Here is a 55824-nt window from a genome sequence, read left to right on the forward strand (position 1 = left end):
CCCGAGGACCTCCTCGAGCAGATGCGCGTGCACGCCCTCGAGATCCTGCTCGCCCCCGACCTCGTCGACATGGTCTCCGGCGCCTCCGACGACCTGCTCGGCCGGGTCCGGGCACTCCGCCGGAAGATCGCCGTCGACATGGGCATCGTCGTCCCGCCGGTGCGCACCCGCGACAGCATCGACCTGCCGCCCGCGACCTACGCCATCCGCATCGCCGGGGTCGAGGCCGGCCGAGGCACCGCCCCCGCGCGGAGCGTCCTGGCCCTCGGTGAACAGCTCGACGGCCTGCCCGGCGACCCGACCGTCGAGCCGGTGTTCGGCCTGGCCGGCAAGTGGGTCCCCGCGGAACTCCGGCACGCCGCCGAGATGACCGGCGCGACCGTGATCGACCGCGTGTCCGTGCTCGTCACCCACCTGCAGGCCGTCATCGGCGACAACGCCGCCCGCCTGCTCACCCGCGAGGACGTCAAGGTCCTGGCCGAGGGCGTCAAGCAGGTCAACCCCGCCGCCGTCGAGGAACTCGTCCCCGCCATGCTGTCGATGGCCGAACTGCAGCGCGTGCTGCAGGGACTGCTCGCCGAGCGGGTGCCGATCAACGACCTCGGCCGGATCTGCGAGGCCCTGACCCTCCGCGCGAAGGTCTCCACCGACCCGGAGGGCCTGGTCGAGTCGGCACGCGCCGCACTCGGACCCGCGCTGGCCGCCCGACACCTCGACGGCACCGTCCTGCGCGTCATCATGATCGACCCGGTGCTCGAGCAGGCGATGCTCGAAGGACTCCGACCGTCCGAACAGGGCAGCCAGATCCTGCTCGACGCACACCGCATCGAACAGGTCCTCGGCTCGGTGCGCGACTCGGTCCGCGCCGTCGAGGACCAGGGCCTGTCCGCCGTCCTGGTCTGTGCACCCCAGCTCCGCCCGGCCGTGCACCGCATGGTGTCCGCGCAGGCGAACGGCCTGCCGGTGCTGTCGTACCAGGAGGCCACCGCCGCGGGCTCCACCATCGAGACCGTGGGAGTGGTCCGTGCCGCCGATCCGATCGCAGCGTAACGGCGCCACGCTCGACGAGGTCCGCGCCAGCGTCCTCGCCGAGTTCGGCCCCGGCGCCCGCATCGTCTCCGCCGAACGGGTCACCAGCGGTGGGGTCGCCGGGCTGTTCCGGAAGGCACACGTCGAGGCCGTCATCGAGGTCCCCGACCCGTTCGACCCGCCGACCGCCCGCGTCGCCATCGCCTCGTCCCCGGCCAAGCGGGTCGGGATCGCGGCGCTCCTCGCGGACGCCGAGGCGGCCGAGTCCCGCATCGCCGAGACCGACGGCACCGCGGGCACCCGTGCGGACGCCTTCGCGTCCGTCCTCGACGGTTTCGCGTCCGACGGGCTGGCTCCGCCGCGCCGGGCCGCCGGCCGATCTGTGCCGGGCGAGCCGGGCCTCCCGTCCGTCACCGACGGTGCCGTCACCAGCCTGCCGGGAGGCGCGGAGACCGACCCCTGGGCCGACCTGCGTGCCGAGCTGCTCGCCCCCGGCGCCGCGGCTGCCGCGGTCGCCGTCGCAGCGGCCGTGCCGACGCCGGTCCCACCGCCCGCACCCGCCGTCCGGTCGGCGGACGGCGACCTGGTGCTGCTCGTCGGCCGCGCGACCGACGTGGACGCCGCCGCCGGGGTCTTCGCGAACCGGCACGGACTGCGTGCGACAGCCGCCTCGGACCGGCGGAGCGGCATCCTCGCTCGCGCCGATGCGGTCCGCGACGGCGTGGCGCTGCTCGCGGTCGCCGCGTGGACGGACGTGGCGACCACCGCCTCGCTCGCGCCGGACCAGGTGTGGGTCGTCGTCGACGTCGGGCGGAAACACGAGGACGCCGTCGCGATGCTGACCGCCGTGGTCGAGGTCGGGGTGCCGATCGCCGGCGTCCTGGCGATCGGTGCCGAGGAGACCAGCACCCCGGAGACCGTCCGCCTGCTCGGGGTCCCGGTCCGCACGCTCTGACCCGTGCCCGTGCCGGTGCTGGTGCTGGTGCCGGTGCTCGTCGCTGCCGGGCCGTCGGCGGGGGAGTCGCTAAGCTGGTCCGGTGCTGGTACTCACGCGGAAGGTCGGCGAGCGGATCCTCATCGGTGACGACATCGTCATCACGGTGCTCGACTCCCGCGGGGACGGCGTGCGCATCGGGATCGATGCCCCGCGTGGCGTGAAGATCCAGCGCGAAGAGGTCGTCCGGGCCGTGGCCGAGGCGAACGTCGCCGCCGCTGGCGCCGACGACGACGCCGAGGCGCGCTTGCGCGCCGCGCTCGGCGCTCCGCGGCCTCCCGCCGCCGACTGACGCACTGCACGCGGCTGCCGCCGCTGCCGCTGCCCGCCGGGCAGACCGGCCGCGGCGCGGTTCGGCTGCGCCCAACCGCGTCCGCCTCGCGCCGCGGGATCTCGCGGTTCGCGCGGGTTCCTCTTGTGCGGCTCCGGCTCGCGCCGGCCGGCGGCGGCCGGCGGCGGCCGGCCAGCGGCCGCCCGCCCGCCGTGCCGACTGGCGCCCCGCCTGCGCGGCCGGCCGCGGCGCCGTTCGGCTGCGCCCAACCGCGTCCGCCTCGCGCCGCGGGATCCCGCGGTTCGCGCGGGTTCCTGTTGTGCGGGTCCGGCTTGCGCCAGCCGGCGGCAGCCTCCGCGGCCCGCTGCCACCCGCCTGCGCGGCCGGCCGCGGCGCGGGTCGGCTGCGCCCAACCGCGTCCGGCTCGCGCCGCGGGATCCCGCGGTTCGCGCGGGTTCCTGTTGTGCGGGTCCTCGCCGCGCCGGCGCCGGTGCCAGCGCCAGCGCCGGCGCCAGCGCCGGCGCCAGCGCCGCCCGCGGCGCCGACGGGAACCGCCCGGCACCGCGAGAAGTCGCGGTGCCGGGCGGATACCGTCGTGCAGGTCCGGCTTGCGCCTACGGGCGGGGCTTCTTCTCCTGCTCGGGGAGCCGACCGGCAGCACGCTCAGCGGCGTACCAGGCGCGGGCCTCGTCCTGGCGGGCCTGCTCGGCACCGGCGGCGATGGGGGAGCGGACGTGCTCGGGCTCGTACCCGAAGGACTCGAGCAACTGCGGGACGACCGGGCGGATCCGCGCCACCAGCCGGTCGACGTACGCCGACACCGCGCGGGCACGCTGCGCCGAGAGCCGACCGTGCAGCAGGTGCCAGTCGAGGTGCTGCTCGATCAGCCCGAGGGCGAACAGGTCCCGCAGCCAGACGAGCACGGTCTGCGTGTCACCCGGCGGCACGTCGGCGATCGCGTCGGTGAAGGCGTCCCACTGCATGAGTTCCGCGTGCGCCTTCGACGCCTCGATGAGCTCGTGCTGCGACCGGTTGAGCAGCACGGCGGCGCGGGCACGGTCCTTGCCAGCGGTGCGCAGCCGCATCCCGATCTCGGTGACCATCGTCTCGACACGCCCGGCCAGCAGTGCGCGCTGGGTGCTCGCGTCCTGCAGGTCGGCGACCGAGGCCGCGAGCGACCCACGGTCCGACACGGTCTGACCGAGTCGACGGAGGCCCGTGGCGTCAGCGAGCTTCGAGGCGACCTGGGCGGCGACGAACTTCGCGGTCGACGCGGCATCCCGCGGCGCGGCCTTGCGGAAGTCGGTCAGCAGGCGCTTGCCGACGAGCTGCAACAGCACGGTGTTGTCGCCCTCGAACGTCACGTAGACGTCCAGGTCGGACCGGAGGCTCGTGATCCGGTTCTCGGCGAGGAACCCCGCGCCGCCGGTCGCCTCGCGGCACTCCTGCAGCGTGTCGAGGGCCGACCAGGTCGACATCGACTTGAACGCCGCGGCCTGGGTCTCGAGGTCCTCGCGGCGCTCCGGGGTGTCGGCCCGTCCGCTGAACACGTCGTCGAAGGTCTGCAGCAGCTTCTCGTGGGCGAACGACTGCGCGAACACCGTCGCCAGACGCGGGATCAGGCGGCGCTGGTGACGGCCGTAGTCGAGGAGCACGCCCTCTTGCCCGTCGCCGGTCGGGAACTGCCGACGCTGCATGGCGTAGGTCAGGGCGATCTGCAGCCCGACCTTCTGCGCGACGACCGCGGCACCGTCGAGCGAGACCCGACCCTGCACGAGGGTGCCGAGCATGGTGAAGAACCGGCGGCCGGGGGACTCGATCGGCGAGGAGTACGTGCCGTCCTCGGCGACGTCGCCGTAGCGGTTCAGCAGGTTCGTGCGGGGGATCCGGACGTGGTCGAACCAGAGCCGTCCGTTGTCGATGCCGTTGAGGCCGCCCTTGACGCCGTCGTCCTCGCCGCCGACCCCGGGCAGGAAGCCGTCGTCGTCGCGCAGCGGGACGTAGAACGCGTGCACGCCGTGGTCGACGCCCTGCGTGACGAGCTTGGCGAACACGACGGCGGCCTTGCCGTGCAGGGCCGCGTTGCCGATGTAGTCCTTCCACGCACCGCGGAACGGCGTGTGCACGACGAACTCCTGCGTCTCCGGGTCGTAGGTCGCGCTGGTGGCGATGTTCTGCACGTCGGAACCGTGGCCGGTCTCCGTCATCGCGAAGCAGCCGGGGACGTCGAACGCGATGATGCCGGGCAGGAACTCGCGGTGGTTCCGCTCGGTGCCGAGGTGGTGCACGGCGGAGGCGAAGAGCCCCCACTGCACGCCGGCCTTGATCTGCAGCGACGGGTCCGCGACGGTGAGTTCCTCGAACGCCGCCAGGTTGCCGCCGTGGTTGTCCTGGCCGCCGAACTCGAGCGGGTAGGGGCGCTGGATCGCGCCGGCGTCGACCAGGATGCGGAGCTGCTCGAAGACCCGGGCGCGGTGTTCGGCGATCGGTTGTCCCTCGATCTTGTGCAGCGCGGGGTCGCGAGCCAGGCGGCGGGAGATCCGGCGGTCCTCCGCCCAACGACCGAGCAGGTGCTCGGCGAGCAGGTCGACGTCGATGCGGACGCCGGTGTCGGTGCTGCCGGTGGGCGTCCCCACCGCCGGGTCGCCGGTGGCGTCGGCCTTCGGCGCGCTGCCGGTGTCGGTCGGGCGGCGTTCGGCGCTGCTGCGGACTGGTGCGATGTCGACCATCGGGTGCCTCCTGGACTGCACGGTGCACGGACCGCGTCACTGCACGGCGGTCCGACCAGGCCAGCGTAAGCACCGGTGGTGCGGATGGCATGACAGCCGTGCCAGGGCCACAACCGGCCGGCCGGGCGACCCGGCGCCGTTCGTGGGAACCCTCCAAGACCCGCCCGGGACATCCGTCGAGACCCTGGCAACGATTCGGTGTGACCCCCGTTCCAGGGGCACACTCTCCGCCATGTCGAGCACCACGAAGCCCGAGCGGCGCAGCGCCGGACGCACCTTCTTCGGGCAGCCGTTCGAGCTGTCCACGCCCTTCGCCGTCGAGCTGTGGGAGCGCTTCTCGTTCTACGGCATGCAAGGCATCGTCCTGCTCTACATGTACTACTCGGTCACGCGTGGCGGCCTGGGCATCGACGAGGGTCTGGCCAAGGGGATCATGGGCGCCTACGGCGGGTCGGTGTACCTCTTCACGATCATCGGAGCCTGGGTCGCGGACCGGCTGATCGGTGCGGACCGCACGCTGTTCGGCAGCGCCGTCGTCGTGATGCTCGGGCACATCGCGCTCGCCCTGGTGCCGGGCGTCGCGGGCATCGGCGTCGGCCTCGTGCTCATCGCACTCGGGTCCGGCGGACTCAAGGCCACCGCGACGACGATCGTCGGCTCGCTGTACACGCGGGACGACCCACGCCGCGACGCCGGGTTCTCGCTGTACTACCTGGGGGTGAACCTCGGCGGGTTCGCCGGGCCGCTGCTCACCGGGCTGCTGCAGTCGACGCTCGGCTTCCACTACGGCTTCGGACTCGCAGCGGTCGGCATGGCTGCGGGACTCGTGCAGTACGCGATCCGCCGTCGGAAGCTGCCCGACGCGGTGCAGCACGTCACGAACCCGCTGCCGCGGTCGCGGTACCCGCTGGTCGTCGTCGTGGCCGTCGTCGCGGTCGTGGCCGTCGCGGTGGCCGTGCTCACCGGACTGCTGAACGTCTCGACGCTCCCGGTCGTGGTGGTCGCCGTCGTGGTCGTCGCCACCATCGCGTACTTCGTGGTGATCCTGTCCAGCGGCCTGACCTCGGACGAGCGCTCCCGGGTGTTCGCGTTCATCCCGCTGTTCATCGGCAGCGCGGTGTTCTGGTCGCTCTACCAGCAGCAGTTCACCGTCGTCACGGTCTACGCCGACCAGCGCCTGGACCGCGACCTGTTCGGGTTCCCGATGCCGGTGTCGTGGGTGCAGTCGATCAACCCGATCATGATCATCGCGCTGTCCGGGCTCTTCGCCGCGCTCTGGACCCGCCTGGGTGACCGCCAGCCCTCCACGCCGACCAAGTTCGGCCTGGGCACCGGGATCATGGGTGTGGCGTTCCTGCTGTTCCTGCCCTTCGTCGGCACCGGGGAGAACGGCACGCCGCTGCTCGCCCTGGTCGGCATCCTGCTCGTGTTCACCGTCGCGGAGCTGCTGCTCTCGCCGTCCGGGCAGTCCGTCGCCACGAAGCTCGCGCCGTCGAAGTTCCAGACGCAGATGGTCGCGCTGTTCTTCCTGTCGGTGTCGCTCGGCACCGCGTTGACCGGCGTGCTGTCGCGGTATTACGACCCGGAGAACGAGGCACCGTACTTCACGGTCCTCGGCCTGGTCGCCGTCGTGGTCGGCGTCGTCCTGCTCGTCATCGCCCGGCCGGTCCTCCGACTCATGCGCGGCATCCGCTAAGTGCGCGCCACCAGGTGCGGGGCGCGCGCCACCGCACGTCGGACAGGCGCCGTCCGGTAGCCTTGGCCACAGCTGAACAGCACCGGATCACGAGGAGTCACCCCCATGCTCGAGCTCATCGCAGGCATCATCATCGGCATCGGCGTCCTCGGCGGCTTCGGGACCTGCCTGGCCTTCGCCGCCATGATGAAGTCCGGCTCCGAAGAGTACTGACCGGTCAGGACGCTCCGGCGTCCACGGTCTCCGGCTCCATCGGGACCGGCACCAACTGACGACTCTGGACGGTCGCGCGCTCGAACGGGCCGCGGCCGTCCGTCGTGTAGGCGGGCTCGTCGAACTCGACGACCCAGGCCACGCGCACACCGGCGCCGGCGTACCCGGCGAGCTGCGCGCCTCCCGGGGCGACGATCAGCCCGATCGGGTCGTCCGCCCACTGGTCGCCGCGGTCCGACGGGACCACCCGGACGACGGCACCGATGCCGAGCACCGGGACGTCCGACGGCACCGCCCCGACGGAGTCGTCATGGGCAGCAGGGCGGGGAGTGCGACGTCCGAACACGCCACGACCCTACCGCCGGAGCCCCGCGAACGAACCGGCAGAACCGGCAGGGACACGGCCGGAACCCGGCCCCGCGCTCAGTCCCGCCGGATCTCCGTCACGGACGAGTACCCGGTGTCCGGGTGCTTCCGCATCGACAGCAGCCGCTCCATCGACGGCTCCAGGGCCGTGACCTTGTCGAGCGGTGCACTGACCACGAGCTGGAACCCGAGTCGCAGCCACGCCGTCACGGCACGCCCGGCGAACTCCGAGTCGGCCTTGATGAACGCCTCGTCGAGGAACACCGGAGCGAACCGCGGCCGGGGCCGGGTCTCGTCACCGAGCTGGTACCGCAGCGCCGCGCCGACGATGAACGCCACGAGCTCCTGCGTCTCCCCACCGGACTTGTCGCCGAGCGACGAGTACACGCCCAGGTCGTCGCCCGCGGTGTCGTAGCGGACGGCCGTGATCTCCATGTGCCGGCGGACGTCGAGGACGGCGTCCCGCTGCGTCGTCCGGCCGCGCGGGGACTCCGGGTCGGGCCGGATGACGGCCATGAACCGGCGCAGGCGTCGGAACCGGGTCTCGAGGACGTCGTCGGTCAGCTCGGTGTCGACCGACGCGGACAGCGCGCGGAGCTCCTTGCGGAACTGGGTGACGTCCTCGCGGGTGACCCGGCGGATCACGATCTTCAGCCGGTCCCGGTTGGCGCCGAACGGCAGGTCGCGCAGGATCTCGTTGACCGGCTCGAGCCGCTCCTCGATCTCCACGACCGCGCGGTCGAAGGCACCGGAGAGCGGCACGAGGTCCTCGCCGCTCCACTGCGACAACCGGCGACGCCACTCGCTGCGTCGGGCGTGGAGGCCCGTGGCGACGATCTGGTCGAGGATCGCCCGGTAGTCCGGGTACGACGCCACCCCGGTGCCGAGGTTCGGGTCCGCCCACGCGTCCTGGTACCGCTCGAACGTCGTGGTGAGCGCCACCGACGCGGTTGCGGCGCCGTCGAGGGCCTGCGACAGCCGCTCCTCGAGTCGCCTCCGGAGGCGTTTGGTCGCGTCGTCGAAGCCGTCCACGCCGTCAGGGGCCCCGACCTCGTCGAAGGCCTCGGCGAGCAGGCGTTCCTGTTGCTCGTCCGGCAGCCGCTCGGGAGCGTCGGTGAAGCGCTCGAGGATCTCGCTGGCGGCGTCCTGGCCGTCGACGAGCACCGCGTGGCGCTCCTCCAGCCGCTTGACGCTCAGGCGTGCGGCGGAGCGGCGGTCGGCGGCCTCGTCGAGTGCCGCACGCAGGCGGGCGACGGACTCGCGGAGCGTGCGCAGCCCGTCGTCGGCGGCCAGGAGGGCCTGCCGCTCGTCCTCCAGGCGGGTGAGCGACGCGTCAGCGCCGGCCACGTCGACGGCGTCCCAGGTGACGTCCACGCGGTGCTGGTGGGCGGTGCGGAGCGCGTCGAGGGCGGCCAGGTCCTGCGCGATGTCGGTGCGGCGGGCCTCCAGGGCGGTGAGGTCCGCGGCGATCTCGGCGAGCTCGGTCTCGACGGAGCGGACCCGTGACTCGTTCGTGAAGCCGATGACGTTCGCCTGGCGACGGTCGCCGTGGGCGCCGCGGCGGCCGTCGCGGAGCTGCCCGGCGGCGGTGACACGGCGTCCGCCACCGCCCAGGTCGGCGGCGTCCTCGACGCAGCGTGCGTCGATCCGGTCGGACTCGATGCGCTCCCGGACCCAGGTGCTGAACGGCGACGGCTTGATCGCGAGCTTGCCGGAGACCATCGAGCTGTCGCCCGGCAGGTCGAGGTGCGGCCCCATCGGGACCCCCTCGAACTGCACCCGCACCGGCAGGCGCAGGGAGTCGATGGCGGCGCTGAAGTCGTCGAGGCGGTCCTCATCGACGAGCAGGGTGCGGGCGACCGGGGCGAGCACGGACTCGATCGCGGCGCGCCACTGTTCCTCGGCGGGCAGCACGTCGAGCAGTTCGGCGACGAAGGGGACGTCGGCGGGGTCGAGGCCGGCGGCCCGGGCCATCGCGACGCGGGCCTCGTGCATCGGCAGCGGCATGGCGCCCTGACGGTGCTCGAGCGACCGGCGCTCCTGGCGCAGGGTCCGCTCGCGGTCGAGGAGCGGGTACTCCTCGCGGGTCAGGGCGTCGCGACGGCTGTCCAGGTCGTCGCGACGGGTGCCGTAGGTGCCGAGGAACTCATGGCTGGCACGCTGCGCCTCGGTGAACTCGGCCTCGGTGCTCAGCGGTTCGCCGAGGGGAGCGGTGCGCTCGTCGAAGACCTCGCGGGTGCGGGCGATTGCGGCGCGTTCCCGGGTCCCGCGGTCGATGCGGTCCTCGAGCTGCGCCAGCGCGTTGCCGCCGGAGTCGCGCAGCCGGGCCTCGGCGTCGCGCAGTTCGACCTCCACCGCGGCGTGCCGGGCCGAGGCGGCTTCGACCTCGGCGCGCGTGGCGGTGCGCTCACGGGTGTTCCGTTCGACCTCCAGGTCGAGCAGCTCCCGCTTCCGCGACGCCGTCCAGTGCGCGAAGGGGGAGACGTCCGCGCCGGTCGCGATGCCGTCGAGGGCCGCCGCGGCCGCACGGGAGCGTTCGATCTCGTCGTGCAGCTCGGTGATGGGGGAGAGGATGCGGACCTTGCGCTCCTCGGTGTCCATCGCCTCGTACGCCTCGTCGAGGGCGGCGAAGTGCGCGAGGGCACGATCGGCCGCCTCGTACGTGCCGGGGGTCTCGAGGACGAGGGACTTGTAGAGGGCGTCGACGGTCGGCATGTGCTGCCCGGCCTGGATGCGGGCGAGCAGGCGCATCGCCCGGTTGCCGCCACCGGAGTCGCCGATGCCCAGCCGGGTCTGCAGCGTGTACGCGAGCTCCTGGTAGGTGTCACGGATCACGAGCCCCGGGATCCGGCCGGTGAGCTCCAGGTGCGCGAACCGGGAGGGCACGAAGTCCTCGAGCCGACGCAGGTCGAACACGTCGTCGACGGTCGCCATGGTCATCTGGATGTCCGCCACTCCGCGGGCACGGCGCGGCACGATGTAGGCGCGGAGGACGGTGAACCGCCGCTCGTCGTCGTTCCGGAACGTGACGGCGACGGCGCCCCACGTGGTCTGCTCGTCGCCGCGGAGCGTGACGTCCTTGAGCGCGCCGGTCTCCGGGTCACGCCGGGTGTCGACCTTGCCGCGCAGGTAAGTGAGCAGGTTCCGCTGGTCGGCGCTCCGGGCACGCCCGGTCGTCGCGTCGTTCGAGGCGCCGTTGAACGGCACGTCGGACGGCATCATGACCGCCAGGTACGCGTCCATCAGCGTCGACTTGCCGGTTCCGGAGGCACCGGAGATGAGCGTCGCCGTGCCGGAGAGCTCGACCTGGCGGTGGCCCTGGAAGCCGCCCCAGTTGACGACCTGCATGGACTCGGCGCGCCACTGCGCGACGGTGTCGAACAGGGCGGGGATGCCCGTGGTGTCGATGTCGACGGTGCTCACGCGCGGTCCTCCTCGGTGTCGTCGGGGTCGGTCCCGGTGTCCGGCTCGGCGTCGGTGTCGGTCTCGACGTCGGTGTCGTCCTCGCCGGCCGGGAGGCCCGGATCGCCCCCGTCGGTCGCCGCACCCCCGTCGGTGGTCGCGTTCCGCAGCGCCGTGCTCGACAGCCACCGGTCGAGCTCGACCAGCCGCTCGAGGGGCAGGAGGACCTCGATGACGCTCGCGATCCGGAAGCGGTCCGGGTCGGTGGTCTTCAGCAGCACCCGGGCCGTCACCAGCCGCTCGATCGCCTTGGCCACGCGGGCCTCGTCGCGGGTGCGGTCGGTCGCGGTCGCCGGCCGGAACCCGGAGACGTGTCCGAGGATCTCGGCCCGGTCCACGACGACCTGGTCCGGCCCTGGTCGGGCGTCGGCACGCAGGCGCATCCGCAGGTAGACGAGGACGATCGTCTCCTCGCGGGTGTACGGGGCGTCACGGAGCAGGGTCGGGAAGCCGCGTCGGGTGCTCTCGGACCGGGCCTGGCGCTTGAAGGCGACCTCGCGGTCCCGGTCGACGTGCAGTTCGAGGAACAGGTCGTTGAGTCGCGACCGCAGCTGGTGTTCGGCGTCCAGGACGGCGCGCCACTCGTCACTGTGTGTGCGGGCGCTGACGTACGGGTGGCGCAGCAGCGCGACCAGGGCACGGCGCTGCGGTTCGTCGAGGCGACCCTCGTCACCCTCGAACAGCGCGAAGGTGCTCTCGTCCCGCTCGGACTCGGACTCAGACTCGGACTCGGCCGCGTGCTCGTACGCACCGGTCGCGTCGTCGAGTCCGTCGTCGACCGAGGTGACCTCGTCGTGGACGGGTGCTGGCGTCGTGTCGCTCACCGTGCCTCCTGGCCGGGTTCGTCGTCGTGGTGCGGTGCGTCGCCCGCCGGGGCGAGGGCGGCGGTGGGCATGTGGAAGGTGACCGGCTCGCCGTCGGGCCGGACCGTGTGGTGCGGGGCGGAGGCCGTGCCCGCCTCGAAGTCGTCGTGTCCGGTGAGCAGGTGGGCGAGTCCGAAGAGCTCGACGGGCCGGCGCTGCTCGGCGGGCAGCGTGTGGAAGGCCTCGACGCTGGAGCCGGTCGCAGCGTGCGCCAGGACGTCGCGCAGCTCGGCGAGCAGCGGACCGCCGTGGCGGCGGAGTGACTCGACGTCGAGGTCCTCGAACACGTCGTCGTCCGGTTCCTCGATCGGCGGCGGCACGGACTCGGCGTCCGGGTCGTAGAACCGTTCGCGGAGCGTGCCGACCGCGGCGGACGGCGGCAGCAGTCCGAGCGGGACGCGGTCGCGCGCCGAGCCGGCGTCCATCCAGGCAGCCAGGCCGCGGTTGACGGACCGGAGCACGGCGTCGAGTTCGCGGTCGCGCACCACGTCGTGGGCGACGATCTGGTCGCGGAGCGTGGCCGTGAGCATCCGGCGCTGGGCGAGGACGTCCTCGATGCCCTGACGGAGGATGCCGACCGTGCCACGGAAGGTCCGCCGTTCGGTCGGGCTGAGGGAGCCCGCGAACGGGTGCTCGAGGATCGCGGTGATGTCGTCGCGGAGCCGGAGGAGCAGGGCGTCGTCACGCAGCAGCTCGAACGCTCCCTGGAACGCCCGGCCCTCGGGGGTCGACTCCATCAGGTTGTCCGTGCGGGCGAGGTAGTCGTCGAGGATCTCGCCGATCGGGCGGACCTCTTGTCGGAAGTCCTCGACGATCTCGCGGTGCATCGTCGCGACCGCTTCCTCGACGCGCTTGAAGTCGCTCGGCAGCTGGCGGATCAGGTCGGTGATGTTCGTGTAGCCGTCGCGCATCCGGTCCTCGTCGACCGTGACGACCTCGTCGCCGCGTGCCAGGCGGTCGCGTTCGGCCTGCAGCTCGGCGATCTGGGCGTCGAGCCGGCGGACCTGGGTGTCCCGGTCGGGTTCGGCACGGGCGGCCCAGCGGTGCACGGCGTCGACGATCATCGCCAGGCGGCTCTCGCTGATGAGTGCGCGCTCGGACGACAGCGCGTCGATCAGGCTCAGTGCTTCGAGGGCGTGGCTCGTCAGGCTGTACTGCTCGTCGCCGTCGGGGGAGTTCGAGCGCACCAGCCACTGCGCGGCGACCCACTCGCGGCAGAGCGACCGGCCGTTCGGACGCGGGGCCTCGCCGGCCGGCAGGTCACCGGTCGTGGAGTCGCTCGCCGGCACCCGCGCACCCGTGGCCTGCAGGCGCGCGACGTGCTCCTCGACCTGCAGGTGCATCCGGTCGGCCGGGACGTACTGCACGTCGCGGTCGAACACCGTGCGGAAGACCGAGACGACCGCGGCACTCGTCGGACGTGACATGAGTCGGAGCGTCGGACGGTCGAGTACCTGGCGGACCCGGGCGAACTCGAGGTCGACGTCGGTCATGCTGCCCCTGGTGGTCGGACGGTTCGCTGTGGCACGGGTGCCGGGATGCGAAGAGCCCGACGCGGTGGCGTCGGGCTCTTCGGGTGTTTCGACTGCCCGGAACGGGCACGTGGGCGATACCAGACTCGAACTGATGACCTCTTCGGTGTGAACGAAGCGCGCTACCAACTGCGCCAATCGCCCGTCGCACTTGCGTGCGGATCGATAGTAGCGGATGTCCGGCCGTGGTCGGAACACCGTCCGTCTGTCGCGCGCGTCGCTGGCCGGGCGGGCGGCCTGGAGGCCCGTGGAGACCCCGCCGATCCGCATGAATCCGGGGGACACGCCCGGTGAACGGGACGGGTTTTGGAGAAACCGCGTGAACTGGGTACAGTTTACGAGTCGCCGCGAGAGCGGGTCGGACAACACCGGTGTGACTCAGGTCAGACCATGCGGATGTGGCGCAGTGGTAGCGCATCACCTTGCCAAGGTGAGGGTCGCGAGTTCGAATCTCGTCATCCGCTCGAGGTGCCTGTCTTCTCCGGAAGACAGCAACTCTCCAGAAGAGGTATCCCACCGATCGGGTACTACGCCAGACGTGGACCTTGATGGTGGGGTGGCCGAGAGGCGAGGCAGCGGCCTGCAAAGCCGTCCACGCGGGTTCGAATCCCGTCCCCACCTCCAGTCCGCTCCGGCGGAACTCATCTGGGCGATTGGCGCAGCGGTAGCGCGCTTCCCTGACACGGAAGAGGTCACTGGTTCGATCCCAGTATCGCCCACAGAACGAAGACCCCCGGGAAACCGGGGGTCTTCGTGTTTCATCAGGTGCAGCTACGGGCTCAGATCAGAGCACGTGGCACGGTTTTGGCACGATCCTCGCAAAGATTCCGCCGCGGCAGATGCAGACTGGTCGCTTTCTTGGTGGTCGTCGCACCCGTACCCGATCAGGCTGACTCGTGGACGACCGACCGTCGGCGTGTGCCCGCGAGGCGAGGTCGGCACGGGCAGTAAACGAGTTGGCGTCTGCGTCGGAAGAGCTCGACGGCCGATGTCGGTGCTCGAAGCGTCGCGTCCGATGCGCGAGTTGTTCTCACGTGCTCCGCTCCGGTGCTCCACGGCCGACGCCGTGCTGCCCGCGGTGCGAGTCTCGCACGAACGCCGAAAGCCGGCCTGTCGACGAATCGAACAGGCCGGCTTTCGGCGAGATGGACGGGAACGGCGGGTCAGAGCCGGTTCGCGATGCCCGATGTCGAGGCGAGGTCCTCGAGCTTCGCGACCAGCGGGTCGAAGTCAGCGGGGAAGAGCCCGGTGTAGACGTCGAGTGTGATGCTCGGCTTTGCGTGCCCGAGCATGCTCTGCACGAGTGGCACGGTCGCTCCCGCAGACACCCCGAGGCTCGCGGCGGTGTGCCGCAAGTCGTGTGGGGTGAGCTTCGGGAAGTGCTGCACGGCCGTCCCACGCGCGAAGTCGCTCGCGGGCCAGCTTGCGATCGCCCGCTGAACGGCCGGAGCGAAGACGCGACGCCGCCATGTCGAGAGCCGGAGCATGCCGCCCTCCGGCGCGGTGAAGACGAGGCCGTGCGCGTCACGCCCTGCCGACCGTCGTTGGAGCGGTTCCATGACCTGCGGCACTCCCGGCACCTGTCGGGCCTTGCCGTTCTTGGGCGGACCGAGTACAAGTTCGCCCCGGACCTCGGTCGCGGACTTGCGAACGTGCACGACGTTGTTCGCGAAGTCGAGGTCGGCGAACGTGAGTGCAGCGGCTTCGCCGAACCGCAGCCCCGAGAACGCTAGGAAGGCGATGAGCATTCGATCGCGCTCCTGTGCCTCGTCGAGAAGGTGCGCGACCTGCGGGGCGCTGAGGTAGCCATGCTCGCGCGTGACCACCGTAGGCAGCTTGACCCCTCGCGCAGGGTTCCCGGTCAGAAGGCCCTGCTCGACACAGTCCTCGAGGACTCCTCCGAGGATCTGGTGCGCCTTCTGAATCGTCTGCGCTCCGGCGCCCGCGGCGTGGATGGACTCCACCCAGGCCCGCACCGACTTCTTGGTGAGCGCCTCCAGGGACGTGTCGCTCCAGTAGGGCGTGATCCACTTGCCCGCGACGGCCGCGCGGTTCGCAACCGTCGTCGCTGCGAGCGTGGCGCGCCTGGCAAGGAACTCGTCGATGAAGGGGCCGAGCTTCTGCGAGAGGTCGGATTGAGTGCGGTAGGTCGGCCTGTTCATCGCGACAATGTTCGCCGCGGACCAGACGTTGGCGTCGCGCTTGGACCGGAACCCGCGCTTCCGCGTCGTTCGACCGTCCGGCTTCGTGTAGCCCACCTCGAACCGCTTGCCCTTCGCCGTTTCGTACTCCCGGATCGTGGCCATCAGGCAGCCATTCCGTCGTGCGAGATGCGGGTCCGCTCGACGTAGGCGAGCAGGTCACCGAGGCGGTAGGCCACGGAACGGCCGACCTTGATGTACGCGGGGCCGCGGCGGAGGTAGCGCCACTGGGCGAGCGTCCCGACGGACGTGAGGAGGAACGATGCGGCTTCAGCCGGCTTGAGGAGAATTGCATCCTCGGAGGTGAGTTCGCGAGTCTCCGATGACGCGGTCAGGCGGCTCAAGGACTTGGGCATAGGTCTTTCGCTTTCGGTACTGGAAGTGACAAGCTCAGTGAGCCCGTTGTCCCCCGGAGCGGGTGACCCAGCGTCTATGCGCGACCACCGCAGTTAGCCGTGGTGCAGGAGAATAAGCCCCGGTCACTGCGGCGAGTCGTTCTCTGCAGGTGCGGCAACGCCGGTCGTCTCGGAATTGCCTATTGGGTTCGTTATAGCGTCAGGCAAAGCCCCTCCTTGGTCCCCGCGGCGTTCGCCGCGGGCATCGCCCGCTACTAAAGGCCGCTGACACTCGAGGCCGCTGGCAATACGTGAGACGCGAACGTCCCGCATCATCGGCAGCACGGCCAGCTCGACGGGTACCACGCCGAGTGGCCCAGGGAGGAGCCGCTCCGGGCGTTTCACACGACGAACTCGAAGACGCTCGCCGTCCCGGTCGAGGGCCGCGACGGGAAGGACGCACTCCAGACCGATGCTTCGCTGCGCACGCAGACGACACGGGCCGGAACTGCCCTCGCGCACGTGCCGGTCGTCTCTGAGATGTACGGCACGTCGACGGCACGCTCCATCACGCGGTCCGCCGGGACGTTCACAGCCGGCGGCAACCACCACGACCTCGTGATGACGAACCAGCGGAGCAACCGTGCCCATTCTGTTTGCGAACCGATGCCAACTGCGACGACCGCAACTGGCGGCGGCCAGGCGCTGCTGCAGCCGTTCGCGACGCAGTTCCGCGATCAGGCGGACCGGAGCCCCGATCCGCAGAGGGATCTGCTGCGCACGATCGTCGCCGACCAGCACGCCCTCGTGCATCGGATGAACACCGGGGGCGCATCCATGACGACGTCGCCCCTCGAGTCGCTGCGCATCCTGACCACGGCAGGGCACCAGGTGGTCTGCAACAGCCGTCACACCGGCGGCTCCCCCTCGGGATCTCCAGCAGGCCGAGGAGCTCGTCCCGGAAGTGCTGTTCCGGGTGTGCCAGCCGCACGAGGTCGCCGCCGGCATGGCGTTCCCGGCCGACTACCTTTGGCAGCCGCCGGACCGGTCGAGGCCGGTGTCGAACCGTGATGTCGTCAAGGCTGCCGGCAACGCGGTCAGGCCGCCAGCCGCCAGGTAACTCATCGCCGCCGGTGCCACGTCGATCGACGCGACCAACGCGGTCGCAGCGTGAGCGCGGCCGACGGATTTGTCCCGGTGGCCGCGACGAGAGGCACCTCTAATCAGCAGAGGAAGCAACCCGACCCGCACCGATGAATGGAAGGACCGACATGGGGTACCAGGTCTACGAAGACCCCAACCAGAGCTGGCGCTGGGCGGGGTACGCCGTCCCCGCCGAGTGCGACTGGGACGGCTGTGCCACCCGGATCGACCGTGGCCTCGCCTACAAGTGCGAGGACCACGGCGACTACGTCTTGATGCTCGACGGCGAGGAGATCACCTACGACCGCTACGCCGACGAACTCGACGCCGAAGAGGTCTGGCAGGAGCACGACGGCTTCGGGTCGTACTTCTGCCCGGACCACAAGGCGCGCACCGGCGAGCACACCGCCGTGCAGCCGAAGCCGGACTCGCTCGAGGGGAAGCGAACATCCTCACTGACGACTCCTGGGCCCCGTGGCGCAAGCAGCACGCCGCTCGCATCGGAGTCATGCGCGCCCAAGCCATGCTCCCCGCGGGTGCGGCCCAGTGAAGTACGTCCGCTGCCGCTGCCGCTCCTGCGTCGGCACCGGCTACCTCGACACCGAGCTCGGCGCCGACGACCCGCAGCGGTCGCCTGCATCACCTGCTGCAGCTACGGCTGGTTCGACCTTGAAACCGGGAAGCCGGCCGACATCGAACCGCCCCTGTTCACCCTCACCGAGGAAGGGGTCCTCCAGTGACCATGCACACCATCGCCGCCAAATCACGCACAGCCCCAATCACCCCTGCGCTGCGGAAGCGCATCGTCCCACACGACAACATCTTGAGCACGGACTACTCCCGCACGGGGAAGCTCGCCCAGCGCCTGAAGGATCTCAACAGCTGGGCCAACCGCGGCTATGAGCTCCGCCACACCCACGTCTTCACCCACGACGACAGCGAGATCTACGTCGACGACCTCGAGAAGGATCTCGACGACCCGCGCTGACCCTAGGGGAGCCGATCAGCGTAGATCGGCCCCGACGCCGTGCCGAAGGTGTTGAACCGGACGGCGTCGCCGGACTCGTTCCGTTCCGCCGGGGACGCCGTCCCCTGGACCGGCGGCGGCGAGCATCGTCCGTTCCCGACATCGACGCACAGGTGCTCGACCGCGGTCACCCTCGGATCGAGCGGTATCCGCGTCAGCGGCACCGGGACCGCGTACGAGGACCAGTTGCGGTACTTCGCAACGATGAAGCCGTCGCCCAGATGCCACCGGCAGCGGGGGCAGTGCTGCGCTGTGTAGTCGGTGTTCGTCGTCTTGCTGTGCGCCGCCCGGTACTCCGTCGCCGGCGGCAACGAGCTCGCAGCGAACGCCTTCCGTACCTCTGCCTGGAAGACCAACTCCGGTCGGTCCCGCACCCAGGTCGGGTACCTCGAACCGAACGACACCGTACCGACCTGGCCGCATCGGGTCTGCAGCTGCACCCCACCGAGCCACCAGAACGAGAACCACGCACCGCAGCGCTCGTTGTGGCACTTCGACATCGCCGTGACGATCTCGACCGCCTCGACCACCGCTTCGTACCGGAGCCGGATCTCACTGCGAAACCACCGCGTCAGCGCAGTGCGCATCGAGACGAACTCGCGCCCCTGCGCCAGTCCGACAGGCATGTCCATCTGCAGCGCGTCCGCTGTCCCGCGCAAGTTCCACAGGCCCCGATCGCGGTTCTTCGGCCCGACCAGCCACACGCACTCCACGCGGGCGGCTCCGTACCGAGCCGTCCGACGAGCGAAGTCCTCCGGCGTCTGACTGGCCCACTGCACCTCGATAGCGACAGAAGGCACCCCCGGCTTGGAGACAAGGACGTCAGCGATCCACGAACGGTCCGGCGCCGGCGCTTCGACGATCGCCTCCCAGCCGTGCTCGCGAGCCACCTCCGCGACCAGTGCTTTCGCCGCCAAGTGCTCACGCGACTCCGGCCCGCCCTCATGCAGCTCGCAGCTGACTGCCTTGTGCCGGAAGTACCGGGTGCCGGCACGCTCCACCGGCACGCCGGGTTCCCCGCACGACATCACCAGACCGCGATCCCGGTACGTCGCCCGCACCTGCGCCCACGCCTCATCACCGAGCCCCCACGACTCGACACGTTCCCCACCCCACAGGGCAACCAGCGGCACAGCAGCTCCTCATCGGGCCGACGCCCACGCACGCGATCCTGCTGCACCCCAACCGTCATCGTCCAGCAGCACCCCCGCCCGCCACCTTCGAGCCGGAAAGCCCGCGCGACACGCACACCACACCCGCCACCGAGCCCCACCCGGGTAAATTCGCCCTAGCGAGCGAGGGGCCCGACCATCACGAAGTTGCTCAACTACGCCGACGTCGCGAAGGCCCTCAACGTCTCGATCGAGACCGTGTGGGCCTACGCCGTCCGCGACGCCGACTTCCCCACCCGTGTGAACCAGGAGCGCTCGCCGCTGTTCCTCGCGGAGCACGTCGACGAGTACCGCTGGCAGAGGCGGGAACGCGCTCGTGGACGCGCCGGCCACCCGCCAGGCGTCCAGGACGCCTCTGGACGGGTTTCTACGGGCCGAACGGCCGGCGACCGCATCAGACGGCTTATGGACGCTCCCGACGCGCCAGTGGGCGACGTACGGGCGTTGGCGGGTCTCCTGGGTCTTGAGGTGCCGGCGCTCCGGTACCGCTTGCGCGGTCAGACGCGGTGGAAGCCGGCAGAGCTGAAGACGATCGCGCGCGTGTTCCGGGTATCGATCGACGAGCTCACGGGCACGCTCGAGCTCGTCTGAGCGAGAGACTCCACATGGCGCGCGTTCAGGTGAACCAGCGGGAGCTCCGCAAGCTCATGGAGCAGATCGCCCGGCAGCTCGAGGACGCTGACCGCAGCTTCCGGGAGACGCACACCGGGCTCCCCGTGCATGTCGTCCGTGCCGACGTCGGCGACGCGTTGCCGTCGGGCATCCAGCTCTCGCCAGAAGCTCTCGACGACTACGTCGCCGCGGTGTCCGCCGATCAGCCGTTCGAGTTCCGCCTAGGCGGGTAGCTGCAGGAGCAGCTGGAATGCGTGCTGCGTCAGTTCGGAACCGAGTTCGCCGGCCATCGCCGTGCCGATGGCGAGACCGAGCTTCGTCACGATCCCGCGCACCGCGCCTGGGCGGGCCTGCCCGTCGACTTCCGCGCGTAGCTCCTCCACCGTGGTCGCAAGTTCCGCACGCGCCTGCTCGTCCTCGACGTGCTGCAGTCGGCCGGAAATCTCGTCGACGAGCTCGCGCGCCTGGTCCTGCCACCCCGATGTTGATGGTCTGCTGCACGTGCTGGCTGTTCTGCGCCACGTTCGCCGGCGCGTGGAAGTGGTTCGTGTAGGTCGCCGATCCGGGGGACTCATCGTGTGTCGGCTCGTGCACGGACTTCCCCTGCTCGACGATCCACCGCCCCTTCGCCATCGGCTCCGGCCGCAGCGGGTCCGGCCGCTGATCCGCCATCGGCCCCTTGATGAAGCGCCCCTCGTGCAGCCACTTGCCGGTCTGCTCGAGATCCTCCTGCGTGTACGGCATCCCGAGGTAGTTCGCCCCCGACCTCAGGAAGTCATCCGAGGTGGGTGAGCCGCCGGCGTCGTCCTGGTCGACAACCCACACGAGGTACTCGTCGCGCATCCGCTGCCGACGTGCCCGCACGTTGCCCCTGGCGGTCTCCAACGCCGACCACGCGTCCTTCCCCTGCGCCGTCGGCCGAGCGCTCCACCCGCCACTGAACCGCCAATCGACCGTCACGTAGCCGGCTCCCTCCAACTCCCGGACACGCTCGCGCAGATCCCGCGCCGACGCGTGGTCTGATTCCGAGCCGAGGAGATCCTGCGGGAGCGCCTGCGGGTTCGTGCTCCGCTCGCCAGCAGCGGCGATGATCCGGCCGAGCACGTCGAGCCGGCGGAGATCCTCGGGGGAGTGTTCAGCCATGCCAGGACAGTACCCAGCAGAGGTGACATCACGCCCCTGAGCCGAAGCACGGAGCTCCCCGGGCACCATCCGCAGAATGACGCCCGGCGATCCGACCTGGACAGCAGCGGTCGGCTGGGTCGCCGAGGGGCTCTCTGAATCCGAGCTACCGACTCACGACGGCGATGATGAGCCGCAGGACACCGCACCGGCGGATGCTTGACGCATGAGCAACCCACCCGAGGAACGTCCGCTCGAGCGGATGGCGCGCGCGATCGTCGCATGCCACCTGGACACCCTCGTCGAGCGCAGCGACGATGGCACGGCGCCCGGCCAACCTGACGGGTTGATCTACCTCCCCGACGGCACGTACGCGCGCCTCGAAGTGGGTAGCGACCACGACGTTGCCTACGCCCGGCTCTCCGACGCACTCGAGCGTCAGGGTGAGCTGATCGCCATCGACCCCGCATCCCCAAGCTGGTACGTCTCGCTGCACCACGGCAGCCGACTCAAGCGCATCCGCCAGCGGGTCCCCGAGATCCTGCAAGAGCTCCCGCCCGCCGAGTTCGTCGAGGGAGTCGTTCCCGCGGACACCTGGGCCGCCGGCCCCGACCACGTGCAACGACTCGACGAGCTCGCGGAGCTCGGCGTCGCCTACCTCGCCGCATACCCCGACCGGTCGGGACTGATCGGCTTCGGCACCAAGGGCTGGAACAGCTGGCAGGACCCGATCACGGTCGCCGCCTGGATCTCGCGCGTCCTCGACCGTGAGGCCGACGTCGCCGACAAGCTGCAGCGCCACGGCGGACGCGAACGTCACGCACTCATCTGGGCCACGCTCGGCAGCACGTGGGCCGTCAGCAACGCCCTCAACTGGCATAAGGACGCACCACCCCTCCGGAAGCCCATCGGCCCGGAGATCGACGAGGAGTTCTGGGACCTACTGCTCGGTCCGCAGGACCAGCGGCCCCAGCCGGCCCCGCTGCCCGACCCGTCCTCCCAGAACCGATCACACACCTATGGCTCGCCAGCACCCTCTCCGGTCGCGGAGCCCTGCACCAAAGCCCCGACGGCGGATGGGAGCGAACCCACTGGCGCACCCCGCAGCACGAAGACGACATCGACGCCGCAATAGGCCCAGCGCACACGTCCCTGGAAGACTTGACGCAATGACCGGACCGATCACGTGGGAGCAGCCGGCGATGGTCATGCACCACGGCCGCCGACGACCCAACTACGGCGACGACGACCGGTTCAACGCCGAGTGGTGGGGGGAACACGGCAACTTCACCCCACCCGACTACCAGTGGCGCTCCTACCGCCGAGACGGACAAGAGATCGCCCGAGCGCTGCTCGTCCTCAGCTTCACAAGCCACACCCCCGACCACGCCGGCCCAGCACTGCTCATCTGGAACTTCGAAGTCCGCCGCGACCTCCAGCGCACCGGAGAGCACATCGGCACCGAGCTCGTCCAAGCGCTCGCCGCGGAGTACCCGGACCGTGAGATTTACAGCGGCCCAACCCCGCAGTCGATGCCGTTCTGGAAGCGGTTCGGATGGCCGATGTGCGACTGCGAAGACTGCTTCGGCCGCAACCTCGTCGTTCGCCGCCCGGCCTAGTCGTACGCCATGCACGACGCAGACCGAGACGCGCAGCAGTGGCTGACAGTCGACGAGCTCGCAGCACGACGCCGTGAGCTCGTGCGTCAGTACGACCGCGAGCTCCGCAGCGCCGAGCCCGTCCCTGAACGCGTCGCGGCGCTCTGGGCCGAGGCGGACGCAATCGCGGCAGTGCAACGGGGCCGGTGCTAACACACGGGGATGCAGCCCAGCCGAGCTGGCGGACCGGTAGCTAAGCTCACCTCGTGAACGACGGAGACACCTCACTGCCAGTCCTCTTGGCGTCGGCCGCGGTGAGCGTCTGCGACACCTGGCCCGACCCCGAGAAGCGCCGCGAGCAGCTACTCGCTGTCTGGGCGCAGCTCGGCTCAGACCCCGATCTGCTCCTAGCTGCAGCGGGAGAGGTAGCTGCACTCCCGCAGCCCCTCTCGGATGCAGTTGACGAGATCGAGCGGAAGGCGCGTATCCGCGAGCTTCTCGGAGCCCGATCGCCGGAGGACGAGTTGCTCTCGATGCTCGATGCGCGAGCGCTGCTCGAACGGCTCGCCCGCGAGCAGGCTGAGTAAGGCGCTCCACCCGCCCGCTGTAGGGTCCGTCACGATGTGGCGTTGGGCGTCTGCAAAGGCCGAGACCTGATCGTACGACGGTCGGCCTAGCTGGGAAACAGTCTCGGAGCGCGCTCGCGCAGCAGGTACCGCTCCATGTCGCTCTGCAGCAGCGGCACGCCTTCCCTCTGCGGGGTCGACTGGTCGGTGTACCAGTAGAGCCGGCGCACTCCGCCGGCGGTGTGCTGCTGCGCAACCTGCCGGGCATCCGCAGTGGTGAAGAGCCACACCCGGTCCGCCTCCAACGACGTGAAGGCGAGCAGTTGAGCTGGGGTGTCGTGCGGGAAGTTCCACCCGATCGCCAGCCGTCCCCGTCCGCCGGCGGGCGTGCTGCGCTCCACGGTCTTCACCTGCATCGTGGTCGCCGCTCCGGTCGCTGGCGCGTAGACGACCAGGTCGATTCCCGCATCGGTCGTCAGACGCGCGCTGTCGATGCCCAGCTTGAGCAGCTGGTACTGCACCAGCAGCTCGCCGGCGGCACCGATGTGCTGCGTTGTGCGGCGTTTCTGCGGGGGCTCGAGCGTCACCGGGAGGCGTTCACTGTGCTGCAGCGTAGGCGTCGCGCACGGCCTGGCTGATGCGTCCGGGTGCAGCAACCTCGAGACCGTTCGCTGCGGCCCACTCGCGGATCTTCGCCAGTTCGTCGGGGTCCGTGCGCCCAGAGGAACTCGTGCGGGTCCGGGTCGATCGACCGGTGGTCTTCCGAGCTGCGGCGAGGTGATCCGCATACGCCCCACGGGTCTTGTCGGCATTCTCGTTCGTCAAGTCGATCTCGTACACGGACCCGTCGAAGCCGAACTGAACGGTCTTTCCCGAGCCATCTTCGATCGTCTCGCCAGTGAGGTCGTCAACAAGGGTGGTGGTAATTTTCTGGGCCATGCTGCCCCAATACCGAGGTTCGTCGGCAGCATCCCACACCTGCTGCCGTCTTGCGCGAAGCCGCGGCTGTCGGGACCGGTTCGTAGGCTTGTCGTGGAGAGGAGCTCAATGAGCAGCGGTCTGAAACGTGTTGAGCGTGTGGAGTGGGGGCGTCTCCCGAAGGACGAGTTCGACCGCATCGTTGATGTCCTCATCACGACGCACTACAAGGAACTCGGATTTGACGCAGAAGCCGTCGACGGACGTGGTGGCGATGGGGGCATCGAGATCGACGTCCGCGATCGGGAGACGGGCAAGCTGCTCCACATCTTCCAAGTGAAGTACTTCCCCGAGGGGTTTCCGACAGCCCACAAGAGCCGGCGAACTCAGATCAAGCGCTCCTTCAAGTCCGCGGAGAAGCACGAGCCGCCGGATTGGTCTCTGGTGATGCCTTCGAAGGGAACTCCCTCCGAGCGAAAATTCGTCACCGGGCTCAAGTCAGCGAAGATCCGGCGGACCCACACGGTAGGGACAGTCGAGCTCGACCAGATGATGGCAAAGCACCCTGACGTGAATCAATGGGCCGTCCGTAGCGAGCGAGATGAGGCACTCCGACTCGTAGGGCGCGAGGACGTCCTGCCAAAGAGCGCGGAGCAGTTCCAGCAAGCGGTTCAGGACGTCCTAGAGCGCGGGAACAAGTTCAGCCCCTTCTGGGGCCATCGGCTCGGCGCTTTCAACGGGCACCCCGTTACAGAGCTCTATCCCAAGCGTGAAGACGCGGCCGAGAAGGAGCCGCTGTCGTTGACGATCAACACTGCGTTTGGTGAGGCACACGCGGATCTCGAACAGCAGTGGCGAGAAACGATCGGGTACGGCAGGAATCGCCAGGTCACGCTGCCCTCGGGAGTCGTGCAATCGATCGTCAAGCACGGGCCGGTCGAGTGGTTCGCCGGCGAGTCAACACCCGAGCAAGTTGTCGTCGTGCCCGAAGGGCGAGAGCACGAGTCCGTGCCGGCGGATGTCGTCCTGCGCGACGCGGACGGCAAGGAGGTCGGCCGACTGTCTGGCGACACGGCCGACCAGGGAGCTGGCCCCCTCGGTGGAGTGCTCGAGATCGATCTGGTGGGAGGTCTCCACCAGGCTTGGTTTAGCGACAAGCCGGGCGAGACCGGACGAGTTGAACAGACCTTCTCGGTTGCTGGCGTGTCAGCGCGGGAAGTTGCCCGCGCGGTTCGGTTCACCGAAGCGATCAAGACCGCGACCGACATGACGCTCGTCATCGGAGCCGTAGAGATCACGGTCGGCATCACCGGAGGGCCGGTGCCGGAGCTTCCCGCGGACATCACTGAGTACGTCGAGGATCTCGCGGCTATCGAACGCCTCGCGGATGTCCACCTGCCTGTCCCGAAGAAGCTGCCGACTGCTACGGACCGAATCTGGGTGCGCGTGATCCGCATGCTGCTGGAAGGTAAACGTCCTGCCGCTCCTACACGCACGATGGAGGTCAACTGGCGAAGCGCTGCAGGTGAACCGCTCGGCGATCCGTTTGGGACCGGGGCGGCGCTCTACGTCCCGGCTGACCCCACTCAGACCGTTTACCTGAAAGTCGAGGGCCGATCCGTACCTGTACCCGCGTTCTCGATGGCCCACCCGAACGTCGTGGTCGACAGCGCTCGTCTGGAGGGTCCTGTTGAGAAGCTCACGATGCGGATCAACGACGGGACGCCGTTCCGGCTGTTCGGCGGCGACGAGCTCCCGGAAGACGATCACAGCATGTACGAGCCCCCGGACCCGTGGCAGATCACCGGCATCCCCGAGGCGAGCGACGTGTACGGAGGAAAGAAGAAGTCGTAGACGCACGTGTAGGTTCCGCGCAGAGCAGGTGCCTGGTGATCTGATTCCAGATCAGATGGCACCGATGCTGGCCCGCGCATTTCGTAGCTGATGGCACTTTCCGACAGCCGAGGTCCGGCCATTTCAGACCGTTGATCGCGGTGAGCGAGATGTCCTGGGTCTGCGCGATGATCGGAACATGGGGAATCCGCACGTCTTCCAGGTCGCGCAAGAGGCCGGCGTTGACACAACCACCGCTCTGCGAGTCTTGCATGGACTGGGATCGACGATCGACGCCCCAGAGCAGCGAATCGATGCAGAAACCGCCGCCCGACTTCGGCGCGCGCTTGGGGTGCAATCTGCGACGCCGCCGACCACTGCGCGGACTCCGCGGAGAGTGGCATCGCCCGAGCCCCGGACGGAACGTCCGGACACGAAGTCGAAGCCCCGCGGCCCGGTGCGCCCGATGCCGCGCAATCTCATGGTGGTTGAGCGGGATGCTGCGATCCGGGGCATGATCCCGGGTTTGTACGATTTGCTTGTTAGCAGCAGTGTGGCAATCGAGGACCCGGTAGTCGTCTTTCACGACGTCGCGAAGGACCCGGAGTACGGGCTCTGCACGCTGCAGGGCGAGCGGTGGGCGCCTCCGGCGGGTAGCGGTGTCAGCCGCACCAAGCTCGTCGAGGGGCTCCGGCTACTGGACCGTCGGTACCGCGAGCGGGGACTGGTGCCGGCGAACGTGTTCATCGTCATCGATGTGCGCCGGCAGCGGGCGTGGTTTCACCAGTCCTTCAAAGCCGTGAGGAAGAACACGCAGGGGCCGTTCCTTCATGCCAGCACGCTGGCTGAGATCCCAGTAACGGCGCGTGTACTCGACACCCCGCCCGCACGCCTGGCTCGCCGTGGGGAGACGTTCGTACCGATGGATGTGCCGCACCTCGTGCGGAGCGTGAGTGCGCCCCGGGACAGGCCAGAGGAGTCGTTCCTGCTGCACGAGGAGTTGTTGCAGCTCGCCGTTGACAGCCTGGACGGTGACGAGCAGCTCGACCCCCTGCCGGTGCACATCAACGGTCTCTGGGTCTTCGCCCGGCCGGTGATCATGCACCGTCCTGACGGCACCGAGCGTTACGTGCGAGCGGTCTGGTACCGACAGGGCGAGGTTGTCTGGCGCATGCGCACGTTCGCTGCAGGACGCGGGAACGATGCAAAGGAGGTGGGGGAGCGCCTCTCCGGCCGACTGCCGTTCGTACCCGTCTGGGATGAGACCCGACCAGAGCAGAAGCTCCTCGCGGCTGTCTGGGCGCTCATGGCGCAGGGGGACGTCACCGAATCGGACCGGCGGCCTGGCCTCGAAGCAGGCCCCGTCGGCACCGGCACCGGAACCGGCGCGGGCGATCTGGTGATCGTTCGCGTGCAGGCAGGAACCGAGCATGCGCAGGTGTACCGACACGACGATCCCAGCAATTCAGAGGACCGGCCCGCCTGGAGCGTGCGCGGACACTGGCGACACCAGCCGTACGCCTCGCTCGGCCGAGACGAGTTCGGCAATGTGCGCACGAAGATGATCTGGATCGCCTCGTACGTGAAGGGCAACAGCGCCGGCGGGCTACCTACCGACAAGGTGATCAGCGTTCGACCCTGATGGCGCTGCAGTTGGCGTCGTCCGCCGTCATTTCGTCCCGCGGTAGTCGGCAGCTTCCGTCGTGAGGCTGCTCACCTTCCCTGGTGCTGCACGTCGCTGCCCTATAGACAAGGAGCTACGGCCAACGAAGGAGTTGTCGATGCTGGTTCAGGTTTGTGGTCTTCCCGGCGCAGGGAAGTCGACGCTGTCTGCTGCGATTGCGGAGTTGACGCCCTCGCTGACGCTTCGCGTTGATGCGATCGAGGGCGCGATGTGGAAGTACCAGATCCCGCGTGAGCAGTCAGGAATCGCCGCGTACTCGATCATGCATGCCATCGCGGTAGCGAATCTGCGGCGCGGTCAGGTGGTCATCGCGGACGCGGTGAGCGGCGTTGAACCCGCTCGGGCTGGTTGGGCGTCGACCGCGGATGTTGCCGGGGTACCGCTGCGTGTCATCGAGGTTGTGTGTGCGGACGTCGACGAGCACCGTCGCCGTGTGGAACAGCGGGCGAACGATCTGCCTGGGTTCACCTTGCCGACGTGGGACGAAGTACAGCGCACCGCCGACGAGTACGAGCCCCGCACGGACGATCGGCTCGTCATCGACAGCACCCGCCCCCTCGAGGAAACAGTCCGTCAGGCCCTCGACTATCTCGAACTGCACGCCCCGTGAGGGATCGGCTATCCAAACGCGACCACGGAGGTACTGGATAGGGTCCGGAGGCATGGAAGCAACGATGCTTGAACCTCGCACGCTGGCCCCTGGTGACACCGTCGCGATCGTTTCGCCAGCGTCGTGGCCGGAAGACTCCGTACCTGGCTGGATCGCTGATCAGGTCGAATCATGGGGCCTTCGAGCAGTCGTTGCGCCGCACGCGCTCGATCACCGCGGCTACCTCGCCGGCACCGATGCCGACCGGATCGCAGACCTGAACAACGTGATTCGAGACCCGGCGGTTCGTGCCGTGATCGCTTCCACCGGAGGCTGCGGCAGCTTCCGAATCGCTCCGCTCGTTGATACCGACGCGCTCCGCGCTGACCCCAAGCTGCTGGTCGGATACAGCGACATCACCGCCCTGCACTGTGTCTGGGATGCTGCCGGCGTCCCGACGCTGCACGGCGCGATCGCCGGCGCCCACGCTGACCACGTCCGACGGCTACTCATGGAGGGCGCCCGCACCGTCGTCGACGCTGACACTCGCGCCTTGTCTGCTGAGCTCACCACGACGGGACGCGTCGAGGGGACGCTCTTTGGTGGGAACCTCGAGATGCTGGCGCGGTCGGTCGGGGTCGTGGACCTCGACCTCGCGGGCAGGATCGTCCTCCTCGAGATCAACCGCGCTGCGGGGCTGGGGATTGTCGATCGGGCGCTGACGCAGCTGCGGTACTCCGGAGCGCTGGACGGTGTTGCCGGCGTCGCGCTCGGGAGCATCGACCAGTTCGCCGACTACGAGGACCGAGGCTGGACGATCCTCGATACCCTCCGTGACCACCTGAATGCGCTCGGCGTCCCTGTCCTCGGTGGCTTGCCTCTCGGGCACATTGAGGACCTCGTCACCCTGCCACTCGGCACTCACGCCGTCCTCGACGTCGACCACGCTCGACTGATGGTCACTGCGCCGACCGCAACGGACGGTGTGTGAATCCGTGCGTCAGCTTCTTCGTCCTCGTGCCCTTCAGCCTGGGGATCTCGTCGTCATCGCCTCGTTGTCCGCGCCGCTTCTTCCCGAGTACGAAGCGAACGTCGAACACACAGAACGTCTGTTCGAGCGGATGGGGTTCCGGGTCCGTCGTGAACCGCTGCTGCAGGCTGGCCACAGCAGATGGTGGAGTGCTGCTGTTCCAGCCCAGATCGCGGCGAGTTGGACACCCCCCTGCGAGAACCCGAGGTCCGCGCCATTGTCGCGAACGATGGCGGTCAATCGGCTTTCAGGTACCTGGATCTGGTGGATTTCGACGCGATCATGCCCATCCGAAGCCGACCCTGGGGTACAGCGACATCTCGTTGCTGCACCTGGCTCTCTACTCGCAGACGGGTCTCGTCGGCTGGTGATGGTCGTGGTGTCTGTTCCCCGATTCGTGTCGGTGATGTTGGGGGCGGGAGGGACGGCGCTTGGCCGTCCCTCCGGCGTTGGTCACTCCACGGGCGGGGTGAAGGTGAGCGTGTTGACGAACGTCGCGTAGTCGGATGCTGCCGTCGGACGGCGGGTGGTTCGCGATCTGATCAGTACGGCGCAGCTCGCGGAGACATCGATCGGGAGGTGCTGGTCCTAGTCGATTTCGTGCCTCGAACACGGGGTCGCGGTAGCCGCATGAATGAGTGATCGTCGAGGGATGGGGACGGAGCAGCCACGAGGCGAGCAGCTCGAGACCGTCCGATGGATTGCGGTGGCGCTGAACAGCACCCGGACCATGATCGACCGTCGAGTGTTCGAGGACCTCTTCGAGAACTCCGTCGTCAGTGGCCGCGCTCCCTACCGGCAAGCTCTCGACCGCGCCGAGATCACGTTCGGTGACCTCGTCGAGCTGTCGCGGAAGGCGGACATCCCGTACCCGCTGTTCTTCGCTCCTCACGACTACGTCCGTGCGCAGATCGCGACCAAGACGGCCAAACTCCTCCAGGGTGTGAGTAAGGAGACGTTTGCGCTCAATTCTCGGACGACAATCGATGTGAAGGACGTCGAGCTCATCATCAAGGACCTCATCCGGAAGCAGATGCTGCTCCGGAAGCACGACCCTGAGCTCGAGGACAACCGGATCGTGGGCCTGCTCAAGAATCCGCGAGGTACGGCGGCGGAAGACGCTCGGGTGCTGCTCGACGTTCTCGGGCTCGAACGCGACACCCTCGCCCAGGCGCGGACGAAGAAGCGCGCGCTCGAGATCATGACCGAGCGACTGGAAGCGCGGCAAGTCCTCGTCTCGCTCAGCGTTCGCGGGTTCATGCCACAGCTCATCGAGGTGAAGTTCAGCGGGCTGACCGTGAAGGACAAGAAGGTCCCGTACATCTTCCTCGCACGCGGGGACCACGGGGACGACCAGGAGCCGGAGGGGCGGCAGCTATTCACGTTGACGTTGCTCGCCGTTCTCGTCGCCCGGGGCATCTTCGCCCCGGTGACGTACGACGGCCGGAGTCCTGCCGTCGGGCCTGGCCGCGAGTACGACATCGTCGGCGAGATCCTCATGCCAGAGGCTGCCGTTCGCGCCCTCGACCTGGAGACGCTCGAGGATGTGCGGACCGGCGCGGATCGATTCAAGGTGACGCCGAGCGCCCTGGTCGTCCGAGCACAGCGATTGCGTCTCGTGAGCCCGGCGATTGCCAGTGCCCACCTGAACGCCCTCGGTCGAGAATTCGCCGCCCGGCCGCCCAGTCGAGCACAACAGCCCAAGCCAGTGAACGGTATCCGTACCTATAACGGCAGGGCGTTCTCGGCCCGTATGGTCAGGGCACTGGACGCCGGGCAAGTCTCGCCTGGCGATTTCTGCCGAGCCGTGTGCGCGAACAAGATCAGGCCGCACCAGATCCGCGACTTCCGAGAAGCACTCGGATGATGGGTCACCGGTACCTCCTCGACAACAACGTCCTTTCGCGTCTCACCGCGGAAGAGCGGTCCAGGTCCTTCATCCGCGAGCACTGTCGTGTCCCTTCAGAGGTGTTGCACGAAGCTCGTTTCCTCCAGGACGCGGGGTCCCTCGTTGCGCTCGAGTACCGAACGACCGGAAGGGTGTTGCAGCGCCTCCAGGAAGTCATGGAGCGTGTGGCCGTCGACGACGTGCGCCTGGTCAATCTCTACAGCGGCAAGGGCAACGCCGACCCGATGCTCGTAGCGTGTGCTCTGGACGCCGTGGGTGAAGAGAACGAAGGTCTCTTCGGTGACGATTGGGCGATCATCTCGAACGACGATGCGGTCCGCGCGATGGCAGGCCTGTTCGGTATCCCCGTCCTCACGAGCGGCGACCTCGATGTCCTCCTCGGTGACGGCGATGACGGCGGAGGCGGGGGGGGACCCGACCCGCCTTGTCTAACGGTGCTGCGCCGCTCTGCGTCCCGGACCGACCGGTCTCGCATCCATCGCCTTCAACGAAGCATTCTCCGAAGGGCCGCGCATCTCGTCCTGAGGCGTCTCCGCGTGACGGCGATGGCGGCCGTTTCGGTTGCAGCGGTAGCCCATAGTTCCTGCTGGACCGCGTTCAGTGCTTGAACGACCGGATCAGATTCGTCCGCGTTGCGCAGGAGCGGTGCGAGTTCCGCCGTCAGCCTTCGAGCTTCCTCGTGCATCTGCAGGAAAGGGGAGGGCGATTGCGCGGTCGTCCCAGGGCCGAGGCTCACCACCACCGCGATGAAGAACTCGATTGTGGCGATGCCCCGCTCTGCGCCGACTTGCAGGAGAGCCAGAGCCCGTTCCAGTGTCAGCTGCGCCGCCGCCATGGCGAGACGAGTGTCTGCTTCGGTGGCGATGCGCTCGACGCGACGAGCGCGGCGGACACCTTCGAGCGCGAGCTCCTCATGGGGGCTGTTCTCGGACAGCAACAACGCGAGTCTTTCGACCACACGGCAGGCTTCCTTCAGGCCTGTTCGGCGACGGGCGGCTTCTTCTGTCTGCACGTCTCGGAGTATGCGCGGACCGTGCACTGTGGCGCGTGCAGGTGCTCCATCAGCGAGCCTGGTCGTTGCCGCTCTCGGGAGCTCACGAAGATCGGTCCGGATCGACGTCGGGGCGTGGCCGACTCAAGTGACGAGACCAACGCGCTCGTTGTGGATCACCGCCTGACCTGAGCCGGCAGCTGCGCGTCAACTACTCGGGGTCAAAGGGCGCCGGCTCGCTTGCTTGGGAGGCCGAGCACGGGTTCCAGAGTCGGTCTCGGCGCACATCGTTGTCGGCTAGCCGATTCCGTCTTAAGGGCACCATCAGCGGACGACGCGAAGGCACTGCCGTGGCGTCGAAAATGGGCGGAGGTCACAGTCGAGGACGCCGTCGAGATGGGCCCAATTCCGCCCGTGAGGCCAGCCGATTCACCCCGTAGGCCTCTCTCACTTCCACGGCGTAGTGGCCGACCTCCGACCCAGCGTGCGGAAGCATGTCCCGTGTCCCGTGTCCCGTGTCCGGTCATGCGCTCGTCTCGTGTCCTGGTTCGCACCGCCTTGCGTCGTCGCCCCGATGCTCGTCGCCGAGCGAAGTTGCGACTATCTCGAGGTGCGTTGCTCCAGGGGTGACAGCGACGGCCGAATGAGCGGTGGTGCGGACCGTTCGTCGTCGCTGACTGCGTTCATGGAGCAGCTTGGTTGAAGAGCCGCCTCGTGATGCTGGTCGGCTCCAGCACGATGGTGGCTCGTTTCGGCGTGGCGAGCATCGACCGCATCCGCCAAGCGGTGACGTTTCGCGTCGGGGATGTGGACTGTGCCTCGCACAACAACGCTCCACGCTGTCAAACCGTCGTGCTCGTCCATCTCCATGACGATCTCACGTCCTCCGTATACGGCGCCGAGGATGACGTTGCTCGACGTCCCGAAGAACAGCCGCCGGTCCTCGGCGACGAAGTTCAACGGGATGACCTCCAGCGACTCGTCGGTTCGGGATGCGATGCGCGCTGTTCGCGCGCTGCGCAGATGGGACCAGCACTGGTCGGGATCCAGCACGAAGACCAGTTCGTCCAACGGAGTCCCGTCAGATTGGTCTCGGCGCTCTGGCACCCCGTGGTCTGGTGCTCCCGCGGGCGGGTTCGTCGTCTGCATCGTCGTGCCTTCCTCGATGGCAGGTCGGCGCAGGGGGACAAACCCCAGCGAATCCCGCGACCCGCAGGGGAGCGCGAGCGAGGAACGAGCGAGCCCGGCCGACGAGACGCCCACGTCGAGACGGCGCACCAGCCACCACCCGCTGGGAGCGAAGCGGACAGCGGGACAAGCAGACGTCACGCGGACACTCCGAATACGCACCGGCAACGCCGGGGACGCGCCAGCGGACCCGGACAGAGTCCGCCCCGCTGACCCGCCCCGGCTGCCGGTCCGTGAACGTAGCGTCCGCTCGCTTGTGACGAAGTCGCGGGCGGACGTCGGCTTGTCCCGCTGCTTTCTGCTTCGAAGGTCAGGTCACCGAGTCGTCGTGGAGGCTTAGGTCAGGTGGTTCTTCTCACCTTCCACATGTCCGACGTCTCGCCCGTCCTTCCCTCCTCAATTCCTCTGCTCCTGTCCCGGGAAAGCGCCGCCCGGAATCTCGCCACACCCCACGCGGCTACCGCCGGACCGCGGGCCACGAAGCGGCCCGCGAAGTGCACCGACGGGACACCGCGACCGCGGACGCGCCACGGTGCCGCGGAACCCGAACGTGGGACTGCTGCGTCCGCCGTCCACCGCGCATAGTGGCAGCGGACCGGAAGGACGCTTCACCACATGCTGCGATGGACAGACTCGCTTGGCGCGACCATCCGGCGACCGCCGAGTCTCGTCTCCGTACGAGCCGTCGAAGTCCCGCCGGTGCTCGCTTCGACGACGCGGTCGAGCGGGTCCGAGTGCAGGCGCTCACGGACTTCACCGTCCGCCGCGACGCGGGCGGCTACATCCCTGGCTCGCGGCGGGAGAAGCCGCTGACCTGGGACGACGTCGAACGGTCGCTGCGCGAGACACTTGACGCGTACCAAGACGCGTCTCGAGCGCTCGTCCTGCAACTCGGCGTCGAGGTGCAGAAGCCCACACCGTGGTGGCGGCAGATCGGGCTTGGCCTCGACGAGTACCTCGACCAAACCCCGAGCCAGTCACCAGTCGGAACAGTCACCTGTTCACCGGCGCCGGCATCCCTCGACGACCTCATCTTCGGCGACCTGTACCTGCTACCCGGGCAGTTCCCGAAGTGGGTCTCCGAGTCGGTCGGGAGCATCCGCCGCGAGTACGGCATCAACGTCGCCGCGTTCGCCCTCGCACCAGAGGTCCCACTGCGGTGGGAGAGCCGTCTCCGCATCGTGCAGGTCACCGCCGCGCTCGAACAGCAACGCAGCGCCCACATCACCGCCCTGCAACAGCAGGCAGAAGCCGAAGGTGAGGCCGGGTACCGCGCCTACGACATGTGGCACAACCGGCACGCGCAGACCGTGTTCATGACGCCCGCACTCGGCCGCCGTGTCCTCCTGGCGGCGAGCGTCGAAGAACTCGCCAACGAACTTGTCAGTAGCATCCCGTGGCTGACCGACCGGAACGTCACCGAGCAGCGTCTGCGCGACGCTCTGGCTACCGACATCGCGAAGCCAGCACTGCGCCGCTGACTCACACGAGCCGCGACGGCACCCCAAACTCGGCGAGGATGCCCGACAGCGTTGTGCCGAGCAGTCCGGCGGTTCGTTCGTACTTCGCTTGCAGCCGGGCTCGGGTCGCGTCGTCGGACACCAGCGCGAGCCGGCCGGGGTCGGCGTTGTGGCTGACGTCGGCCCGCTTCACCCGAGGGGCGATCGGGTCGGCCATGACCCGCGCCATCGAGTCGGTCAGCGTTTCCCCGCGACGCTTCGTCATCGCGTCCACCGCGAGCACCTGCTCGGCGGTGAACCCCATCGACCGGAGCTCGGCGAGAGTGATGTCCGTGTCCTCGACGACGTCGTGCAACCAGCCGACGACCTGCTCGTCCACGGTGGACACCCGGGCCGCGACCGCGGCGGGATGCTCGATGTACGGCCGGCCGACCTTGTCCGTCTGCCCGTCGTGCGCACGGGTGGCCACGTCCCGCGCCAACGCCACCATGTCAGTCATGGGTTCAGCGTCCCACGACCGGCCGACAGGTCACCGGGCGGAACCGACCCGGCCGGACACTTCATGGCCGTTCCCGTCCGGCCACCACGCGGACACTCGCTGACGGTCCGAGTCGGCGGGCGTCCGCTCGAACTCGGCGACAACCTGCTTCGCCTGACGCTCCGTCGGGACGACCGCGGTCACCAACGACCCGGACACGGACAACCTGCGGACGTCCGGATGGGCTGCGGCGACCTGCGCCGCCGTCTCGACGGTCTCCTCCGTCACAGGCGACAACCCGGTGACGGACACGTACGTAGTCCACGTCTTCGCCGTCCCGACGTACACCGACGAGTCATCACCGTCGAGATGCGTCCGCAGCCACGCGGCGGCCGCGGGCATGGACTCCGGTGTCCGCACGCGGATGGTCGTGGAGTTGCCCTGCTGGGCGACGGTGACGTCCGGGATCGCGGCCGCGGCGGTCACCAGCCGGTACCCCTGCTCGTCCACCAGCAGCGGCGCCGTCGGTGTCGCGCCGGACGGGTTCGTCAGCGTGAGCTCCCACGCGGCGAGCCCGTCACCCGCGGCGGCGGTGACCGTCGCCGTCGATGCCCCGAGCGCTGTGCGGACCGCGCGGACTTCCTCGAGGGTGAACCCGGCCCGGACCTGCACGGCGAAGTCCGCCGACCAGGCCGCCGTCTTCAGGTACTCCCGGGACACGCAGTGGGAGTCGTCCGGCTGCCAGTACGACGCGGTGACCTTCGTCACACCCGGCAGCGCTTCGAGCCTTCCCGCCGTCGGTGCGTACTCCGCTGTCACCGACGGGCCGGGCTCCAACGGGGAACACCACGACCCGGCACCGCACCCGGTGAGCGTGGTCGCGGCTGCAGCCCCCACGACCGCAGCCGCGACCCAACGGATTCCCCTCACCACCCCACTGTGCCGGCAGCGGCCGGTCGGCACATCCGTCGGGAGGACCAACTGTGTCCAACGGCACAGTCGTCAGGTGGGGGTCGGCGCTAGCGCTTCCACCCGAACTGCACGCCGAGGACGATGATGAACACAGCCACGATCGGCGTCGCGATCCATACGGCCCACTTGAACACCCGCTGCCCGCGTTCACTGCTCGGCAGCCACTTGTTGTCCGACGTCCACATGACTGCGAAGATATCTGGCGACATCAGACGAGGGGCACTCCAGTCGGTGCTGCCCGCTACCGTCGGCTTCGATGACTGACGACGACACCGCCGCCACCGCCCAGTCCGTCTACGACGCGTGGGACCGGCAGCTCCGACTCGACCTGTCGTTGACCGTCGATGAGGACGGCCGGTCGTTCACCGGCGGTCGGATGCAGCGGTCTGTAGCGGAGCTCCGCGTGCCGACCGAGGGGTACTCGTCGCACGGTGTCGTCATCGGCCGGTGCACCGCGTACACGCTGTACGCGCCGGACTCGTTCGACACCGTCATGGGCAACTTCGACGTGTTCCAGTTCCTCGGCGACTACCGGTCGGCGCTGCCCATCCACCACCCCGCCGGCGGATCCTTCTGGGAGCTGTTCACCCGCGCCCGGGACCTGCTCGGCAAGCCGGACCTGTTCACCATCGACCGCATCGCCATCAAGGACGAGTACCGGGACCTCCACGAACTCACCCCGGTCATCATCTCCGCGCTGAGCAACAGCCCCGCCGGACGGTCCTCCGCGATGGTGCTCATCGACCCGTCCACCTGGAACATCCCGTTCACCGAGTACGACCAGGAAGGGCTGTCGTTCGCACCGTAGGCGGACACCACCGTGCAGGCGTCGATGAACGCCGACCCGGAGAACGTCTACGACATTACGATGAACGGCGGGCCCGGCGCACCGCCGGTCGGCTCCCGCCTCATGGACGTGAACCTCGGCCCCGCGTTCGAGCACGCCATCACCCACGGGCCCATCGCCGTGCCGTTCACCCTCCCGCCGATGCTCCCCGCAGACGTGTGGGCTGGCGCTCCGGAAGACGTGCACGACGTCCACGCGGACGAAAGCAACGGCACCATCACCATCGAATGCCACGACATCACCTACAAAGTCGTCGGCGCTCCCGGCACCGCGCCGCAGCTCGTCGGCACCTCCGCGGAAGCTGAACCCGCCCGACAGGAATGGCTCCGCACCGTCCACCAGCGGTGGTGGCCGTACGAACCGGACATGCACGCCCGCATCCACGAAGTCATCGACGGGTACATCGCCACCGGCGTCATCGACTCCACCGACGACGAAACCGTCCCGCACCTGCACACCATCGACGTGCCTTCACCGGAGAGCACCTGGCCCGGCAACGGCGACGTGCACCTGGAACCAACTTCCGACGACGCCACTGAGCCGGCAGTGTTCCACGCCATCCTCGAACTCGGCGACCAGCACGAACACATCGGCGTCGTCATCCTCCACGAGACCGGGTACCTCCGGGCGTTCCTCCACGACCACTGGAACCCGGAACACCCGAACCCCGACGCCGCCGTCGAACACCTCGTCAACCTCGCCGCGAAGCAGTTCTTCGCCGGCGCCATTCACAACGAGCTCTCCGACAACGTCGAACACAACCTCCTCACCTCAGACGTCCGAGGGCACTGGGGGCACTGGGGGCATAGCAGCATCATGGACATCAGCGCACTCACCGAAGACGTCGAGGCGGTCTCTGCCCACTACGCCAACCGGCACGCCAACTGACGTACAGATGACTGGTTCGTCCTCAAGCTCAACGAGGAGGTCGGAGAGCTCACCCAGGCGTACCTTGCCTACAACGGGCAAGCGCGGGACAAGGGCAGAAGCGAGCAGCAACTGCGCACCGACCTCGAGCACGAACTGGCAGACGTGCTCGTGCAGACACTGCTCAACGCCAAGCGATTGGACGTCGACGTTGCGCGAGCAGTCGATGAGAAGTGGATGGTCTGACACCCCGATCGGGAAGAGACGACGAGCGGCCCCACCGGCTCTCATCGAGGGTCGCGCTCGATCAAGCGGAACGAGTGACCGAAGACCGTCGCACCAAGCCGGAAGCAGCAGGACCGCAACCGCCCCCACTACGGTCTCCTCATGACCGACGAATCAGACCCGGCCGTCACCGCTGAGGAGCTGCAGGCGCTGTTCGACCGGGCGCCGTTGGAAGCGTCTGCGCGGGGGCTGCGGGTGTTGCCGGCGGTGATGAAGGACCCGGACGTGTTCTTCTCCGCGCCGGAGGTGTCCCTCGATGACGCGCTCGATGTTGCGGTCGCGTCCGGGGCGGCGTTCGTGAGCATCGAGGAGGACTTCTTCGACGCGGCGGAGTTCCTCGACGTTGACCTCGACGAGGTTCCGGCCAGCATCCGGAACGCCGCCGCCAGCCACGACGGGGACCGCACCGGTGTCCTCGTCCGGTGGCACGTCGCCGGGACGTCGTACATCTTCTGGGCGAAGGCCAGCTGGTGGCGGGACATGGAGGTCGAGCTCGAACAACAGCAGGAGGACGCTGACGAGAAGGAGGCTCGGGAACGCCGGGAGCGGCAGCAACTCGCGCAGCAGCTCATCCGGGAAGCCATCGCCGACCCCGGGATCCGGGCGGCGAAGCCGATGTCGCGGAGACCGGTCGTCGAAGCGTTCATCCGAAGCCGCATGACGTCGGACGCCGACGGCGGCGCCGGCCTCGCCCTGGCGTGGGCCCCGGGTCGAGTGGCGGAGGAGTGGCGGTCCGCGTACGCGCTCCTCGACCAGACCGCGGGGCACTTCATCACCGACCTCCGCGACCTGGACGACTGGCAGCGGGTGAAGTGGCAGTCGTCAGCGCGACGGGAGGTGCTCCGCCGGTTCGCGATGAGTCGCACGGGCGGGTGGGCGCCGACGGACAAGTGGGTCAAGGACATGGACGACCGGTCCGCTCCAACGAAGTAGCCGCACCGCACAACTTCGGTCATGTCCGCGCATACCAAGGGCATGCGCATCAACGACAAGGCCATCGCCCACCTGACGAAGACGACGAAGGCACCCGGCCCCGTCTCCCTCATCATCGGCCTCGTCTTCTCGCTGGCGCTCCCCGCCGGCATCTTCCTGTGGCTGACCATCGGCCGGCCCACCGCCGCCGTGGTGTTCGCCACTTGCGCTGTGCTGTACGCCGTGTCGCTCATCACCGTGCCCGTCGAAACCGCCGTCGCCCGCCGCCGTCGATGACGAACGGTTGCAGCGGCCCTTCCGACGCCCGCCCGTCGTCGCCTTCCCGCGCCTAGCTTTGGCATGACCGAGCCGTCAATGGCGGCCCGGCCGCCGGCGCACCCGACGACCCGCATCGACTCGCACCGGTTGCGCGGCCCGGTGCTGTTCTCGCACCCGACGAGTTCCGCCCGTCGAAGGCTGGCAGGGTGGCGGTGCTCGTCCGGTACCTGTCATTCGCGATCGTGGGCGCTGCTGGGGTGCGTGCCGGCCATCGCCGGTGTCAGCGCCGCACCGGTACTGCTGGCCGGTGCCGGCATGGAGCTGCACGTCGCCGCAGACGTCCTCACACTCTGCCGCTTCCAGAGGACGCTCCGGTGACCGGGTTCGAGGACCGCACGAACCGCCTCGGCGTAGGGTCCGCGTTTGGCGCTCGACGTAGGTTCGGTGCTCTCCGCCATCGCACCGTTTTTCGGTCCAGCTGCCCGACCAGCCGCCCTTGCCGCGCTGGCATTGACCATTGTTGGGCTCCGCGTAGCCCTGTGGGCGCAAGCTCGGATGTTCAGCGACCCCGCCAGGAGAAGAAAGCGCCGGCCGCGGCGGCCAACAAGTGAGAGCCGATTAGTTCAGAGCCAGGTGATGGCGCTGTAGCCCGGGCACGGTGTACTCCCGGGATGCGTCGAAGGGCGGGGCAAAGTCCTCGGGATTGTGGCGGAGCACCTGGTGCACCACAGCCCCGTCCCGACGGGTGTGGTGCCAGATCTCATTGACGAGACCCCTCAAGACCTCTGACGTTTGAATCGCACAGTAGGCCTGGCGTCCGCGCATACCTCCCTTGAACCGAACGACGGTTCGGAGGAGGAGCAGACATGGTGCAGGCAGGTTCGCTGGTCGTCGCCGTCCAGGACCACGGTGGCGTGAGCCGGTCCTTCGTTCGCAGTGGTGAGCGAGGTGTCGTCACACGAGGCGGCTGGTGGCCGCTCGAAGTGCGGTGGCAGGGACGTTCGTACAGCCAGCCGGCCTACGTCGACGAAGTGGCCTGAGGGAGACTCGGTCACTCCTCTCGCGCCGAGGCGGAGCCCAGTGCTCGTTCCCAGACTCGGCGCGTTCGACGGGCGGTCGCCGTGTCGTCGTCGAGTCCGTCGCAGAACGTACGGACCCAGCTCTCGGCGTCGAGTCTCGGCACACGGAACTCGTTGCCGACGTAGTACGCCGAGTCCGGCAGCGGCACGACGTTGATGATGTAGTAGAGCGCTCGGCGCGGCACTCCGATCTCGTCAGCGATCCACCCCAGGCCGACAGAGGAACGATCCGGCTGGCGGTGACGTGGGAACGGTCGGCGGCGGGTGATGCGGCGTTCCTCGACGAACTGGCGAGCGTCGTCGATCGGGACCTGGATCGAGTTACCGATCCGGCGGGCCGAGTCGGGAAGTGCGCCCTCGGAGCTGAGCACCCAGACACGTCGCTGTGTGATGTTCAGCTGCGCAGCGATCCACGCGAGGTCCACGGTCTCGACGTCGTCCGGGAAGGGTTCGATGCCGTAGCCGTAGAACCGGCGCTTGTCGGATCGACGTTCTTCGATGAACGGTGCGGCGCTGGTGCGGGGGATGCGCAGTTTCCCGGTCTCGTCCCGGTAGGTACCGACGGGCAGCTTGCCCTTCGACGACCACGCGTAGGCGCTCCCCATGGCGACTCCGACGGCATCGGCGAGCTCGCGGAGGGTCATGGTCTCGGCCACGGGGACGTTCTTCGTGCTGGTGGTCATCTGGGGCTCCTGATGGTCTGGGCCGACCTGTTGACGACCTCACCGACATGTATGCGGCGAAAACAGTGGGAGCGGGGAGTAGCAGCGGTCACCGCCCGGTCCGCGAACCCGGCTTGCCCGTCGACTTCATGGTCAGAAGGCAGCCGGATCCGCACTGGGTCGCCGATCGGCGGGGGATCACCAGCTGCATCTCGTCCCTCGCCGAGCGGGGTAGGAGGTATGGATAGGAGATGTGTATGTACGAGGGGCTGGGAGGGCAGATGTACCTCTCTTCTTCTTCAGATCTCTTTCACTGTTCAAGAAGTTAAGAAGAAGAAGAGAAGGGGCCCTACTTCCGCAGCAGGCTGCGGATCCGGTTGTCTTGTCAGACCGCTCCACGCGTTGAGCGTCAGTCGTGATCTTCGCAAGCCAGGGGCTGGATCGACACGGGTTTCGCCGCATCGTGTTGGGCATGTCCAGCACGACCCGCTTCTCTCGGTTCACCTCAGGACCTCCGCGCTGCCCGGGAGCCGAGCTCGCAACCGAACCCATCGACCTCACGACCGCGGTTGGAGTCCCGGTGACCACGCTCATCATCAGCTGTGGCAGAGACTGCGCGGTCGTGGACGATGCGACGACCGCAGTGAAGTGGTTGTTCCCGGGCGCGACCACTCGGGCAGACTTCGCCGCCCGGACTGCTGAGGCCGCTCAGGCCGCGGAGCGAGCGCACTACGAGCAGATCCGGCGGTGCGTCGCTGCCCACAGGATGTCCGCTTCGCAGCACCGGCTCTACGCAGCACCGAAGGACACCCACTTCGACGGGTCGCTTCCATCGCGGTGGCTAGGAGTCCCGCCGCTGTACCTGACAGATACGCAGTTCGGTGACCGACCGCTCCCGAGGGGTCTCGCCGAGCGGGTTTGCGGAGCGCCCGATGCGTGCTTGCGGCTGCTCGCTGATGCAGGCGTCATCGAGTTCTGGTGAATCGACGTGGGTCGCCTCGCTCCGCGCATAGATGCGCCGAGGACGACGTCCGTCAAGGACGGGGTTCCGGAACGGAGATGACACGTTGACCGAGGTACACCCCGAAAAGACGATCGAGCACTGGGGTGGTGTCCTCGTCATGTTGGACGGCGCGTCGGGCACCGAATGGCGCGAGCTCCCGTGGTCCCTCCTGCGCGAGGCGCTCCGCGCTCACTCGCTCGGTCCGGGCGGGGAACTGCTCATCATCGAGTGTCGCGACACCGACGCCGAAGACGCCGCTGTACGCGGGCGAGCGCAGGTGCTCTCCCTCGGTGCCGGCTACGGCGTCATCGTCGAACTCCGAGACGACACCGGGGACGTGTCGTTGTACGAGCGCATCGCACTGCGCGACGAGCCTCGAGCTGTCCTCCGACTGACGCTCTCTCCGACCTGGACCGCCGTCGTTCGCCAGGCTGAGATCCTCTCGCCGTGGCAAGCTGCCTCTGTCCTCGGGTGGATGATGCCCTGTGACGCCCCTCTGCTCGACGACTACTGGACGTCAGAGCAGGCTCTTGACTTCTGGCAGGACGTCCGCGCGGGCCGTCGCCGCCCACCGGTCTGATGCCGAACGACACCGTCTCACTGACAGAACTTGGCACGGTTCTTGGCACGAATCTGCACGCACAGCCGTTCATCACCGTTGATGTCGGTTCCACTCGGAAGCCCCCACCGGCACGGAACTCCGGCCAGATGTCAGTGACGACGGACGGGTTCCCGGGTGATGCATTTCCCTGACACGGAAGAGGTCACTGGTTCGATCCCAGTATCGCCCACAGAACGAAGACCCCCGGGAAACCGGGGGTCTTCGTGTTTTCCGGCTCCGTTTTGACGTTGCGACCAGATGCACCCATCGTCTGTTCCGCCATGAAGGAGCACCGGGCTCCTCCGCCACCTGGTGAGGGACTGCCCTGCCGGCCACTGCGTAGGCTCGGGACGACCGAGGCCGAGGGGGCACCGTGCACAGCGTGACGAACGGGGACGGACGCCTGGTGAAGCGGGTCGTCGTCACCCGCCTGCTCGTGGTCGGACTGAGCGCTGCCGTCCTGGGGAGCCTGCTCATCAGCCTGGCCGCCGGGTTCGACTGGCGATCGGTGGCGTTCGGGTCCTCGATCGCCGGCCTCGCCGTCGTGGTCACGGCGTTCACGCTGCGGGCGTCGCTCGGGACGAGCTGGTCCAACGGTCGGCGCTTCGGGGACGTCCAGGCAATCCGTCGGCTGCGTCGGGCGGTGCGGCGCGGGTCCGTCGACGGACTGACCGAGGATGATCGGCGCGTGGCGGAGGAGTACGCCCGCGGGTCGCGGGACAGCATCGTGGTCGATGCGGTGCAGAACGCCGGCCTCGGGCTCTCGATCGGGATGAACCAGGCGGCCCGGATGCTCGGCGGCACCGAGGTGGAGAGCTTCACCATCGTCCTCTTCGTCGTCGCCGTCGGGCTCGTCGTCGCCGCGGTCGTCACCGCGGTGGTGCAGGACCGGCGACGGCTCCGTTTCCTGGCGGCGTTCGACACGGCCGAGGTCGCGCACCGACAGCCGGCTGCGTGACGGGGCCGGCCCCTAGCCGTCGACCGCCGTCGTGTCCGAGGTCGACCTTCCCGCTCCTCGGAGCAGACACACGCCGAACACCAGGCCACCCCAGACGACTGCGCCCAGCACGACGAGGAACGGTGCCGGCGCACGGGCGGCGCTCAGCAGTGCCGCGACCCACACGGTCGTGATCGCTCCGGTCCCGGCGGTGATGCCGCCCAGGACCCCGGCGGCACCGAGGCGGCTGACGTCGGACGACAGCGGTACGGCGAGCACCGAGCAGAGGACCGCGCCGGCCAACCCCGGCACGAGCAGCGTCCAGAACAGCGACGACGCCGAGCCCCACTGGTCGGCGCCGGCTCCCGACCAGTGCACCGGGATCCGCGTCGGCGCACCGGTCCAGGTCGTCCGCACGAACACCACCACCAGCGACGGCACCCACGACAGGGCAGCGGCAGCGATCAGCGCCCGGCTCACGCGCAGCCGGGTCGCCCGTCGTCCGTCCGTCGCGGTCACGCCGCCCGCACCCCGCGCTCCACCAGGTCGGTCGTCATGCCCTCCAGCGTGGCACGACTGCCCGCCCACGTCACCCGTCGGATCGCTCTCGGTCACCCGCACCGACGACGGACGGGAGGCCCGGTACCAGCTGGCACCGGGCCTCCCGTCCGTCAGGTGGTCGCGTCCGCGACCCGACGCGGTCAGGCCGCCATCGGTCCGTACCGGCGGTGCCCCTTGACGTCGAAGCGGTCGAGCATCATGACCTTGTCCCAGACGCGGACGAAGTCGCTGACGAAGCGCTCCTGGCCGTCGGGACCCACGTAGGCGTCGACGATCGACCGCAGCTGCGCGTTCGAGCCGAACAACAGGTCGTGCCGGGTGGCGGTGAAGCGAGCCTCGCCGGTGGCCTTCGTCCGACCGGTGAAGGTCGTCTCCGACTCGTCGTCCGGCGTCCAGTCGAGGTCCGTGTCGGTGAGGTGCACGAACCAGTCGGTGCTGAGCACGCCGACCCGGTCGGTGAGCACGCCGGTGTCCGAGCCGTCCCAGTTCGCGCCGAGGGAGCGGAGTCCGGCGGTGAGCACGGTCCACTCCGGAGCGGTGAGCGTGAGCAGGTTCGCCTTGTCCAGGAACACGGACTCGGGGGCGACCCCGGGCGCGAACTCGGCGAAGCGCGGCGACAGGAAGTTCCGGAACCCGTCCGCGACCGGTCGGAGCCACTCGAACATCTCGATGTCGGTGAGCTCCTGGGTGGTGTCGACGCGGCCGGGGGTGAACGGCACGCTCGTCTCCGTACCGGCGGCCCGTGCGGCCTGCTCGACCGCCGCGCACCCGCCCAGGACGATGAGGTCGGCCAGGGACACCTGCTTGCCGGAGGTCCGGGCGAAGTCCGCCTGCACCTGGCGCAGGGCGGCGATCACGGGGACCGTGCGACGGTTCACCGCCCAGTCCTTCTGCGGTGCCAGAGCAAGGCGGCCGCCGTTCGCGCCACCGCGCTTGTCACTGTCGCGGTAGGTCGAGGCCGCCGAGAACGCCGTGAAGACGAGGTCGGAGACGGACTGACCGGTGGCGAGCGTCGCCTGCTGCAGCGCCGCGACGTCGGACGCGTCGAGGGGTGCGCCCTCGTTCTCGGGCAGCGGGTCCTGCCAGAGCAGGTCATCGGCGATCGTGACCTCCGGGCCGAGGTAGCGGTGCTTCGGCCCCATGTCGCGGTGCGTCAGCTTGTACCAGGCCTTCGAGAACGCGAGCGTGAAGAGGTCGAAGTCGGCGAGGAAGCGCTCGCAGACCTCCCGGTAAGCCGGGTCGACCTTCAGTGCGATGTCCGAGGTCATCATCATCAGGGGGTTCATCTGCCCGGGCACGTGCGCGTCGGGCGTCTTCGGGGCGTCCGGGTCGGTCGGGGTCCACTGCAGTGCACCGGCCGGGCTCTTCGTCTGCTCGAAGTCGTACCGGAACAGGTTCTCCAGGTAGGTGTTGTCCCACTGCGTCGGGTTCGGGGTCCAGCTGCCCTCGATGCCGTTCGTGGAGGTGTACTGCCCGTTGCCGGTGCCGACCGGGTTGTGCCAGCCGAGGCCCATCGACTCGATCGGTGCGAGCTCGGGGGAGGGCCCGATGTCCGATGCGGGCACCTGGCCGTGGCTCTTGCCGAACGCGTGCCCGCCGGCGATGAGCGCGACGGTCTCCTCGTCGTTCATCGCCATCCGCGTGAAGGTGATGCGGATGTCACGAGCCGAGCCCATCGGGTCGCCGTTCGCGTACGGTCCCTCGGGGTTCACGTAGATGAGTGCCTGGTGCGACGCGGCGAGCGGGCTCTGCAGGTCGTAGTCGGCGTCACCGTTCCGTCCGGTCCACCGCTCGTCACGCGAGACCATGTCGTCGCCCTGGTGTGCCTGGTGCGGGTCCCACACCTCGGGGCCCCACCACGTGCCGTCGTCCGGCTCCCACGCGTCCAGCCGTCCGCCGCCGAAGCCGTAGGTGGGCAGTCCCATCAGCTCCAGCGAGCAGTTGCCGGTCAACACCATCAGGTCCGCCCAGGACAGGGCGTTGCCGTACTTCCGCTTGATCGGCTGCAGCAGCCGCCGGGACTTGTCGGTGTTGCCGTTGTCCCACCAGCTGCCGATCGGGGCGAAGCGCTGCATGGCCGTCCCGGCGCCACCGCGGCCGTCGGCGATGCGGTAGGTACCGGCCGCGTGCCAGGCCATCCGGACCATCTGCGGTCCGTAGTTGCCGTAGTCGGCCGGCCACCAGTCGACCGACGTCGTCAGCAGCGTGGTGATCTCACGCTTGAGCTCGTCGAGGTCGATCGTGGCGAAGGCCGCGGCGTAGTCGAAGTCGGCACCCAGCGGGTCGGCGTCGATGCCGTTCCGGTGCAGCAGCTCGACCCGGAGGCGCTGCGGGTACCAGCTCTCGAGCGTCGGCGCGTCGCCGAACGACCCGCCGAGGTGGTCACCTCCGGCTGGCAGCTCGCCGTCCATGTGGTGGGGACAGGTGTCGGTTCCGTCGTTGTGCACTGCAGACTCCTCGTGACGTCGTCCGACGCGGCGGGTCCGCCCCCCGATGGGCGGCGCGTCAGGCCCAGCGTGGGCGGTCGTGCTGGGAAGTCCGGGCGAGGAGTGCGTGTCGTGCTTCGAAGACTCGAACGAATCCACCGCTGGGGTTCCGCGGGTACCGTCGGCCACATGGGGGACTTCTCGATCACCGACCGGACCGCCTTCCGCCGTGCCGTCCGAGGACTGGGCATCGCGGCGGTGGTCGCCACGCTCGTGTCGACCACCGCTTGCTCGTCCGTCGATCCGAGCGCGTCGGACAGCGCATCGCCGACGGCGACCGTGACGGCGACGGCGACGGCGACGGCGCCCACATCGACGTCGTCGGACACGGGGGCGACCCCCACGCCGACGACCTCGCCGACACCGACAGCGTCAGGCAGCCCCTTCGCGCTGTCCGACCCCGACACGTGGACGATCTCCGGGGACGAGGTCGGCCCGATCGCCCTCGGGGGCAGCACCTCCGCCGAGGTCGACGACCTCCGCGCCGCCTACACGCGGGACTCCAGCGGTTGCCCCGCGTCTCCGGCCACCTCGTTCTGGCACCGTGAGGCCAGTCCGGGCCTCATCGTCGAGGACCGCGACGGCACGGTCACGGGCGTCGAGATCGGCGGTCCGCAGACGACTGCGACGTCGGTCACCGGACCGGAGACCTCGGCGGGCACGGGTGTCGGCAGCAGTCTCGCGGAGCTCAAGGCAGCCCACCCCGACCTGGCGGCGCTGCCGAGCGCGTCATCGGGGGAGCAGGCCGCGGTGCCGACAACGTGGACGATCGACGCCGGCTCGCGGCACATCACCTTCCAGCTCGGTCGGGACGGCGAGCACGTCGCCCTGGTCTGGGTCGGACAGCAGGCAGCACCGCCCTACGAGTTCTGCGGCTGACGCCGACGGATCCCGCCGCACCGCCGATAGGTGCTGACGGAACACGAGGCCCGGCCCGAGGGGGCGGCGGGTGGTTCCCGACCCGAGGAGTGGCCCCATGCGGCGTCCGACCCTGATCCGACGGTTCCTGCCGGCGGCCGTGCTCCTCGCGCTGGTCCCGCTGGTCGGGTCGACGGTCACCGCTCCGTCGGCCTCGGCCGCGGCGACCCCGAAGGTGTCCGTCACGTGGAAGAACAGCGCGGTGACGTCCACCGGGTTCCGTTCCACGGTCGGCGTCACGAACGGGTCCGGCGCCACGTGGCGCGGCTGGACGATCCTGTTCGCGTACGGCTCGGACGCCCGCACGTTCCGCGACGTCCGGAAGGTGTCGAGCGCGAAGGGGTCGCTCACCTTGGCCGGGTTGACGGCGCGTCCGGACATCGCGACGGGAGCGACGGCCTCGTTCCGGATCGACTCGCGGAAGGTCCCGAAGGCGGGCACGGTGCCGACCTCGTGCACGGTCATCGGTGCGGCGACGCCGTGCTCGGTGAACGGGGGTGCGACCACACCCGGCAAGCCGCCGGCCACCCCGAAGCCGAGTCCGAAGCCGACTCCGACTCCGGCTCCGAAGCCGGCGACCGGGCGGGACGGCACCGTCGCGGTCGGCTGGTTGCACACCGCCACCTGGACGACCGGCAGCCAGTCCTCGGTCAGCGTGACGAACCGGACCGCCCTGCGTCTCGCCCCCTGGCGCATCCGCTTCACCACCGCTGACAGGGTCGCCACGATCTGGGATGCCAGCGCGAGCCCGACCACCGGCGGCTTCATCGCCTCCGCCCCGTCCTACGCCACCACGCTCGATGCCGGAGCCGCGACGTCGTTCGGGCTCACCTCGGCGACCACCGGCGGTGCCGCCGTCGTCCCGACCGCCTGCACCGTGCTGGACCTGCCGGCCGGCACGGACGTCGCCTGCACCGTGTCCGGTGTCCCCACCGGTGCGCCCGTCTCGAGCACTCCGGCGCCGACCCCGATCGCCGTGCCGGCACCACTGACCCAGCCGCGCGCTGGTCGGACCCTGATCGCCCCGTACGTCGACCTCGGGCTCTGGCCGACCGCCGACCTGCGGACCTTCGCGAAGCAGACCGGCATGCGGGCCTTCACGCTGGCGTTCGTCGTCTCGGACAACGGCGGCAGCGCCTGCACCCCGGCCTGGGCGGGCTTCGACGCGTACCGGATCGGCGGCCCGCAGGACTTCCACGCGAACATCGCCGCGTTCCAGGCGAGCGGTGGCCAAGTGGTGGTGTCGTTCGGCGGTGCCGTGAACAGCGAACTCGCGCTGCGGTGCACCGACCCGGCGAAGCTGCAGGCGGCCTACCAGCAGGTCGTCGAGCGGTTCGGCGTCGACCGGATCGACCTGGACATCGAGGGCACCGCGCTCGGCGACACGGCGGCGAACCAGCGTCGCGCGACCGCCATCGCCCGGGTCGTCGCCGCACAGGCCGCGAAGGGTCGTCACCTCGACTTCTCACTCACGCTGCCGGTGATGCCGACGGGGCTCCTCGGCGAGGGGGTCGCGGCCGTCCGGGGCCTCGCCGCTGCCGGGGTCCGCCCGGTCGCGGTGAACCTCATGGCGATGGACTACGGACAGGGCACCCGGCCGATGGGCGCCGCCGCGAAGTCCGCCGCCGTGGCGACCGCCGGGCAGCTCGCGACGATCCCCGCCTACGCCGGGCTCAGCGCCTCGGCACGGTTGTCGATGATCGGCCTCACGCCGATGGTCGGTCTCAACGACACCGGTGAGGTCTTCACCCGCGCGGACGCCCAGGACCTCGCCAAGTGGTCCGTGGCGAACGGCATCGAGGTGCTGTCCTACTGGGAAGCCACCCGTGACCAGCCGTGCAACCCGTCCATCGGCGCGTACATGTGCTCCGGCGTGCGGGACGCGCAGTGGTCGTTCGCGCACGCGGTGGTCACCGGCGCGACGCGCTGAACCGCGCGCACCGTGCAGGAACGCCCGGAGCCGGTCCCCGGCAGCAGCTGTCAGTCGGCGGGGCGGTGCAGGGTCGACGCGGCGTCGTGCAGCGGCTCGGTCTCCCAGGCGGCCGAAGCGGTGCCCGACGCCAGGTCCCACCGGACGTGCAGCAGGTGGGGGGTCTCCACGAACCGGACGTCGATGGACAGCTCGTCGCCGTCCCGGGCTCCGCTGGTCGCGGTCGCGCCGTCGATCGCCCATGAGCCGTCGCCGACCGGTGCGACGACCTCGCCCCAGGGGTCGCGGAGGGTGAGCACCCACCCGCGGTCGGTGTCATGGGACAGGTGCAGGGCCTCCAGTCCGGCGCCCAGGCGCGCGGACGGTGACCCGGCGACCGAGGCGGATCCGTCCGGCAGGTCGCCGAGCGGTCCGCCGACCACCGGCGGCAGCGCGAGGCCCGCGAGTCGTGCGCGGAGACGCTCGTCGTCCGCGGTGGACCCCGGCCGGTCGATGGCCGGCAGCAGGTGTTCCCACACCGCGTCGAGGACGGCCTGCATGTCGAGGCTCTGCCCGGTCGTCGCCACGACCACGTCCTGCTCCGGCAGCACGATGCAGAACTGCCCGTAGGCACCGTCGCCGCGGAACCCGTGCCGGGCCATCCAGAACTGGAACCCGTAGCCGACCGACCAGTCCGGGTTCGCCTCGTCCGGGTTCTCGACGCGGGTGCTGGTGGCCGCGGCGACCCAGTCCTGGTCGAGCAGCCGCTCGCCGTTCCACACGCCACCCTGCAGGTAGAGCTGTCCGAGGGCAGCGACGGCGTCGGTCGTCGTGTAGCCGCCGCTGTAGCCGAGTTCGGCGCCGGAGTCGTCCCGGCACCAGGCGAAGTCGTCGATGCCGAGCGGTTCGAACAGCCGGGGCCGCAGGTACTCGAGCAGCGAGGTCCCGCTGACCCGCCGCACGATCTCGCCGAGCGTGTACGTGCACGGCTGGTTGTAGGCGAAGACGGTGCCCGGCTCCTCGTCCACCGGCAGCAGCAGGAAGCCCCGGACGGTGTTCGTCGGGTCGAGCTGCCGGGCCCGCTCGATGGTCTCCGTCCGGTGCCCACTCGCCATCGCCAGCAGGTGGCGGACGCGCATCCGGCGAGTGCGCTCGTCGGTGACCTCGGCGTCGAGCTCCGGGAAGTGGCTGATCACGGTGGCGTCCAGGTCGACGAGCCCGGCACGGACGGCGATCCCGACGGCCGCCGCGGTGAAGCTCTTGCTCAGCGAGTAGAGCAGGTGCACCCTGTCGGCGGCGAACGGGGCCCACCAGCCCTCGGCGGCGACCTCGCCGTGCCGGAGGACCATGATGCTGTGCGGCTCCACGCCGGGCGCGCCCTCGAGGGCGATGACCAGCCGGTCGACGCCCGCCGCGTCGATGCCGAGGGCGGACGGGGAACTGCGTCGGAACGTCGTCGTCACGCCTCCGACCCTAACCCGACCCCCGGTCATGCGAGCGGGACTTCCGTCCGGCGCGCCCGACACGCGGTCGGGAGGCCCGGATCGCGCCCGTCGTCAGGTACAGTTGTCGACGTTGGTCACCCCGGTGACCAGCATGCGGATGTGGCGCAGTGGTAGCGCATCACCTTGCCAAGGTGAGGGTCGCGAGTTCGAATCTCGTCATCCGCTCGGACAGTCCCTCCAGAGGACACCAGGAACCCCCGGCCATCGGTCGGGGGTTCCGTCGTTCACGGGCGCCCTGCCGGGGGATCGCGGACCGGGGACATCGTCACGCCGGGGGTGCCGGCTGGGCGCAGGGTTCGGGTCCCCGCGCCCACGCCGGCGCAGAGGCCTCGTCGCCTCCGGAGGCCGGGCGGATGGGTGGTCCGCCGCAGGTCCCGGGCATGTCTTCGGAGCGGTCACCCCCCGAGGTGGGGTCATCGGTCCAACATGCGGTTTCCCGCAATCTCCCCGCATCAGTCGAGCGCGGTGTTGACAGAGAGCCCGGTCGTCCGGTCGACACCGATGGACATTGCATCCGAAATACCGTCAGATTGCAATGGCACAGTGCTGCTCGGCCCATCCGCCCCGAACGCAGGAGCAACACCACCCCATGCAGAAGAAGTGCACCCTCATCACCGCCGCCGCCGGCCTCGTGCTGGCGCTCGGCGCCCCCGTCGTCGGCTCGCTCCCGGCGATGGCAGCGACCGCCCCGACCTCGTCCGTCGCGGCCGCCGCGACCACGCCGGAGCTGGGCTCCGGCGGCCACGTGTTCGCCCACGGCATCGTCACCCTGACCTCCGCCGTGTACGACCAGGGGCGGATCTCCGTCGAAGGCGTGATCACCGAGCGCGTCCGCGATGTCCAGATCAACGCCGGCCATGGCTACCAGGCCGGCAAGGTCGGCGCCGGTGGGCGGTTCTCGGCGAGCGTCGCGTCCGATTCCCCGACCTTCGAGCTGCGGTTCGGAACGAAGTACAACGCGTACAACTTCGCCACGGTCGAGTCCGTGCTCTGGTCCGCCGTCGCGCCGGGCACGCCGCCCGAGACGCCGGGGCCGCGCCCCACCCTCACCCCGCTGCCCGTGCCGGCGGACCCGAACCCCGCGCCGGAACCCCAGCCGCAGCCCGAGCAGGACGCGAAGCAGCCGGGCATGCCGAACGTCCTCGCCGTGAGCGGGACCGACGGTGGGTGGACGAACGACTTCGAGACCGGTGCGGTCGAGTCGCTCTTCACCGCGTACGACCACGCCCGCCGCGAGGCCACGGTCACCCGTCCGACCGACGGCACGCTCCATGTCCAGCAGTCCTCTGACGGTGTGACCTTCACCGATCGCGCGACCTACACGGCAGGTGGCGGCATCGGGAAGTTCACCGACATCGACGTGACCCTCCCCGAGGGCTCCTCCTGGCTCGAGTACAAGATGTGGGTCGAGGACTCGTCCGGCCGGAAGTCGGAGGCGCAGAAGTTCTTCGTCCAGGAGTTCCCGGCGCGCAACTGAACCACAGCACGATGAGCAGGCGGTCCCACGCGGGGCCGCCTGCTCTCGTCATGTCGGGTGCTCAGGCGCCGCCGAAGCGCTCCGCCCGGACCTCGGTGACGTCGTGCCCGAGCTCGCCGAGCCAGCGCAGCACCTGTTCCACGAACGGCGTCGATCCGCAGACGTAGACCAGGGCCCCGGCCTCGGGCGGCAGGACCGACGCGGCGAGCCGGTCGCGCGTCAGACGTCCGGCGGGCGTCTCGGCCCCGGGCGGGCTCTGGCGGCTGTACACGACCTCGAGCGTGAACGGCGCGCGGTCCGCCAGGGCGAGCGCCGCGTCGAGTTCAGCGCGGAAGAAGACGTCTTCGGGCGTCCGGACGGCGTAGAGCATCCGGAACGGCGACGGGTCGGCTGCCTCGGCGTGCGCGGTGACCATCGGCAGCAGCGGCACGACGCCCGACCCACCGGCGATCAACTGCACGGGCCGGGGGTGCGCCGCCGACACGTCCGGGCGCCAGACGAACCAGCCGCCGAGCGGACCGTGCACCTCGAGCGAGTCACCGACCTCGACGGCGTCGACCAGGAACGGGGAGACCTCGCCGTCCTCGACCCGGTCCACCGCGAGGGTGATCCGGGTGCCGTCCCCGGCGGAGGCGATCGAGTACGAACGGGTGGCCTGGTAGCCGTCCTCGGCCGTCAGACGGAGGTCCAGGTGCTGCCCGGGGTCGTTGCCCGGCCAGGTCGGCACGTCGAGGACCAGGCGGCCGGCATTCGGCGTCTCGGGAGCGACCGCCACGACCGTGGCGTCGTGCCACGCGGGACGGCGGAGCGGCCGGACCGGCGCAGTGGGCAGGCTCACCAGTACCGCTCTTCCTTCCACGGGTCGCCGTGCATGTTGTAGCCGGCGTTCTCCCAGAACCCGGGCTCGTCCTCGGCGCGCATCACGATGCCGCGCACCCACTTCGCGCTCTTCCAGAAGTACAGGTGCGGGACGAGCAGTCGTGCGGGGCCGCCGTGCTCCGGGGTCAGGGGCTCACCGTCCGCCTCGAACGCGATCCAGGCCTGCCCCTCGAGCAGCTCGTCGAGCGGGACGTTCGTGGTGTAGCCACCGAAGCTGTGCACCATGCAGAAGTCGAGCGCGGTCTCGACCTCGGCGAACAGCTTGTCGAGCGGGACACCGCGCCAGCCCATGCCGAGCTTCGTCCAGTGCGTGACGCAGTGGATGTCGACCGTGACGTCCTCGAGCCCGAGCGCCCGGACCTCGTCCCACGTCCACGAGTGCAGACCGGACTCGGTGCGGATCGAGAAGCTCCACTCGGACGGCTCGATCTCCGGCGTCGCGCCGGCGGACAGGACCGGCCAGTCGTGCACCAGGGTCTGCCCGGGCGGGACCTTGCTGTCGTCGACGTCACGGCGGCGTCCGCCGAACCCGCGGGTGAAGCTGGCCATCGTGTCCTCGTCCCTGTCGTCGCTGGCGCCGAGACCGCCGCCCTCTCGATCCTGCCACGGCAGCGGCCGCGACCGCCGCCAGGACCGACGCGACCGACCCGACTGCCGCGACCGACGCGACGGCCGTCCGACTCAGCCGGCCGGGGTGACCAGGCCGGACTCGTACGCCAGCACCACGGCGTGCACCCGGTCCCGTAGCTGCAGCTTCGCCAGCACCCGGCCGACGTGGGTCTTGACGGTCTGCTCGGCGATGAACAGCTCGCGGCCGATCTCCCCGTTGGAGCGTCCCCGCGCCATGAGCATGAAGACGTCCCGCTCCCGGTCGGTGAGGACGGTGAGCACGTCCGCGGCCGGCGCGGCGGGTCGGGGCGCGGCGATGAACGCCTCGACCAGGTGGCGGGTGACCCGGGGCGCGAGCAGGGCGTCCCCGGCGGCGATGGTGCGCACGGCGGCGATCAGGTCCTCGGCCCCGGCGTCCTTGAGCAGGAAGCCGCTGGCCCCTGCCCGCAGCGCGTCGAACACGTAGTCGTCGATGTCGAACGTCGTCAGCATGAGGACACGGACCGGCCGTGCACTCGGCGCCGCGGTGAGGCGTCGTGTCGCCTCGATGCCGTCGAGCACCGGCATCCGGACGTCCATCAGCACGACGTCGGGTTCCAGGTCGATGCCGAGCGCGACGGCCTCGGCTCCGTCGCCGGCCTCCGCCACGACCTCGAGGTCGGGTTGCGAGCCGAGGATCGCGACGAGTCCCATGCGGAACACCGCCTGGTCGTCGACGACGAGCACTCGGGTCATCGGGGGTCTCCGTCCGGGTGGTGGGGAAGGGTCGCGGCGACGCGGAAGCCACCGCCCGTGGTGCGGCCGGTGTCGAGCGTGCCGTCGAGCGCGGCGACGCGGGAGCGCATGCCGGCGAGGCCGTACCCGCCGTCGTCGGCCGGCGGTGGGGGAGCGAGGGGCGCCGCGGCGTTCGTCACGGTCACCTCGACGGCGGCGTCCGACACCCGGACGGCCACCGTGGTGTCGGCTCCGGGGGCGTGACGGACGACGTTGCCGAGCGCCTCCTGGACGATGCGGTACACGGTGAGCTGCGTGACCCGGCCGACCGTGTCCTCGACTGCGGAGTCCGCTGCGCCGAGGACGTCCAGCGTGACCGTGAGCCCCGCCGCCCGCGTCGACGCGACGAGCGCCGGCAGGTCCGACAGCCCGGGCTGCGGGGCACGCTCGGCGTCCTCCTCACCGCGGAGGGTGCCGAGCAGCTGCCGCATCTCCCGCAGAGCGGTGCGGGAGGTCTCGGCGATCGTCCGGAACTCCGCCCGTGCCGCCGGGGGCAGGTCCGCCACCCGGTATGGCGCGGACTCGGCCTGCATGTGCACGACCGACATGCTGTGCGCGACGACGTCGTGCAGCTCCCGGGCGATCCGGGCACGCTCCTCGACCGCACGGCGGGCTCCGGCCTGCTGCTCGGCGTCCTGGCGCGCGGCGACGAGCTCGGCGCCGACGCTCCGGCGCTGCCCGAGCAGGACCGCGGCGGCCCCGATGAGCAGCCCGCTGCCGGACGAGACGACGAGTGTGCTCACCCAGACCTCCGGTTCGGCCCAGCGGTCGGGTGTCGCGGCGACGAGCACCAGGGTCAGGACGGTCGACGCGCCCCAGGCGACGGCCGTGGTCCGCCACCCGGTCCGGAGTCCGAGGACGACGAGCAGCACGGCCAGGCCGATCATCGCGGTCACAGGCAGCGGCCACGGTCCGACCCGGCCGGGGGCGGTCAGGACGCCGAGTCCGGCGAGGGCGAGCAGATGGACGGCTGTTGCCGAGCGCGGCCGAGCCGGTGCGACCAGGAGCGTCGCGCTGAGCACCGCGGTCACCAGGAGCGCCAGCGGCACCGGGACGCCGTGCACGACGGCCGCGACCGGCGCACCGACCGCCAGCAGCGTGACGGCGGCGACGACGAGGGAACCGCGGGTGAGGACGACCGACCGGGAGGCCCGCAGCCGCGTCCCGGGGATCCGGAACGTCCCGGGGACGGTCCGGGCCGGAGTCCGTGCCGGGGTCTGGGCCGGGACGCTCCGGCTGGTGCGGTCGGTC

General features: G+C 69.6%; 53 protein-coding genes, 5 tRNA genes and 2 pseudogenes (3 of these 60 running past the window's edge). 34 read left to right on the plus strand and 26 right to left on the minus strand.

All coding sequences use genetic code 11. The features are described from left to right. From DEI97_RS08355 to csrA, 3 genes are all read left to right on the plus strand, one after another. Nucleotides 1–1050, plus strand: partial view of a flagellar biosynthesis protein FlhA gene (locus tag DEI97_RS08355; RefSeq protein WP_111073367.1) — the 3' portion only. It extends 1005 nt beyond the left edge of the window; 1050 of the gene's 2055 nt are visible here — the last part of the coding sequence; its start codon lies beyond the left edge, outside the window; its stop codon occupies nucleotides 1048–1050. Continuing rightward, on the plus strand, nucleotides 1025–1984 hold the full coding sequence (locus DEI97_RS08360; protein WP_111073368.1) for a hypothetical protein: 960 nt from the start codon (nucleotides 1025–1027) through the stop codon (nucleotides 1982–1984). The genes DEI97_RS08355 and DEI97_RS08360 overlap by 26 nt, the downstream gene beginning before the upstream one ends. Nucleotides 1985–2066: 82 nt before the next feature. Next, the gene (gene csrA / locus DEI97_RS08365) at nucleotides 2067–2315 is read left to right on the plus strand and encodes a carbon storage regulator CsrA (RefSeq protein WP_111073369.1); all 249 of its coding nucleotides are present in this window, start codon (nucleotides 2067–2069) and stop codon (nucleotides 2313–2315) included. A 593-nt stretch (nucleotides 2316–2908) separates the two neighbouring features. On the opposite strand, the gene DEI97_RS08370 is transcribed toward csrA, so the two are convergent. Then, nucleotides 2909–5023: an acyl-CoA dehydrogenase family protein gene (locus DEI97_RS08370; RefSeq protein WP_111073370.1), complete on the minus strand. Its 2115-nt coding sequence runs from the start codon at nucleotides 5021–5023 to the stop codon at nucleotides 2909–2911. A gap of 232 nt (nucleotides 5024–5255) precedes the next feature. Here DEI97_RS08370 and DEI97_RS08375 point away from each other — a divergent pair, with 232 nt between their 5' ends. Further along, nucleotides 5256–6719 carry a peptide MFS transporter gene (locus tag DEI97_RS08375; RefSeq protein WP_111073371.1) on the plus strand — a complete coding sequence of 488 codons (1464 nt, stop codon included), beginning with the start codon at nucleotides 5256–5258 and terminating at the stop codon, nucleotides 6717–6719. Between the two features lie 217 nt (nucleotides 6720–6936). On the opposite strand, the gene DEI97_RS08380 is transcribed toward DEI97_RS08375, so the two are convergent. The 5 genes from DEI97_RS08380 to DEI97_RS08400 form a co-directional block, all read right to left on the minus strand. Further along, the gene (locus DEI97_RS08380; RefSeq protein WP_146248037.1) at nucleotides 6937–7278 is read right to left on the minus strand and encodes a hypothetical protein; all 342 of its coding nucleotides are present in this window, start codon (nucleotides 7276–7278) and stop codon (nucleotides 6937–6939) included. Between the two features lie 77 nt (nucleotides 7279–7355). After that, the gene (locus tag DEI97_RS08385; RefSeq protein WP_111073373.1) at nucleotides 7356–10721 is read right to left on the minus strand and encodes an ATP-binding protein; all 3366 of its coding nucleotides are present in this window, start codon (nucleotides 10719–10721) and stop codon (nucleotides 7356–7358) included. After that, nucleotides 10718–11584 (minus strand): DUF4194 domain-containing protein, encoded by an 867-nt coding sequence (locus tag DEI97_RS08390; RefSeq protein ID WP_111073374.1) that lies wholly within the window; start codon nucleotides 11582–11584, stop codon nucleotides 10718–10720. Before DEI97_RS08390 ends, DEI97_RS08385 begins: the two co-directional genes overlap by 4 nt. Next, nucleotides 11581–13116, minus strand: a complete 1536-nt coding sequence (locus DEI97_RS08395) for a DUF3375 family protein (RefSeq protein ID WP_111073375.1) — start codon at nucleotides 13114–13116, stop codon at nucleotides 11581–11583. The genes DEI97_RS08390 and DEI97_RS08395 overlap by 4 nt, the downstream gene beginning before the upstream one ends. Nucleotides 13117–13226: 110 nt before the next feature. Next, nucleotides 13227–13299: transfer RNA gene (locus DEI97_RS08400), tRNA-Val, on the minus strand. Between the two features lie 248 nt (nucleotides 13300–13547). Between DEI97_RS08400 and DEI97_RS08405 the strand changes: the two genes are divergently transcribed. The 3 genes from DEI97_RS08405 to DEI97_RS08415 all read left to right on the plus strand — a co-directional run bounded on the left by DEI97_RS08405 (nucleotide 13548) and on the right by DEI97_RS08415 (nucleotide 13874). After that, nucleotides 13548–13619: transfer RNA gene (locus DEI97_RS08405), tRNA-Gly, on the plus strand. An 86-nt stretch (nucleotides 13620–13705) separates the two neighbouring features. Further along, a tRNA-Cys gene (locus DEI97_RS08410) sits at nucleotides 13706–13779 on the plus strand. A 23-nt stretch (nucleotides 13780–13802) separates the two neighbouring features. Beyond that, nucleotides 13803–13874, plus strand: a tRNA-Val gene (locus tag DEI97_RS08415). Between the two features lie 444 nt (nucleotides 13875–14318). Here the strand turns inward: DEI97_RS08415 and DEI97_RS08420 are convergent. Together DEI97_RS08420 and DEI97_RS08425 are read right to left on the minus strand one after the other, a co-directional pair. Then, nucleotides 14319–15461, minus strand: coding sequence for a tyrosine-type recombinase/integrase (locus tag DEI97_RS08420; RefSeq protein ID WP_111073376.1), 1143 nt, complete (start codon nucleotides 15459–15461; stop codon nucleotides 14319–14321). Then, nucleotides 15461–15712 (minus strand): helix-turn-helix domain-containing protein, encoded by a 252-nt coding sequence (locus DEI97_RS08425; protein WP_220039161.1) that lies wholly within the window; start codon nucleotides 15710–15712, stop codon nucleotides 15461–15463. Before DEI97_RS08425 ends, DEI97_RS08420 begins: the two co-directional genes overlap by 1 nt. Before the next feature lie 1250 nt (nucleotides 15713–16962). Between DEI97_RS08425 and DEI97_RS08430 the strand changes: the two genes are divergently transcribed. Next, nucleotides 16963–17574, plus strand: coding sequence for a hypothetical protein (locus DEI97_RS08430; protein ID WP_111073378.1), 612 nt, complete (start codon nucleotides 16963–16965; stop codon nucleotides 17572–17574). Next, the gene (locus DEI97_RS08435) at nucleotides 17571–17822 is read left to right on the plus strand and encodes a hypothetical protein (RefSeq protein ID WP_111073379.1); all 252 of its coding nucleotides are present in this window, start codon (nucleotides 17571–17573) and stop codon (nucleotides 17820–17822) included. The genes DEI97_RS08430 and DEI97_RS08435 overlap by 4 nt, the downstream gene beginning before the upstream one ends. Nucleotides 17823–17824: 2 nt before the next feature. Here DEI97_RS08435 and DEI97_RS08440 read toward each other — a convergent pair whose 3' ends face one another. Both DEI97_RS08440 and DEI97_RS17715 read right to left on the minus strand, forming a co-directional pair. Further along, on the minus strand, nucleotides 17825–18493 hold the full coding sequence (locus tag DEI97_RS08440) for a hypothetical protein (RefSeq protein ID WP_258376609.1): 669 nt from the start codon (nucleotides 18491–18493) through the stop codon (nucleotides 17825–17827). Between the two features lie 54 nt (nucleotides 18494–18547). After that, nucleotides 18548–18889, minus strand: a pseudogene (locus DEI97_RS17715) (competence protein CoiA); the annotation flags it as partial. Between the two features lie 291 nt (nucleotides 18890–19180). On the opposite strand from DEI97_RS17715, the gene DEI97_RS08445 reads away from it, so the two are divergent. From DEI97_RS08445 to DEI97_RS08470, 6 genes are all read left to right on the plus strand, one after another. Beyond that, nucleotides 19181–19624: a helix-turn-helix domain-containing protein gene (locus tag DEI97_RS08445; RefSeq protein ID WP_111073381.1), complete on the plus strand. Its 444-nt coding sequence runs from the start codon at nucleotides 19181–19183 to the stop codon at nucleotides 19622–19624. Between the two features lie 14 nt (nucleotides 19625–19638). Further along, nucleotides 19639–19878, plus strand: a complete 240-nt coding sequence (locus DEI97_RS08450) for a hypothetical protein (protein WP_181439110.1) — start codon at nucleotides 19639–19641, stop codon at nucleotides 19876–19878. A gap of 1115 nt (nucleotides 19879–20993) precedes the next feature. Then, a complete protein-coding gene (locus DEI97_RS08455; RefSeq protein ID WP_111073383.1) occupies nucleotides 20994–21902 on the plus strand; it encodes a hypothetical protein in 909 nt (302 codons plus the stop codon). A 34-nt stretch (nucleotides 21903–21936) separates the two neighbouring features. After that, a complete protein-coding gene (locus tag DEI97_RS08460; protein ID WP_111073384.1) occupies nucleotides 21937–22386 on the plus strand; it encodes a GNAT family N-acetyltransferase in 450 nt (149 codons plus the stop codon). A gap of 9 nt (nucleotides 22387–22395) precedes the next feature. Further along, nucleotides 22396–22578: a hypothetical protein gene (locus DEI97_RS08465; RefSeq protein ID WP_111073385.1), complete on the plus strand. Its 183-nt coding sequence runs from the start codon at nucleotides 22396–22398 to the stop codon at nucleotides 22576–22578. A gap of 53 nt (nucleotides 22579–22631) precedes the next feature. Continuing rightward, a complete protein-coding gene (locus DEI97_RS08470) occupies nucleotides 22632–22952 on the plus strand; it encodes a hypothetical protein (protein WP_146248038.1) in 321 nt (106 codons plus the stop codon). A gap of 86 nt (nucleotides 22953–23038) precedes the next feature. On the opposite strand, the gene DEI97_RS08475 is transcribed toward DEI97_RS08470, so the two are convergent. Next, nucleotides 23039–23518, minus strand: coding sequence for a hypothetical protein (locus DEI97_RS08475; RefSeq protein ID WP_111073387.1), 480 nt, complete (start codon nucleotides 23516–23518; stop codon nucleotides 23039–23041). A 10-nt stretch (nucleotides 23519–23528) separates the two neighbouring features. Further along, the gene (locus DEI97_RS08480) at nucleotides 23529–23870 is read right to left on the minus strand and encodes a histone-like nucleoid-structuring protein Lsr2 (protein ID WP_111073388.1); all 342 of its coding nucleotides are present in this window, start codon (nucleotides 23868–23870) and stop codon (nucleotides 23529–23531) included. 108 nt (nucleotides 23871–23978) lie between these two features. On the opposite strand from DEI97_RS08480, the gene DEI97_RS08485 reads away from it, so the two are divergent. From DEI97_RS08485 to DEI97_RS08505, 6 genes are all read left to right on the plus strand, one after another. Then, on the plus strand, nucleotides 23979–25703 hold the full coding sequence (locus tag DEI97_RS08485; RefSeq protein WP_146248039.1) for a hypothetical protein: 1725 nt from the start codon (nucleotides 23979–23981) through the stop codon (nucleotides 25701–25703). Nucleotides 25704–25881: 178 nt separating this feature from the next. After that, nucleotides 25882–27324, plus strand: coding sequence for a hypothetical protein (locus DEI97_RS08490; protein ID WP_146248040.1), 1443 nt, complete (start codon nucleotides 25882–25884; stop codon nucleotides 27322–27324). Nucleotides 27325–27463: 139 nt separating this feature from the next. After that, nucleotides 27464–27976, plus strand: coding sequence for a P-loop nucleotide/nucleoside kinase family protein (locus DEI97_RS08495; protein ID WP_111073391.1), 513 nt, complete (start codon nucleotides 27464–27466; stop codon nucleotides 27974–27976). Between the two features lie 52 nt (nucleotides 27977–28028). Then, a complete protein-coding gene (locus tag DEI97_RS08500; protein ID WP_111073392.1) occupies nucleotides 28029–28946 on the plus strand; it encodes a S66 peptidase family protein in 918 nt (305 codons plus the stop codon). A 188-nt stretch (nucleotides 28947–29134) separates the two neighbouring features. Next, nucleotides 29135–29356, plus strand: a complete 222-nt coding sequence (locus tag DEI97_RS17720) for an LD-carboxypeptidase (RefSeq protein ID WP_349814970.1) — start codon at nucleotides 29135–29137, stop codon at nucleotides 29354–29356. Between the two features lie 281 nt (nucleotides 29357–29637). After that, complete coding sequence (locus tag DEI97_RS08505) at nucleotides 29638–30852, plus strand: hypothetical protein (protein WP_111073393.1); 1215 nt, start codon at nucleotides 29638–29640, stop codon at nucleotides 30850–30852. 526 nt (nucleotides 30853–31378) lie between these two features. On the opposite strand, the gene DEI97_RS08510 is transcribed toward DEI97_RS08505, so the two are convergent. After that, nucleotides 31379–31906 (minus strand): hypothetical protein, encoded by a 528-nt coding sequence (locus tag DEI97_RS08510; protein ID WP_146248041.1) that lies wholly within the window; start codon nucleotides 31904–31906, stop codon nucleotides 31379–31381. Between the two features lie 579 nt (nucleotides 31907–32485). Further along, complete coding sequence (locus DEI97_RS08515) at nucleotides 32486–32956, minus strand: pyridoxamine 5'-phosphate oxidase family protein (protein WP_181439111.1); 471 nt, start codon at nucleotides 32954–32956, stop codon at nucleotides 32486–32488. An 851-nt stretch (nucleotides 32957–33807) separates the two neighbouring features. On the opposite strand from DEI97_RS08515, the gene DEI97_RS08520 reads away from it, so the two are divergent. Next, nucleotides 33808–34554 carry a hypothetical protein gene (locus DEI97_RS08520; RefSeq protein ID WP_111073397.1) on the plus strand — a complete coding sequence of 249 codons (747 nt, stop codon included), beginning with the start codon at nucleotides 33808–33810 and terminating at the stop codon, nucleotides 34552–34554. Nucleotide 34555: 1 nt separating this feature from the next. Here DEI97_RS08520 and DEI97_RS08525 read toward each other — a convergent pair whose 3' ends face one another. The 3 genes from DEI97_RS08525 to DEI97_RS08535 form a co-directional block, all read right to left on the minus strand. Then, nucleotides 34556–35032, minus strand: a complete 477-nt coding sequence (locus tag DEI97_RS08525; RefSeq protein ID WP_111073398.1) for an HD domain-containing protein — start codon at nucleotides 35030–35032, stop codon at nucleotides 34556–34558. A gap of 30 nt (nucleotides 35033–35062) precedes the next feature. Continuing rightward, entirely contained in the window at nucleotides 35063–35779 is a 717-nt protein-coding gene (locus DEI97_RS08530) for a hypothetical protein (protein WP_111073399.1), read from the minus strand. A 251-nt stretch (nucleotides 35780–36030) separates the two neighbouring features. Next, on the minus strand, nucleotides 36031–36168 hold the full coding sequence (locus tag DEI97_RS08535) for a hypothetical protein (protein WP_181439112.1): 138 nt from the start codon (nucleotides 36166–36168) through the stop codon (nucleotides 36031–36033). Nucleotides 36169–36239: 71 nt separating this feature from the next. On the opposite strand from DEI97_RS08535, the gene DEI97_RS08540 reads away from it, so the two are divergent. From DEI97_RS08540 to DEI97_RS08555, 5 genes and pseudogenes are all read left to right on the plus strand, one after another. Continuing rightward, complete coding sequence (locus DEI97_RS08540; RefSeq protein WP_111073400.1) at nucleotides 36240–36791, plus strand: hypothetical protein; 552 nt, start codon at nucleotides 36240–36242, stop codon at nucleotides 36789–36791. 24 nt (nucleotides 36792–36815) lie between these two features. Then, entirely contained in the window at nucleotides 36816–37718 is a 903-nt protein-coding gene (locus DEI97_RS08545) for a hypothetical protein (RefSeq protein WP_220039162.1), read from the plus strand. A 30-nt stretch (nucleotides 37719–37748) separates the two neighbouring features. Next, nucleotides 37749–37943, plus strand: a pseudogene (locus DEI97_RS17790) (nucleoside triphosphate pyrophosphohydrolase family protein); the annotation flags it as partial. Nucleotides 37944–38084: 141 nt separating this feature from the next. Continuing rightward, nucleotides 38085–38915: a hypothetical protein gene (locus tag DEI97_RS08550; protein WP_111073401.1), complete on the plus strand. Its 831-nt coding sequence runs from the start codon at nucleotides 38085–38087 to the stop codon at nucleotides 38913–38915. 21 nt (nucleotides 38916–38936) lie between these two features. After that, nucleotides 38937–39191 carry a hypothetical protein gene (locus DEI97_RS08555; protein ID WP_111073402.1) on the plus strand — a complete coding sequence of 85 codons (255 nt, stop codon included), beginning with the start codon at nucleotides 38937–38939 and terminating at the stop codon, nucleotides 39189–39191. A gap of 1033 nt (nucleotides 39192–40224) precedes the next feature. Here the strand turns inward: DEI97_RS08555 and DEI97_RS08560 are convergent. Continuing rightward, nucleotides 40225–40935: a hypothetical protein gene (locus DEI97_RS08560; RefSeq protein ID WP_111073404.1), complete on the minus strand. Its 711-nt coding sequence runs from the start codon at nucleotides 40933–40935 to the stop codon at nucleotides 40225–40227. Nucleotides 40936–41494: 559 nt separating this feature from the next. Here DEI97_RS08560 and DEI97_RS08565 point away from each other — a divergent pair. From DEI97_RS08565 to DEI97_RS08575, 3 genes are all read left to right on the plus strand, one after another. Then, on the plus strand, nucleotides 41495–41896 hold the full coding sequence (locus DEI97_RS08565; protein WP_111073405.1) for a hypothetical protein: 402 nt from the start codon (nucleotides 41495–41497) through the stop codon (nucleotides 41894–41896). Between the two features lie 85 nt (nucleotides 41897–41981). Then, the gene (locus tag DEI97_RS08570; protein WP_111073406.1) at nucleotides 41982–42497 is read left to right on the plus strand and encodes a hypothetical protein; all 516 of its coding nucleotides are present in this window, start codon (nucleotides 41982–41984) and stop codon (nucleotides 42495–42497) included. Nucleotides 42498–42900: 403 nt separating this feature from the next. Then, a complete protein-coding gene (locus tag DEI97_RS08575; protein ID WP_146248044.1) occupies nucleotides 42901–43476 on the plus strand; it encodes a hypothetical protein in 576 nt (191 codons plus the stop codon). 12 nt (nucleotides 43477–43488) lie between these two features. Here the strand turns inward: DEI97_RS08575 and DEI97_RS08580 are convergent, their stop codons facing one another. Continuing rightward, nucleotides 43489–43974 carry a hypothetical protein gene (locus DEI97_RS08580; RefSeq protein WP_111073408.1) on the minus strand — a complete coding sequence of 162 codons (486 nt, stop codon included), beginning with the start codon at nucleotides 43972–43974 and terminating at the stop codon, nucleotides 43489–43491. 182 nt (nucleotides 43975–44156) lie between these two features. Continuing rightward, entirely contained in the window at nucleotides 44157–46463 is a 2307-nt protein-coding gene (katG, locus tag DEI97_RS08585) for a catalase/peroxidase HPI (RefSeq protein ID WP_220039163.1), read from the minus strand. Nucleotides 46464–46631: 168 nt separating this feature from the next. On the opposite strand from katG, the gene DEI97_RS08590 reads away from it, so the two are divergent. Together DEI97_RS08590 and DEI97_RS08595 are read left to right on the plus strand one after the other, a co-directional pair. Beyond that, on the plus strand, nucleotides 46632–47381 hold the full coding sequence (locus tag DEI97_RS08590) for a hypothetical protein (protein ID WP_111073410.1): 750 nt from the start codon (nucleotides 46632–46634) through the stop codon (nucleotides 47379–47381). 97 nt (nucleotides 47382–47478) lie between these two features. Then, nucleotides 47479–49350: a glycoside hydrolase family 18 protein gene (locus tag DEI97_RS08595; protein WP_111073411.1), complete on the plus strand. Its 1872-nt coding sequence runs from the start codon at nucleotides 47479–47481 to the stop codon at nucleotides 49348–49350. Nucleotides 49351–49400: 50 nt separating this feature from the next. Here DEI97_RS08595 and DEI97_RS08600 read toward each other — a convergent pair whose 3' ends face one another. Continuing rightward, nucleotides 49401–50792, minus strand: a complete 1392-nt coding sequence (locus DEI97_RS08600; RefSeq protein WP_258376610.1) for a serine hydrolase domain-containing protein — start codon at nucleotides 50790–50792, stop codon at nucleotides 49401–49403. 135 nt (nucleotides 50793–50927) lie between these two features. Here DEI97_RS08600 and DEI97_RS08605 point away from each other — a divergent pair. Together DEI97_RS08605 and DEI97_RS08610 are read left to right on the plus strand one after the other, a co-directional pair. Further along, nucleotides 50928–50999, plus strand: a tRNA-Gly gene (locus DEI97_RS08605). Nucleotides 51000–51423: 424 nt separating this feature from the next. Continuing rightward, nucleotides 51424–52311 carry a hypothetical protein gene (locus tag DEI97_RS08610; RefSeq protein WP_111073413.1) on the plus strand — a complete coding sequence of 296 codons (888 nt, stop codon included), beginning with the start codon at nucleotides 51424–51426 and terminating at the stop codon, nucleotides 52309–52311. A 61-nt stretch (nucleotides 52312–52372) separates the two neighbouring features. Here the strand turns inward: DEI97_RS08610 and DEI97_RS08615 are convergent, their stop codons facing one another. Continuing rightward, complete coding sequence (locus tag DEI97_RS08615; protein ID WP_111073414.1) at nucleotides 52373–53149, minus strand: FAD-binding oxidoreductase; 777 nt, start codon at nucleotides 53147–53149, stop codon at nucleotides 52373–52375. Further along, nucleotides 53146–53739: a molybdopterin-dependent oxidoreductase gene (locus DEI97_RS08620; RefSeq protein ID WP_111073415.1), complete on the minus strand. Its 594-nt coding sequence runs from the start codon at nucleotides 53737–53739 to the stop codon at nucleotides 53146–53148. The genes DEI97_RS08615 and DEI97_RS08620 overlap by 4 nt, the downstream gene beginning before the upstream one ends. Before the next feature lie 132 nt (nucleotides 53740–53871). Next, entirely contained in the window at nucleotides 53872–54534 is a 663-nt protein-coding gene (locus DEI97_RS08625; protein ID WP_111073416.1) for a response regulator, read from the minus strand. Beyond that, nucleotides 54531–55824, minus strand: partial view of a sensor histidine kinase gene (locus tag DEI97_RS08630; RefSeq protein WP_111073417.1) — the 3' portion only. It continues 2 nt past the right edge of the window; only the last 1294 of its 1296 coding nucleotides appear in the window; its start codon straddles the right edge of the window (only 1 of its three bases is visible, at nucleotide 55824); its stop codon occupies nucleotides 54531–54533. The genes DEI97_RS08625 and DEI97_RS08630 overlap by 4 nt, the downstream gene beginning before the upstream one ends. Then, a protein-coding gene (locus tag DEI97_RS08635) for a DedA family protein (RefSeq protein ID WP_111073418.1) crosses the window boundary here: on the minus strand, nucleotides 55823–55824 show a 2-nt sliver of it. It continues 778 nt past the right edge of the window; only 2 of the gene's 780 nt are visible here; the start codon falls outside the window, past its right edge — the gene reads right to left on this strand; only part of the stop codon is in view: it crosses the right edge, with 2 bases visible at nucleotides 55823–55824. The genes DEI97_RS08630 and DEI97_RS08635 overlap by 4 nt, the downstream gene beginning before the upstream one ends.

It is taken from the genome of Curtobacterium sp. MCLR17_032 (assembly GCF_003234795.2).
In the GTDB taxonomy this organism is placed as follows: Bacteria; Actinomycetota; Actinomycetes; order Actinomycetales; family Microbacteriaceae; genus Curtobacterium.

What these genes read in the sequence shown, in the direction of transcription:
- DEI97_RS08595 (WP_111073411.1), top strand. Translation starts at nt 47,479, where the DNA reads ATGCGGCGTCCGACCCTGATCCGACGGTTCCTGCCGGCGGCCGTGCTC.
- DEI97_RS08560 (WP_111073404.1), bottom strand. Translation starts at nt 40,935, where the DNA reads ATGACCACCAGCACGAAGAACGTCCCCGTGGCCGAGACCATGACCCTC.
- DEI97_RS08500 (WP_111073392.1), top strand. Translation starts at nt 28,029, where the DNA reads ATGGAAGCAACGATGCTTGAACCTCGCACGCTGGCCCCTGGTGACACC.
- DEI97_RS08370 (WP_111073370.1), bottom strand. Translation starts at nt 5,023, where the DNA reads ATGGTCGACATCGCACCAGTCCGCAGCAGCGCCGAACGCCGCCCGACC.
- DEI97_RS08490 (WP_146248040.1), top strand. Translation starts at nt 25,882, where the DNA reads ATGGGGAATCCGCACGTCTTCCAGGTCGCGCAAGAGGCCGGCGTTGAC.
- DEI97_RS08450 (WP_181439110.1), top strand. Translation starts at nt 19,639, where the DNA reads ATGGCGCGCGTTCAGGTGAACCAGCGGGAGCTCCGCAAGCTCATGGAG.
- DEI97_RS08545 (WP_220039162.1), top strand. Translation starts at nt 36,816, where the DNA reads ATGAACGCCGACCCGGAGAACGTCTACGACATTACGATGAACGGCGGG.
- DEI97_RS08555 (WP_111073402.1), top strand. Translation starts at nt 38,937, where the DNA reads ATGTCCGCGCATACCAAGGGCATGCGCATCAACGACAAGGCCATCGCC.
- DEI97_RS08440 (WP_258376609.1), bottom strand. Translation starts at nt 18,493, where the DNA reads ATGGACATGCCTGTCGGACTGGCGCAGGGGCGCGAGTTCGTCTCGATG.
- DEI97_RS08550 (WP_111073401.1), top strand. Translation starts at nt 38,085, where the DNA reads ATGACCGACGAATCAGACCCGGCCGTCACCGCTGAGGAGCTGCAGGCG.
- DEI97_RS08495 (WP_111073391.1), top strand. Translation starts at nt 27,464, where the DNA reads ATGCTGGTTCAGGTTTGTGGTCTTCCCGGCGCAGGGAAGTCGACGCTG.
- DEI97_RS08625 (WP_111073416.1), bottom strand. Translation starts at nt 54,534, where the DNA reads ATGACCCGAGTGCTCGTCGTCGACGACCAGGCGGTGTTCCGCATGGGA.
- DEI97_RS08460 (WP_111073384.1), top strand. Translation starts at nt 21,937, where the DNA reads ATGACCGGACCGATCACGTGGGAGCAGCCGGCGATGGTCATGCACCAC.
- DEI97_RS08610 (WP_111073413.1), top strand. Translation starts at nt 51,424, where the DNA reads ATGCAGAAGAAGTGCACCCTCATCACCGCCGCCGCCGGCCTCGTGCTG.
- DEI97_RS08430 (WP_111073378.1), top strand. Translation starts at nt 16,963, where the DNA reads ATGGGGTACCAGGTCTACGAAGACCCCAACCAGAGCTGGCGCTGGGCG.
- DEI97_RS08425 (WP_220039161.1), bottom strand. Translation starts at nt 15,712, where the DNA reads ATGCCCAAGTCCTTGAGCCGCCTGACCGCGTCATCGGAGACTCGCGAA.
- DEI97_RS08375 (WP_111073371.1), top strand. Translation starts at nt 5,256, where the DNA reads ATGTCGAGCACCACGAAGCCCGAGCGGCGCAGCGCCGGACGCACCTTC.
- DEI97_RS08590 (WP_111073410.1), top strand. Translation starts at nt 46,632, where the DNA reads ATGGGGGACTTCTCGATCACCGACCGGACCGCCTTCCGCCGTGCCGTC.
- DEI97_RS08525 (WP_111073398.1), bottom strand. Translation starts at nt 35,032, where the DNA reads ATGACTGACATGGTGGCGTTGGCGCGGGACGTGGCCACCCGTGCGCAC.
- DEI97_RS08455 (WP_111073383.1), top strand. Translation starts at nt 20,994, where the DNA reads ATGAGCAACCCACCCGAGGAACGTCCGCTCGAGCGGATGGCGCGCGCG.
- DEI97_RS08420 (WP_111073376.1), bottom strand. Translation starts at nt 15,461, where the DNA reads ATGGCCACGATCCGGGAGTACGAAACGGCGAAGGGCAAGCGGTTCGAG.
- DEI97_RS08505 (WP_111073393.1), top strand. Translation starts at nt 29,638, where the DNA reads ATGGGGACGGAGCAGCCACGAGGCGAGCAGCTCGAGACCGTCCGATGG.
- DEI97_RS08535 (WP_181439112.1), bottom strand. Translation starts at nt 36,168, where the DNA reads ATGTGGACGTCGGACAACAAGTGGCTGCCGAGCAGTGAACGCGGGCAG.
- DEI97_RS08395 (WP_111073375.1), bottom strand. Translation starts at nt 13,116, where the DNA reads ATGACCGACGTCGACCTCGAGTTCGCCCGGGTCCGCCAGGTACTCGAC.
- DEI97_RS08480 (WP_111073388.1), bottom strand. Translation starts at nt 23,870, where the DNA reads ATGGCCCAGAAAATTACCACCACCCTTGTTGACGACCTCACTGGCGAG.
- DEI97_RS08540 (WP_111073400.1), top strand. Translation starts at nt 36,240, where the DNA reads ATGACTGACGACGACACCGCCGCCACCGCCCAGTCCGTCTACGACGCG.
- DEI97_RS08465 (WP_111073385.1), top strand. Translation starts at nt 22,396, where the DNA reads ATGCACGACGCAGACCGAGACGCGCAGCAGTGGCTGACAGTCGACGAG.
- DEI97_RS08620 (WP_111073415.1), bottom strand. Translation starts at nt 53,739, where the DNA reads ATGGCCAGCTTCACCCGCGGGTTCGGCGGACGCCGCCGTGACGTCGAC.
- DEI97_RS08485 (WP_146248039.1), top strand. Translation starts at nt 23,979, where the DNA reads ATGAGCAGCGGTCTGAAACGTGTTGAGCGTGTGGAGTGGGGGCGTCTC.